55 protein-coding genes (2 of these 55 only partly in view) are annotated in these 56,346 nt (G+C 65.1%); 29 read left to right on the forward strand and 26 right to left on the reverse strand.

The window, feature by feature from the left end; genetic code table 11:
- The 8 genes from tolB to CFE28_03120 all read right to left on the reverse strand — a co-directional run.
- On the reverse strand, positions 1-1,013 hold the 5' portion of the coding sequence (gene tolB / locus CFE28_03085) for a Tol-Pal system beta propeller repeat protein TolB (GenBank protein ID OYU69069.1). It extends 292 nt beyond the left edge of the window; 1,013 of the gene's 1,305 nt are visible here — the first part of the coding sequence; its start codon is at positions 1,011-1,013; its stop codon lies beyond the left edge, outside the window.
- A gap of 16 nt (positions 1,014-1,029) precedes the next feature.
- Positions 1,030-1,905, reverse strand: a complete 876-nt coding sequence (locus CFE28_03090; GenBank protein ID OYU69070.1) for a cell envelope biogenesis protein TolA — start codon at positions 1,903-1,905, stop codon at positions 1,030-1,032.
- 4 nt (positions 1,906-1,909) lie between these two features.
- Entirely contained in the window at positions 1,910-2,416 is a 507-nt protein-coding gene (locus CFE28_03095) for a protein TolR (GenBank protein ID OYU69071.1), read from the reverse strand.
- Positions 2,416-3,117 carry a protein TolQ gene (gene tolQ / locus CFE28_03100; protein OYU69072.1) on the reverse strand — a complete coding sequence of 234 codons (702 nt, stop codon included), beginning with the start codon at positions 3,115-3,117 and terminating at the stop codon, positions 2,416-2,418. Before tolQ ends, CFE28_03095 begins: the two co-directional genes overlap by 1 nt.
- A gap of 198 nt (positions 3,118-3,315) precedes the next feature.
- Positions 3,316-3,765 (reverse strand): tol-pal system-associated acyl-CoA thioesterase, encoded by a 450-nt coding sequence (gene ybgC, locus CFE28_03105; GenBank protein OYU69073.1) that lies wholly within the window; start codon positions 3,763-3,765, stop codon positions 3,316-3,318.
- A gap of 1 nt (position 3,766) precedes the next feature.
- Positions 3,767-4,804, reverse strand: coding sequence for a Holliday junction branch migration DNA helicase RuvB (locus CFE28_03110; protein OYU69074.1), 1,038 nt, complete (start codon positions 4,802-4,804; stop codon positions 3,767-3,769).
- A complete protein-coding gene (locus CFE28_03115) occupies positions 4,801-5,412 on the reverse strand; it encodes a Holliday junction branch migration protein RuvA (GenBank protein OYU69075.1) in 612 nt (203 codons plus the stop codon). Before CFE28_03115 ends, CFE28_03110 begins: the two co-directional genes overlap by 4 nt.
- Complete coding sequence (locus CFE28_03120; protein OYU69076.1) at positions 5,409-5,915, reverse strand: crossover junction endodeoxyribonuclease RuvC; 507 nt, start codon at positions 5,913-5,915, stop codon at positions 5,409-5,411. Before CFE28_03120 ends, CFE28_03115 begins: the two co-directional genes overlap by 4 nt.
- A gap of 175 nt (positions 5,916-6,090) precedes the next feature.
- Here CFE28_03120 and CFE28_03125 point away from each other — a divergent pair, with 175 nt between their 5' ends.
- Both CFE28_03125 and CFE28_03130 read left to right on the forward strand, forming a co-directional pair.
- Positions 6,091-6,507 carry a hypothetical protein gene (locus CFE28_03125; protein OYU69077.1) on the forward strand — a complete coding sequence of 139 codons (417 nt, stop codon included), beginning with the start codon at positions 6,091-6,093 and terminating at the stop codon, positions 6,505-6,507.
- Positions 6,508-7,096: 589 nt separating this feature from the next.
- Entirely contained in the window at positions 7,097-7,405 is a 309-nt protein-coding gene (locus CFE28_03130) for a hypothetical protein (protein OYU69078.1), read from the forward strand.
- Between the two features lie 56 nt (positions 7,406-7,461).
- Here the strand turns inward: CFE28_03130 and CFE28_03135 are convergent, their stop codons facing one another.
- Positions 7,462-8,439, reverse strand: a complete 978-nt coding sequence (locus CFE28_03135) for a nitronate monooxygenase (protein ID OYU69079.1) — start codon at positions 8,437-8,439, stop codon at positions 7,462-7,464.
- Between the two features lie 188 nt (positions 8,440-8,627).
- Between CFE28_03135 and CFE28_03140 the strand changes: the two genes are divergently transcribed.
- On the forward strand, positions 8,628-8,885 hold the full coding sequence (locus tag CFE28_03140) for a hypothetical protein (protein ID OYU69080.1): 258 nt from the start codon (positions 8,628-8,630) through the stop codon (positions 8,883-8,885).
- Positions 8,886-8,887: 2 nt separating this feature from the next.
- On the opposite strand, the gene CFE28_03145 is transcribed toward CFE28_03140, so the two are convergent.
- A complete protein-coding gene (locus tag CFE28_03145; protein ID OYU69081.1) occupies positions 8,888-9,361 on the reverse strand; it encodes a hypothetical protein in 474 nt (157 codons plus the stop codon).
- A 60-nt stretch (positions 9,362-9,421) separates the two neighbouring features.
- On the opposite strand from CFE28_03145, the gene CFE28_03150 reads away from it, so the two are divergent.
- The gene (locus CFE28_03150) at positions 9,422-10,156 is read left to right on the forward strand and encodes an enoyl-CoA hydratase (protein ID OYU69082.1); all 735 of its coding nucleotides are present in this window, start codon (positions 9,422-9,424) and stop codon (positions 10,154-10,156) included.
- On the opposite strand, the gene CFE28_03155 is transcribed toward CFE28_03150, so the two are convergent.
- The 3 genes from CFE28_03155 to CFE28_03165 form a co-directional block, all read right to left on the reverse strand.
- A complete protein-coding gene (locus tag CFE28_03155) occupies positions 10,153-10,860 on the reverse strand; it encodes a type I pantothenate kinase (GenBank protein OYU69083.1) in 708 nt (235 codons plus the stop codon). The genes CFE28_03150 and CFE28_03155 overlap by 4 nt on opposite strands.
- Positions 10,860-11,600, reverse strand: coding sequence for a site-2 protease family protein (locus CFE28_03160; GenBank protein ID OYU69084.1), 741 nt, complete (start codon positions 11,598-11,600; stop codon positions 10,860-10,862). Before CFE28_03160 ends, CFE28_03155 begins: the two co-directional genes overlap by 1 nt.
- A 103-nt stretch (positions 11,601-11,703) precedes the next feature.
- Positions 11,704-13,143 (reverse strand): hypothetical protein, encoded by a 1,440-nt coding sequence (locus CFE28_03165; protein ID OYU69085.1) that lies wholly within the window; start codon positions 13,141-13,143, stop codon positions 11,704-11,706.
- 57 nt (positions 13,144-13,200) lie between these two features.
- Between CFE28_03165 and CFE28_03170 the strand changes: the two genes are divergently transcribed.
- The 4 genes from CFE28_03170 to CFE28_03185 all read left to right on the forward strand — a co-directional run bounded on the left by CFE28_03170 (position 13,201) and on the right by CFE28_03185 (position 18,243).
- Positions 13,201-14,106, forward strand: a complete 906-nt coding sequence (locus CFE28_03170) for a LysR family transcriptional regulator (GenBank protein OYU69086.1) — start codon at positions 13,201-13,203, stop codon at positions 14,104-14,106.
- 73 nt (positions 14,107-14,179) lie between these two features.
- Positions 14,180-15,343: an aminotransferase DegT gene (locus CFE28_03175; GenBank protein ID OYU69087.1), complete on the forward strand. Its 1,164-nt coding sequence runs from the start codon at positions 14,180-14,182 to the stop codon at positions 15,341-15,343.
- A gap of 93 nt (positions 15,344-15,436) precedes the next feature.
- Positions 15,437-16,552 carry a hypothetical protein gene (locus CFE28_03180; protein ID OYU69088.1) on the forward strand — a complete coding sequence of 372 codons (1,116 nt, stop codon included), beginning with the start codon at positions 15,437-15,439 and terminating at the stop codon, positions 16,550-16,552.
- Complete coding sequence (locus CFE28_03185) at positions 16,549-18,243, forward strand: hybrid sensor histidine kinase/response regulator (protein OYU69089.1); 1,695 nt, start codon at positions 16,549-16,551, stop codon at positions 18,241-18,243. The genes CFE28_03180 and CFE28_03185 overlap by 4 nt, the downstream gene beginning before the upstream one ends.
- Positions 18,244-18,252: 9 nt before the next feature.
- On the opposite strand, the gene CFE28_03190 is transcribed toward CFE28_03185, so the two are convergent.
- The 5 genes from CFE28_03190 to CFE28_03210 all read right to left on the reverse strand — a co-directional run bounded on the left by CFE28_03190 (position 18,253) and on the right by CFE28_03210 (position 22,522).
- On the reverse strand, positions 18,253-18,999 hold the full coding sequence (locus CFE28_03190; protein ID OYU69090.1) for a YebC/PmpR family DNA-binding transcriptional regulator: 747 nt from the start codon (positions 18,997-18,999) through the stop codon (positions 18,253-18,255).
- 321 nt (positions 19,000-19,320) lie between these two features.
- Positions 19,321-19,896: a phosphoglycerate kinase gene (locus tag CFE28_03195; protein OYU69091.1), complete on the reverse strand. Its 576-nt coding sequence runs from the start codon at positions 19,894-19,896 to the stop codon at positions 19,321-19,323.
- Positions 19,893-20,678 (reverse strand): oxidoreductase, encoded by a 786-nt coding sequence (locus CFE28_03200; protein OYU69092.1) that lies wholly within the window; start codon positions 20,676-20,678, stop codon positions 19,893-19,895. Before CFE28_03200 ends, CFE28_03195 begins: the two co-directional genes overlap by 4 nt.
- Positions 20,679-20,702: 24 nt before the next feature.
- Positions 20,703-21,539: an alpha/beta hydrolase gene (locus CFE28_03205; protein OYU69093.1), complete on the reverse strand. Its 837-nt coding sequence runs from the start codon at positions 21,537-21,539 to the stop codon at positions 20,703-20,705.
- 17 nt (positions 21,540-21,556) lie between these two features.
- The gene (locus tag CFE28_03210) at positions 21,557-22,522 is read right to left on the reverse strand and encodes an NADP-dependent oxidoreductase (protein ID OYU71528.1); all 966 of its coding nucleotides are present in this window, start codon (positions 22,520-22,522) and stop codon (positions 21,557-21,559) included.
- Positions 22,523-22,641: 119 nt separating this feature from the next.
- Here CFE28_03210 and CFE28_03215 point away from each other — a divergent pair, with 119 nt between their 5' ends.
- The 3 genes from CFE28_03215 (at position 22,642) to CFE28_03225 (ending at position 26,200) form a co-directional block, all read left to right on the forward strand.
- The gene (locus CFE28_03215) at positions 22,642-23,325 is read left to right on the forward strand and encodes a bleomycin resistance protein (protein ID OYU69094.1); all 684 of its coding nucleotides are present in this window, start codon (positions 22,642-22,644) and stop codon (positions 23,323-23,325) included.
- 85 nt (positions 23,326-23,410) lie between these two features.
- The gene (locus CFE28_03220; GenBank protein ID OYU69095.1) at positions 23,411-25,081 is read left to right on the forward strand and encodes a hypothetical protein; all 1,671 of its coding nucleotides are present in this window, start codon (positions 23,411-23,413) and stop codon (positions 25,079-25,081) included.
- A gap of 309 nt (positions 25,082-25,390) precedes the next feature.
- Complete coding sequence (locus CFE28_03225; protein ID OYU69096.1) at positions 25,391-26,200, forward strand: acyl-CoA thioesterase; 810 nt, start codon at positions 25,391-25,393, stop codon at positions 26,198-26,200.
- Here the strand turns inward: CFE28_03225 and CFE28_03230 are convergent.
- The 3 genes from CFE28_03230 to CFE28_03240 are packed head-to-tail and all read right to left on the reverse strand — an operon-like array spanning position 26,193 to position 30,367.
- The gene (locus tag CFE28_03230; GenBank protein OYU69097.1) at positions 26,193-26,624 is read right to left on the reverse strand and encodes a hypothetical protein; all 432 of its coding nucleotides are present in this window, start codon (positions 26,622-26,624) and stop codon (positions 26,193-26,195) included. The genes CFE28_03225 and CFE28_03230 overlap by 8 nt on opposite strands.
- A 9-nt stretch (positions 26,625-26,633) precedes the next feature.
- Positions 26,634-28,481: a multidrug ABC transporter gene (locus CFE28_03235; GenBank protein OYU69098.1), complete on the reverse strand. Its 1,848-nt coding sequence runs from the start codon at positions 28,479-28,481 to the stop codon at positions 26,634-26,636.
- Positions 28,478-30,367 carry a multidrug ABC transporter gene (locus tag CFE28_03240; protein ID OYU69099.1) on the reverse strand — a complete coding sequence of 630 codons (1,890 nt, stop codon included), beginning with the start codon at positions 30,365-30,367 and terminating at the stop codon, positions 28,478-28,480. The genes CFE28_03235 and CFE28_03240 overlap by 4 nt, the downstream gene beginning before the upstream one ends.
- Positions 30,368-30,518: 151 nt before the next feature.
- Between CFE28_03240 and CFE28_03245 the strand changes: the two genes are divergently transcribed.
- From CFE28_03245 to CFE28_03255, 3 genes are all read left to right on the forward strand, one after another.
- Positions 30,519-30,932, forward strand: coding sequence for a hypothetical protein (locus CFE28_03245; protein OYU71529.1), 414 nt, complete (start codon positions 30,519-30,521; stop codon positions 30,930-30,932).
- A 187-nt stretch (positions 30,933-31,119) separates the two neighbouring features.
- Positions 31,120-32,706, forward strand: coding sequence for an acyl-CoA synthase (locus CFE28_03250; GenBank protein OYU71530.1), 1,587 nt, complete (start codon positions 31,120-31,122; stop codon positions 32,704-32,706).
- A 674-nt stretch (positions 32,707-33,380) separates the two neighbouring features.
- Complete coding sequence (locus CFE28_03255) at positions 33,381-35,483, forward strand: phospholipase C, phosphocholine-specific (protein ID OYU69100.1); 2,103 nt, start codon at positions 33,381-33,383, stop codon at positions 35,481-35,483.
- A gap of 593 nt (positions 35,484-36,076) precedes the next feature.
- Here the strand turns inward: CFE28_03255 and CFE28_03260 are convergent.
- The gene (locus tag CFE28_03260; GenBank protein OYU69101.1) at positions 36,077-36,535 is read right to left on the reverse strand and encodes a transcriptional regulator; all 459 of its coding nucleotides are present in this window, start codon (positions 36,533-36,535) and stop codon (positions 36,077-36,079) included.
- Between the two features lie 96 nt (positions 36,536-36,631).
- Between CFE28_03260 and CFE28_03265 the strand changes: the two genes are divergently transcribed.
- The 8 genes from CFE28_03265 to CFE28_03300 all read left to right on the forward strand — a co-directional run bounded on the left by CFE28_03265 (position 36,632) and on the right by CFE28_03300 (position 45,011).
- On the forward strand, positions 36,632-37,372 hold the full coding sequence (locus CFE28_03265; GenBank protein ID OYU69102.1) for a short-chain dehydrogenase: 741 nt from the start codon (positions 36,632-36,634) through the stop codon (positions 37,370-37,372).
- 11 nt (positions 37,373-37,383) lie between these two features.
- Positions 37,384-37,989: a disulfide bond formation protein DsbA gene (locus tag CFE28_03270; protein OYU69103.1), complete on the forward strand. Its 606-nt coding sequence runs from the start codon at positions 37,384-37,386 to the stop codon at positions 37,987-37,989.
- Positions 37,990-38,025: 36 nt separating this feature from the next.
- Positions 38,026-39,678, forward strand: a complete 1,653-nt coding sequence (locus CFE28_03275) for a peptidase M20 (protein ID OYU69104.1) — start codon at positions 38,026-38,028, stop codon at positions 39,676-39,678.
- 195 nt (positions 39,679-39,873) lie between these two features.
- Entirely contained in the window at positions 39,874-40,536 is a 663-nt protein-coding gene (locus CFE28_03280) for a LemA family protein (protein ID OYU71531.1), read from the forward strand.
- Positions 40,533-41,321: a methanol dehydrogenase gene (locus CFE28_03285; protein OYU69105.1), complete on the forward strand. Its 789-nt coding sequence runs from the start codon at positions 40,533-40,535 to the stop codon at positions 41,319-41,321. Before CFE28_03280 ends, CFE28_03285 begins: the two co-directional genes overlap by 4 nt.
- 4 nt (positions 41,322-41,325) lie before the next feature.
- Entirely contained in the window at positions 41,326-42,015 is a 690-nt protein-coding gene (locus CFE28_03290) for a hypothetical protein (protein ID OYU71532.1), read from the forward strand.
- A 345-nt stretch (positions 42,016-42,360) separates the two neighbouring features.
- Complete coding sequence (locus tag CFE28_03295) at positions 42,361-42,828, forward strand: (2Fe-2S)-binding protein (GenBank protein ID OYU69106.1); 468 nt, start codon at positions 42,361-42,363, stop codon at positions 42,826-42,828.
- A gap of 2 nt (positions 42,829-42,830) precedes the next feature.
- Positions 42,831-45,011: an isoquinoline 1-oxidoreductase gene (locus tag CFE28_03300; GenBank protein OYU69107.1), complete on the forward strand. Its 2,181-nt coding sequence runs from the start codon at positions 42,831-42,833 to the stop codon at positions 45,009-45,011.
- A gap of 98 nt (positions 45,012-45,109) precedes the next feature.
- Here CFE28_03300 and CFE28_03305 read toward each other — a convergent pair whose 3' ends face one another.
- Positions 45,110-46,330: a porin gene (locus CFE28_03305; GenBank protein ID OYU69108.1), complete on the reverse strand. Its 1,221-nt coding sequence runs from the start codon at positions 46,328-46,330 to the stop codon at positions 45,110-45,112.
- Between the two features lie 231 nt (positions 46,331-46,561).
- Between CFE28_03305 and CFE28_03310 the strand changes: the two genes are divergently transcribed.
- Positions 46,562-46,942, forward strand: coding sequence for a hypothetical protein (locus tag CFE28_03310; protein OYU69109.1), 381 nt, complete (start codon positions 46,562-46,564; stop codon positions 46,940-46,942).
- A gap of 17 nt (positions 46,943-46,959) precedes the next feature.
- On the opposite strand, the gene CFE28_03315 is transcribed toward CFE28_03310, so the two are convergent.
- The 3 genes from CFE28_03315 to CFE28_03325 all read right to left on the reverse strand — a co-directional run bounded on the left by CFE28_03315 (position 46,960) and on the right by CFE28_03325 (position 50,468).
- On the reverse strand, positions 46,960-48,321 hold the full coding sequence (locus CFE28_03315; protein OYU69110.1) for a VWA containing CoxE family protein: 1,362 nt from the start codon (positions 48,319-48,321) through the stop codon (positions 46,960-46,962).
- A gap of 6 nt (positions 48,322-48,327) precedes the next feature.
- Positions 48,328-49,242 (reverse strand): ATPase, encoded by a 915-nt coding sequence (locus CFE28_03320; protein OYU69111.1) that lies wholly within the window; start codon positions 49,240-49,242, stop codon positions 48,328-48,330.
- Between the two features lie 143 nt (positions 49,243-49,385).
- Positions 49,386-50,468 carry a hypothetical protein gene (locus CFE28_03325; GenBank protein OYU69112.1) on the reverse strand — a complete coding sequence of 361 codons (1,083 nt, stop codon included), beginning with the start codon at positions 50,466-50,468 and terminating at the stop codon, positions 49,386-49,388.
- A 185-nt stretch (positions 50,469-50,653) separates the two neighbouring features.
- Between CFE28_03325 and CFE28_03330 the strand changes: the two genes are divergently transcribed.
- The 6 genes from CFE28_03330 to CFE28_03355 all read left to right on the forward strand — a co-directional run.
- The gene (locus tag CFE28_03330) at positions 50,654-51,934 is read left to right on the forward strand and encodes a cytochrome P450 (GenBank protein OYU69113.1); all 1,281 of its coding nucleotides are present in this window, start codon (positions 50,654-50,656) and stop codon (positions 51,932-51,934) included.
- Between the two features lie 5 nt (positions 51,935-51,939).
- Entirely contained in the window at positions 51,940-52,959 is a 1,020-nt protein-coding gene (locus CFE28_03335) for a phosphotransferase family protein (GenBank protein ID OYU69114.1), read from the forward strand.
- Entirely contained in the window at positions 52,956-53,336 is a 381-nt protein-coding gene (locus tag CFE28_03340) for a hypothetical protein (protein ID OYU69115.1), read from the forward strand. Before CFE28_03335 ends, CFE28_03340 begins: the two co-directional genes overlap by 4 nt.
- A 187-nt stretch (positions 53,337-53,523) precedes the next feature.
- On the forward strand, positions 53,524-55,434 hold the full coding sequence (locus CFE28_03345; GenBank protein OYU69116.1) for a hybrid sensor histidine kinase/response regulator: 1,911 nt from the start codon (positions 53,524-53,526) through the stop codon (positions 55,432-55,434).
- A 123-nt stretch (positions 55,435-55,557) separates the two neighbouring features.
- Positions 55,558-55,962 (forward strand): DNA-binding protein, encoded by a 405-nt coding sequence (locus tag CFE28_03350; protein ID OYU69117.1) that lies wholly within the window; start codon positions 55,558-55,560, stop codon positions 55,960-55,962.
- Positions 55,963-55,975: 13 nt separating this feature from the next.
- On the forward strand, positions 55,976-56,346 hold the beginning of the coding sequence (locus CFE28_03355) for a thiolase (GenBank protein OYU69118.1). Its footprint extends 769 nt past the window's final position; 371 of the gene's 1,140 nt are visible here — the first part of the coding sequence; the start codon lies at positions 55,976-55,978; its stop codon lies off the right edge, out of view.

A 56,346-nucleotide genomic window follows, 5' to 3' on the forward strand; every position in this document is an offset into this window, starting at 1 on the left:
GTATAGCGCCCTGAGCCGAAGGAGATCCGCGAGGCGCCTGAGCCGTCATTGTTCATCACATAGAGCTGGGGCGCGCCACCCCGGTCAGAGTTGAACACCACCCGCCCGCCGTCCGGAGAGAACGAAGGAGATGTATCGATGGACGGATCAGAGGTCAGACGTCGGGCCTGTCGGCTCTTCAGGTCCATCACATAGATGTCGGAATTGCCCGACCGCTCCACGGCGAAGGCCACCTTGCCCCCATCCGGGGAAAACCGCGGCGCAAACACCATGCCCGGAAACTCGCCCAGGCTCTCCCGGCGGGCGGTTTCCAGGTTGAACAGGTAGATGGACGACCCTTCAGGCCGCAGGGACATGAAGGTGATTTCCTGGCTGTTGGACGAGAAGCGCGGCGACATGACAATGGCCTTGCCGTCGGTCAGATAGCTGGGATTGGCGCCGTCCTGGTCCATGATGGCCAGGGTCTTGGTCCGGTTGAGACGACCGCCGCTCTCGGAAACAAATACCACCCGGGTGTCGAAATAGCCCTTCTCGCCGGTCAGGCGCTCATAGACTGCGTCGGAAATCTTGTGGGCGATCCGTCGCCAGTTTTCCGGGGTCGAGGTGAACTGCAGGCCCAGCAGCTGCTGCTCGGAAAACACGTCCCAGAGGCGGAAGTCCACCCTCAGGCGCCCGCCCTCAACCGTGACCTGGCCATTGACCAGGGCCTGGGCGTTGATGGTCTTCCAGAGGGGGAATTGCGGCTGGATGGCCACATCCAGATTCTGTTCGGTGAAGCTCCGGGGGTCGAGGGGCGCGAACAGCCCCGAACGCTCGAGATTGCTGGAGATGACCTGGGAGATTTCCGCCCCGCGGTCGCCCCCGAAGGCCGGAATGGCCACAGGCAGGGGTTTGACATCGCCCTTGTTGACGTCGACCTCGATCTCGGCGCGGGCAGGGGTGGCCAGGCCCAGGCCGCCAAGGGCCATGCAGGGCGCCAGACAGAGGGCCAGCATCAGGCTCATCAGTCGCATGACAGGATCTCCAGGGTCATGAACAGGCCTCCCGGGCGTTGAAATTCACCGCCACACGCTGTCCGAACAGATCGCGGGGAAGAGTCGAAAATGGGGCGGCCTGATGTATGGCGCGAATCGCCCGCTCCGCCGCGGCCTGAATCACCGGATTTGAAGAGTTCTCCAGGCCCCCGGCGTCCACGGTCCCCAGGATCTGACCGCCAAAGCCCAGGGTGAAGGTCGCCCGGATCCTGACGTCCTTGCCCCCTTCCACATCGCAATTGGGGTTCCACCGACGTTGCAGCTCATCAGCCAGCCCGGCCAGGGCGCTGGCTGACAGGCCCTTGGCGGCGCCTGCCGCTTCCCGGGCCTGGAGGGCGGTTTCCGGCCGGGCCGGACCCTTGGGCGCCGACGAGGTCTTCCCGGCCTTGGCCACGGAGGCCGCCAGGGCGTCGAGGTTCAGGGATTTGGCGGGGGGCTTGGCCGCCGCCACCGGGGCGGGCCGGGATGGAGGCGCGGGCTTGGCAGCAGCAGGTTTGGGCGTCACGGCGGCCGGGGTCGGGCTTGGCTTGGGCGTCGGGGCGGGCCTGGCGACCGGTTTCGGAACCGGGGCGGGGGTTGGAACCGGAGCTGGCGCGGGCCTGGGCGCAGGTTGCGGCGGCGGCGGCGCTGCGGCGGGTTCAGGCGGCGCCTCAGGGACTGGAGCTTCCGTCTGGGCCGTCTGGGGCTCGGGCGAGGCTTCCGCCGGGCGGACGTCGGGGATATCGGCGGTGGTCACAAGGGTGACGGGAACGGCGGAACCAGGCGGTAGGTCCCGCGCCCAGGGCTTGAGGAAGACCAGGGCTGCGCCAAGGAGCAGGTGCAGCAGAACTGAACCCGCCATGGCCGGTGAAAGACCTGTCCTGGCGGCCATGAGCCTAGGGCTCCTGCACCGGCGGCGCGCCGAGCAGGGGTTCGGTCCTGGCGCCGGAGGAGGGCCCGCCTGTGTCGGTGATCAGATTGATGGACTTGAAGCCCGAGGTGGAGAGCGCCGCCATGACCTGCGCCACAATGGCGTACGAAGCCTTGCCGTCAGCCCGGACATAGACCGGCTTGGCGCCATCGCTCATGGCCTTCAGTCGGGGCGACAGGGTGGCGAAGGCCACGGCCTGGTCCTGCAGGTAGATCGAGCCGTCCGCGCGGATCGAGACGGTCACCGGCTCGGACTGGTCCTGAATGGCGGCGGCTTCGGTCTTGGGCAGTTCCACCGGCACGCCGGCGGTCAGCAGGGGCGCCGAAATCATGAAGACGATCAGCAGGACCAGCATGACGTCCACCAGGGGCGTCACATTGATTTCCGAAAGGGTTCCCCGGCGGCTGCGACCGTGTCTGCGCCGGCGACCGCCGCCTGCAGCGGCGAAGGCGTCATGGGCCGAGAGCGCCATCAGATCCGCTCCGCCAGCCGCCGCTGGATGGCGGTGGACAGGTCGTCGGCGAAGCTCTCCAGCCGGGCCGTATAACGCGACACGCTGTTGGAGAAGGAGTTGAAGGCGATATAGGCCGGAATGGCGGCGGCAAGGCCGATAGCCGTGGCGAACAGGGCCTCGGCGATGCTGGGGGCGACCACCGCCAGGTTGGTGTTCTTCTGGATGGCGATGGCCTGGAAGCTGTGCATGATCCCCCAGACCGTGCCGAACAGGCCGACAAAGGGCGAGGCGGTGGCGACAATGGCCAGGGCGCTGAGGCCGGATTCAATCCGCACCGCTTCACGGGCCACAGTGGTGTCCAGCACCCGGTCGATCCGCTGGATCAGGAAGGCCACCTGACCGTCATTGAGCTGACCCCGGTTGCGGGTGTCGCGCCACTCCCGCAGGGCGCCCTGCAGCATGCGCGGCAGGGGGTGTGAAGGGTTGTCTCCCGCCTCGGCCGCCACCTCTTCAAGACTGCGGCCCGAGGCCACGTCCTGTTCGAAGTCGAAGGCCTGGCGGTTCAGGGCGGCAAACCGGAAGGACTTGTCCAGAATGATGGTCCACGACCAGAGGGAGGCCAGGGCCAGACCCGTCAGGACCCCCTTCACCACCCAGTCGGCGCGGAGGAAGAGGGCGAAGAAGGAGAAGCTTTCCGGGGTGAGGGCGGCGGGTTCCATGGGCTCTCCGGGGGACGTCAGGCTCTAGACTGGATCAGGTCGGTGGCGAAGTTGCGGCGAACCCATGATCCTTGCCATGATTTGCCCTGGAGCCTTATCCCTCGAGACGGAATCGTTTCGAGGGGCAAATAAGGCTCCAATTCAAAAAGCTAGAGCATGTTTCGATCCGATAACCGGGTCCACTTATCGGGACATGCTCTAGTCGATCAATGGTGCGAGGGCCGCAATCAGTTCCGGCGCCGGCTTGCGGGGTCGACCGCTCATGTCGATGCAGGCGGCCTCCACCTGGGCCGAGCACAGGAGGTCCTCGCCGCGGAAGATGTTCTGGTTGAAGTAGAGCCTAGGCCCCTTGGCCCGGTCGATGGAGGTGCGGACCAGAAGGGCGTCGTCGATCCGGGCGGGCCTGCGGAATTCCAGGGACATCTTCACCACGGTGAAGGCCGCTGACTGCTCCAGCAGGGCGGAATGGCCGACCCCGACCACCCGCAGGAAGTCGCTGCGGCCCCGCTCGAAATAGCGCAGGTAATTGCCGTGATAGACCACCCCGGTGAAGTCGGTGTCCTCGTAATAGATGCGCACCGGCAGGACGTGTTCGCGCCCTTCCATCCAGCCCGCCGTCGGCGCCGTGTCCCGGGGTGTCTCAGCCATGTCAGGTCTCGTCGAACAGGCCGCCCTGGCCGCCAGCTGGCATCTGGGGCGGCGGGGTCAGGCCGATATGGGTATAGGCCTTGGCGCAGGCCATGCGGCCCCGGGGCGTGCGCTGGATGAAGCCCTGTTGCAGGAGGAAGGGCTCGATCACGTCCTCCACCGCGTCCCGGGCCTCGGCGATGGCGTAGGCCAGGGTTTCGACCCCGGCCGGGCCGCCGCCATAGTTCTCGATCAGGGCGCGGAGATAGCGACGGTCCAGGGCGTCGAGGCCTGCGGGGTCCACGTCCAGCCGGGCCAGGGCCTGGGCGGCGGCGGCCTGGCCGATGACGGTGACCCCGTCGGCGGCGGCGAAGTCCCGCACCCGGCGCAGCAGGCGGCCGGCCACCCGGGGCGTGCCCCGGGCCCGGGTGGCGATCTCGGCGGCGCCGTCGGGGGCAAGGTTCAGGCCCAGCTTGCCTGCCGCATGGTTCAGCACCTGGCTGAGTTCGGCGTGGGTGTAGAATTCCAGGCGCAGGGGAATGCCGAACCGGTCGCGGAGAGGCGTGGCCAGCAGGCCCGCCCGGGTGGTCGCCGCCACCAGGGTGAAGGGCGCCAGATCAATGCGGATCGACCGGGCCGAGGGGCCCTCGCCGATGATCAGGTCCAGGACATGGTCCTCCATGGCCGGATAGAGGATCTCCTCCACATTGGCGGCCAGACGGTGGATCTCGTCGATGAAGAGGACGTCCCGGGGTTCCAGATTGGTGAGGATGGCCGCAAGGTCCCCGGCCTTGGCCAGGACCGGCCCCGAGGTGGCACGGAAATTGACCCCCAGCTCCCGGGCGATGATCTGGGCCAGGGTGGTCTTGCCCAGACCCGGAGGCCCGAACAGCAGGACGTGATCCAGGGCCTCGCCCCGGGCCTTGGCGGCGTCGATGAAGACCGAGAGATTGCCCTTGGCCTGGGCCTGACCGACGAATTCCGCCAGGGTCTGGGGCCGCAGGGCGCGGTCGGAAGGGTCCAGGGGCGCAGGCTCGCCGGAGATCAGCCGCTCGCTCAACGGCCCAGCTCCTGCAGGCCGGCCTTGATCAGGGCCTGGACGGAGGCCTCATCGCCAAGGCGCAGAGCGGCCTGCTCCACTACCCGGCGGGCATTGATCTCGGCGACCCCAAGGCTCAGCAGGGCGGCCACAGCTTCACCCACGGCCGAGGGCGGAGGCGGGGCGGAGGCGGCCTGGGCGTGGAAGGCGGCCACAGGGCCGTCGCTGATCGGCTTGCCCTTCAGTTCGGTGACAATCCGCTGGGCGAGCTTGGGACCCACCCCGCTGGCCCGGCCGACCGAGGCCTTGTCGTCACGGGCCACGGCGGCGGCCAGATCCGGCGGCGGCAGGACATCGAGAACGCTCAAGGCCGCCTTGGGCCCGACCCCCTGGATGGACTGCAGCAGGACAAAGGCCCGGCGCTCGTCCCGGCCGAGGAAGCCGTAAAGCTTCATGCCCGTGCTCTCGGCCCACTGGGTCTCTACGTGCAGGACGGTTTCTTCCCCCAGGGCCGGCAGGTGGCCCAGGGTGCGCCCGCCGCAGCGGACCACATAGCCCACCCCGCCCACATCGATCAGGGCCTCTTCCTCGCCAACCTCGGCCACCAGACCCCGCAACCGCCCGATCATGCGGCCGACCTTTCGGTGAGGTGCCGGGCCTTGCGGGCATGGGCGTGGGCGATGGCGACCGCCAGGGCGTCGGCGGCGTCCGCCGTGGTCGGCCCGGCTGTAGGCAGTATGCGGGCGATCATGAAGGCCACCTGGTCCTTGTCGGCGCCGCCGGTGCCCACCACGGCCTTCTTGACCACCTTGGCGGCGTATTCGGCCACGGGCAGGCCAGCCAGGGCAGGCACCACCAGGGCCATGGCCCGGGCGTGTCCGAGCTTCAGGGCCGAGGCGGCGTTATTGTTCATGAAGGTCTCTTCCACCGCCGCCTCATGGGGGGCGTGAAGTTCGACCACCTGGGTAATGCCCTCAAACAGCAGGCGCAGGCGCTCGGCGAAGGGCAGGCTGTCCTTCGGGTTGATCACCCCGTGGGCCACATGGGACAGGCGCGCGCCGTCCACCGTAATGACACCCCAGCCGGTGTGCCTCAGACCCGGGTCCAGGCCCAATATGCGGATCGCAGCCATAGGCCCCCGTTTGAGTCGCGCGTTCAGCTTATGTTCTTACCGCGCCGCAGTTGAGGGGGGAAGGGTTAAGGCGGGGTGAAGGCCAGGTCGGCCACGCCAGACGCCATCCCTTCCCACAAACCCGGGATGGTGATTACCTCAGGCCATCAGTCACCTGACGCGGAGTTGAACCGGGATGGCGGAAAACAAGACCAGGGCCACCATCGCCAGTGTCGAGGCCTATATCGGCGCCTTCACCGACGCCGAACGCCGGGCCGACTGCGAGGCCCTGTCGGCCATGATGTCTCGCGCCACCGGGTGCGAGGCCGTCATGTGGGGGCCGTCCATCGTCGGCTTCGACCTCCACCGCTATCCCCTGGCCAACGGCAAGCAAGGCGAGATCTGCCTGGTGGGGTTCGCCTCCCGCAAGGGCGACATCAGCCTTTACGGCATGGATTCAGTGCTGGATCAGGTGGGCGCCCTAGGCAAGCACAAGACCGGCAAGGGGTGTCTCTATATCCGGAGGCTTTCCGACCTGGATGTCGGGGTGCTGGCAGGGCTCATGGAGAAGGCTGTTGCGGACAGGCGAGCGGGAGACAGGCAGTCGTGTTGAGCAGCCAGGGCTGTTCCAGCGGGAATCCGGAGAATACTGGACCTGTCACCGAGTTCCGTCTCTGCAAGGGGTGTTAACGATGAATAGTAAATACATATACGCGAGAGATATGATAGATAGTGTAATAACAAAGACAAAATACGCGATGATCGCGATGTTGGCATATATTGCATGGTGTATAACAAGTATTGTACTGTCAAATCCAGAGAATTATTCTATAGAGTTGTTCAAATTTTGTCTAATTGTTCTTCCACTATCCATTTTGTTTATGGGATTTGTTATTGTCATTCGGAGGATAGTTTTAAAGATAATTGAAGAATGAGTATAAAGTTACATTGATAATGTACGAAATTCTAATCCCCAGTTATTGCGTTCTATCACCCTAGAAATCGCCCTGCATGGCCAGCCCGCCCACTTGGTCGTGCAAGGCCTGCCACACCATTTGATCCAAAGGGGCAATCACCGGGAGCCGGAATTGCGGTGACACCGGATGAACCCGGTCATCCTTGATCCCCACCGCCCCATGTCCCTCGCAACCCTTCGCCCCTGAGAGCGTTGACAGACCACCAGCCGCCCAGGAACCCACCGGATGCGCAAGTCTGTCGCTACAACCGCCATCGTCCTCTCAACCCTGATGGCGATCGCCGTACCGACGGTCGCCGACGCCGCCCGCCACCGCACCCACAAGGTCTGGGTCTGCCGCAATCCTCAACAAGCCGCCAATACCGGCACGGTTGTCGGCGCCCTTGGTGGCGCGCTCGTGGGGAGTGCGGTAGCTGGTCATGACAACAAGACCGGGGGCGCCATCATTGGCGCGGGCGTCGGGGGCCTGACCGGTCGTCAGGTCGCCAAGATCAACGCAAAGCACAAGTGCCACTACGAGTGGCGGCGCTACTAGAAGCAACAAGGCTGAGGGCGGCGCCGTTTCCGGAACCGCCCCGTTTTTCAGCCCGATCAGGCCATTGCGAATCCCGCCAGGCGCTGGCGGATCAGGGCGTCGGCTTCGGCCATGATGCCGTCGATCAGCTCCTTGCAGGTGGGGATGTCGTGGATCAGGCCGGCGACCATGCCGCAGGACCAGGCGCCGGCGTCCATCTCGCCCTTCTGCATGATGATCGGATAGACCCCGGCCACTTCGCCGATGATGTCCTCGAACTTCAGATTGGCGCCCAGGGCCTTTTCCTTTTCCAGCAGGCGCTCGACCGCGGCGTTGTTCAGCACGCGCTCGGTATTGCGCAGGGAGCGCATGACCAGGCGGGTGTCCAGCTCGCTGGCGTCGACAATGGCCTGCTTCACATTGGGGTGCACCGGGGCTTCCTGGGTGGCGATGAAGCGGGTGCCCATATTGATGCCGTCAGCGCCAAGGGCCAGGGCGGCCACCAGCTGGCGGCCATTGGCCACGCCGCCCGAGGCGACGAAGGGGATCTTCAGCTCTTCGGCGGCGCGGGGCAGGAGGACGAAGTTGGGCACGTCATCCTCGCCGGGGTGACCGCCGCATTCAAAGCCATCAACGCTGACCGCGTCGCAGCCAATGGCTTCGGCCTTGAGCGAGTGACGGACCGAGGTGCACTTGTGGATGACCTTGATCCCGGCCTCCTTCAGGGCGGGAAGGTACTTGGCGGGATTGTTGCCGGCGGTCTCCACGGCCTTCACGCCCGACTCAATGATCGCCTTGATGTAGCCCGGATAGTCCGGCGGGGTGACCGAAGGCAGGAAGGTCAGGTTCACGCCGAAGGGCTTGTCGGTCATCTCCCGGCAGCGGGCGATTTCCTTGGCCAGGTCGTCGGGCGTGCGCTGGGTCAGGCCGGTGATGATGCCCAGGCCCCCGGCGTTGGACACGGCGGCGGCCATTTCGGCCAGGCCGACAAAGTGCATGCCGCCCTGGAGGATCGGGTGCTCAATGCCGAACAGTTCTGTGATGCGGGTCTTCATGGGTGGGTTTCCTCGGGGACGGGTTTGGAAGCTCTGGTTTTGCCGGGCGCCTGTCATGGCGCCTCTCGGCCGACACTCTTATGCGTCGTTTTGGGGGTTTCAATACTGCCGTGGCGTCATGGGCGCTTTGGCGAAGGGAGAAGTATGGGGTAAGAGGCTGGGGAACGCGCCCTCCCAGGATGACTTCCATGATCGCCTCCCTGATTTTCGCCGCCGCAACCGCCACGGCGACACCGGCCGCGGCGCCCGCTTCGACCCCGGCGGCAACCCAGGCTTCCGCCCCTGCGGCAGACGATAACAAGCTGGTCTGCAAGTACACCGCGCCCCTGGGATCGCGGCTTCCGGTCAGGACCTGCAAGACCAAGGGCCAGATGGCCCGGGAAGCCCAGGAAGCCAAGGAACTGACCCGCACCATGCAGAACGCCGGTCCGGAAAAGTCCCAGTAAGCCTAGACCGTGACCCGGGCGAGATTCGGCCGGGGAATAGCCGCCGTAAAAGGCCCTGAGGCCTTGGACTTGTCCATGGCCAGATCCGCCCAGGCCTGGGCGAAGGCGGCGGGCCCGCCAGCGGTCAGGGCGCCCAGTCTGAATGTCACGCCGCGCCCCTTGAGGCCTGTGGTCAGCTGGGCCCAGAGATCCAGATCCTCGGACGGTGTTTCCGCCTCGGACAGGGCGGCGCCCGACAGGATCTTCGCCGTGATCTGCGCCACCGTCCGGTCGCCGACGTCAAAGGCGATGGGCCCAGGGGGCAGGCCCTTCAGGCTGGCGGTCAGTCCGGCCAGGACCATCCGTTGCAGGCTGGTATTGCGATCTCCCCCGGCCTGACCGGTGAGTTCTGCGCCCGACCGGACAAAGGCCCAGCCCCCGCACTTGAAAGCGGGATGCCAGACGGCGCGGGTCCAGATCTGAATAGGGGTGGTCATGGTCTTGCCCTAGCAGGGCGGCGCCTTAGCTTCTAGTCTGGCCAAAAGAGAGGAAACCCCATGAGCACATCGCCAATGGCCCAGGCCGTCCTGCATGATGGCTGGGGCGAGCTGATCCTGTCGCGGCCAGCCCGCAAGAACGCCCTGGTCGGCCCCATGGTCGCTGATCTGCAGGCGGGCCTGGCCACCCTGCTGGCGGGGGGCGCCAAGGCGGTGGTCCTGCGCGGCGCCGAGGGCGTCTTCTGCTCGGGCCTGGACGTGGACGCCTTCGCCGAGGACCCGGCGCCGGCCTGGCGGGCGACCTGGCCCCAAGACTGGGCTGATTGGCACAAGACCCTCTATCGCTGTCCGGCCGTGATCATCTGCGCCATGGAAAAATACGCCATCAATGCCGGCGCCTCCATGGCTCTGGCGGCCGACCTTCTGGTGGCGGGAGAAAATTCCACCCTGCTGGTGGGTGAAGCGGCCCTGGGCATGCTGGCGCCCATGAACATCGCCTGGCTCCGGCTGCGGACCACTGAGGCCGTAGCGGCCCAACTGACCCTTGGCGCCCGTCGCACCGGCGCGGCGGACCTGCTGCGGCTGGGCCTGGCCTATGAGGTGGTTGCGGATGACCAGACCACCGCCCGCGCCTGCGAGCTGGCGGCGACCCTCGGGGGCTATCGCGGTCAGGCCCTGGCGGGGATCAAGGCCGCCCTGCGCGCCGGACGGGCGGACGGCGGCGAGGCTGTGTTTGATGCGGTCCAGTCCACGGGTTTCGTGTCGGCGGCGCCCGGGCGGGTCGCCAAAACCTAGCGCTTCAGAACCTCGACAATGGCGTGGTCGGCGGCCTTGCGGACCACAAGGTCGGCCGTGTCCCTGGCCAGTATGATGTTTTCCCGCAGGTTCTTCAGATTGACCCCGGTCCAGACCATCCGGGCCAGGTCTGCGGTCTGCTCGCGGCTCATGGACCGGAAGCGGGCGTAGAAGGAGGTCGGGTCATGCTCGGCCTCCTCCCAGAGTTCGAGGAACCGCGCCACATACCAGGACTCCAGATCCGCCTCCTCGGCGTCCAGATAGATCAGCAGGTCCAGGGGATCGGGGGCGTGCGGCGCCACGGCCCGGTGCTGCAGGTTCAGCCCCTCGACGATCAGTATGTCCGGCGGGCTGAGGGTCCGCGCCAGGGCCGGGTCAATGTCATAGGCGGTGTGGGAATAGGTCGGGAAGACGGCGGGGCCCGTGCGGATGCCGGTCAGGGCGGCGCGGAAGGCGTCGTTGTCATAGGTGGGCGGAAAGCCCTTCTGATCCAGCAGGCCCAGGGCCGTCAGCTCGGCATTGGGTCGCAGGAAGCCGTCCGTGGCGATGATCTCCACCTCGGCCTTGCCGCCCAGGGCCGATTTCAGCTCTCCGGCCAGGGTCGACTTGCCCGCCGCGACCGCGCCGGTCAGGCCGACAATCAGAGGACCGGAGGACGGCCGGCGGGCGGCGAGGTCCGCAGCCAGGGTGGCGACGGGGCTCATCAGGCCTTCCAGAACTGGAAGGCCTGCAGGCCGCTCAGGATCGAGATCTGCGACAGGCCCAGCAGTTCGGTCAGCTGGAAGGCCGCTATGAAGAAGGCGTTGGAGACCGCCGGAATGAAGAAGATGGCCGCCAGCAGCAGCAGGGGCGCCAGGTTTTCATAGCGTCGCACGGCGGCGCGGACGCCGGCTGGCAGGAAGGGCCGGATGATCCCGTAGCCGTCAAAGCCCGGCGCCGGCAGCAGGTTCAGGACCAGGGCCGTCCCCTGCAGGAAGGCCAGAAAGGCGATGGCGTTGCTCAGGCCCGCCTGGGAAGCGGGCGGCGGAAAGAAGCGGAGGGCTGCGGCCAGACCCAGCATGACCACCAGCGTGCCGACAGGACCCGCCAGGGAGGAGGCCGAGCGCCAGAGCCGGCTGCGCATCAGGTCTTCCCGCAGATAGACCGCGCCGCCGGGAAAGCCGATGCCGCCCAGGGCCAGGGCCAGCAGGGGAAAAATCACCGTGGTCTGCAGGTCGGCGTACTTGCGGGGGTCCATGGACAGATAGCCCTTGCCCTTCACCGTCCAGTCACCGCCCATATAGGCCGCCAGGGCGTGGCCATACTCGTGGACGCCCACGGCCAGCATCCAGCCGGACATGACGAAGACAAAGGTCAGGACCCCGGTCCACTGGGGCGCTGCGGTCAGGCCGACGCCGCTGGCCAGCCAGATCGTGACCACCAGCAGGATGGGATTGCCGCCCATGGACCGGGCAGGGGGCGTCTGGGACGTCGAAACCAAGGCAGGCATCCAGCGAGGCGTCAGACCGCCACCGGCCCAATATGGCCGGGGCTGTGTGGAACTCAAGCTATCTGAGCGCCTCAATCACCAGCGGCATGCCTCCCTGGGGCCGCAGGGTCACATGAGCGGTTGGAAAAACCCGGTGGTCGGGCGCCGGCCTGAAGGTGAACCGGGTCAGCCAGTAGGACAGCAGGATCAGGGCTTCGGACTGGGCGAAAGGCATGCCGATGCAGACATGGGGCCCGGCGCCGAAGGGAATATACTGAAACCGGTGGTGCTCAGCCTTCGCTTCCGGGTCAAAGTTTTCCGGGTTGAACAGGTCAGGGTCGTTCCACAGCTTGCGGTGCCTGTGCATGACCCAGGGCCAGATGCTGATCATGTCGCCCTTCCGGACCTTTTCCCCGCAGACAATGTCATCCGCCAGAGCCTCCCGATCGATCCGGGGGACGGGCGGATAGAGCCGCAGGGTCTCTTCCCAGACCATCCGCAGGTAGGGCAGGTCTTCAAGAATCCCGGAGGGATCATCCGAAGCGGACCAGGCCTCCATCGCTTCCTCCCGCGCCCAGTCCTGGGCTTTGAGGTCCTGGCTCAACAGGTAGAGCGCCCAGGCCAGGCCGTTTGATGTGGTCTCATGGCCGGCGACCATGAAGGTCAGGGCATTGTCCACCGCCAGCTTCGCCGCCTTTTCGGGGGGGTAGCGATCGGCGAATGCGCTGAGCACCCGGCCCATGAAATCCTCGCCGGGATGAGGGTCGGCCTGGCGCCTCCGCACCAGGGCCTCCGCCTTGCTGACCAGATAGGCGGTGCCGGTGCGCCCGCGCCTTTGCAGGGGGCTCTGGTCCAGCCATGGCATGCCGAACAGAAAACCAAGCCGGTATTCGGCGGGGGCGGAAACCGCAGCTTCCAGATGGGGCCGGGCCTCGTTCGGATCCAGGCCGGCCTCGCCGGAAAACAGGGCGGCGTTGATGATGTCGAAGGTCGTGTGAGTGGTCTCGATCGCCATGTCCCGTCGACCAGGGCCCTCGGATTTCCAGCGCCCCGCCGAGGCCTTTGCCTGATCCACGAAGATCGGCAGGAAGGACTTCACCGTGGTTGGAGTGAAGATCGGCGCCATCAGCTTGCGCTGCTCCCGCCAGAGATCTCCTTCGGCTGTGAGCAGGCCTTCGCCAATGGCCGGCGCCAGTGCGTCGCGTATCATCCTGGGTTTGGTGTAGTTGGCATGGTTGTCCAGCAGGACATGCTTGACCCCCTCCGGGTCGCTGATCCCGTGATAGGTCAGGTGAAGCAGGCGGGTCTTCCGGTTTAGGACATCAAAGACCTCCCTCGGCCAGCCGACCAGGGGGTTCCGCGCCGTTTCCCCGAAGAACATGTCGTAAAAGGAAGGCCACCGGTCAGTCTCTTCCGGCGCCGCCGGGCGGAAGGGCTGCGGAACGGCTTCTGGTTTGATCGAGATCATTGCGCCGGTCTCCATGACGGGTCCGGCGGTAAGATGATGCCCGTGCTGCATTGCAACAAACGATAAAAACGTGCACTTCTTGTGATCTGAGCTCACAGGATCGCGGCGATGCGAAAGCGCAATCTTCCGTCACTGACCAGCCTCCGGGCGTTTGAGGCCTTTGCCCGACGGGGCGCCATGACCCTGGCGGCCGAAGAGCTCTTCGTCACCCATGGTGCGGTCAGTCGCCAGGTGCGCTGCCTGGAGGAGAGCCTTGGGCTGCCCCTCACTGAAGGTCCCCGGCACAAGCTCAAGCTGACGGAGGCGGGCGCCGCCCTGGCGCGAACCCTATCGAGCGCCTTCGACCAGATCGAAAGCACCATCACCGCCGTCAACCGCGCCAAGAAGGACGAAGTGCACCTGTCCTGCGTCGGCACCCTGGCCATTCGCTGGCTCATCCCGGCCCTGGCGGACTTTCATGAACGGCATCCGGACCTGCGCGTGCGGGTCACTGAGTCCTATGCCCCTGTGGACTTCTCCAGGGACCGTTTCGATGCGGCGATCCGCATTGCCGAAGCGCCGCCGGTCGCGGGGGTCGAGGCCATCGCCTTTCTGGACAATTTCCATGGACCGGTTCTCTCTCCGCGGCTCAAGGGATCAGGCGAGACCGGTCTGGAAGGCCTGCCAAGACTGACCACCGGAACCCGCCAGTCAGCCTGGTCCGAATGGGAAGGTCATGCCGGGATCACTTTGCCGCCCACCGGGGATGTGCAGGAGTTTGAGCACATCTTCTATGTCCTGGAAGCCGCAGCAGCAGGCCTGGGTGTCGGCCTCAGCCCCTGGATCTATGTGGCCAGGGACATTGCCGAAGGCCGGCTTGCGGCGCCCCTCGGTTTTGTTCCGACCCCATCCCGGTTCTGGTTCCTCACGCCGCACACTGCGCAGGGCAGGGCGGTTGAAGCCTTTCGGGCCTGGCTGATCGAGACCGCAGGCCAGGTGCCTGCCCCGCCACAGGCCCTGCCCGAAACCTTGTGAAAACAACCGTGTTTGGCGTCAGCCGCCTGACCGTGCAATTGAACCGCCGCCCTTCGACAGAGTTTGATTCCCCATGGCCATTCCGTTCATCGACCTTCAGGCCCAGCGTCTGCGCCTCGGCCAGCCCCTGGAGGACGCCATTCTCAAGGTGGTGCGGTCCGGCGCCTACATCATGGGCCCGGAGATCGCCGCCTTTGAGAAGGCCCTGGGCGAGTTCGGCCAGGCGCCGTTTGTCCTGTCCTGCGGCTCGGGCACCGAGGCCCTGCAGCTGCCGCTGATGGCCTGGGGCATTGGCCCCGGCGATGCGGTTTTCTGCCCGTCCTTCACCTTTGCCGCGACGGCCGAAGTCATGCCCCTGGTCGGCGCCTCGCCGGTCTTCGTCGACATCCTGCCCGACACCTTCAACCTGGATCCCGCCAGGCTGGACGCCGCGATTGAAGCCGTAAAGTCAGAGGGCAAGCTGACCCCCCGCGCGATTATCGCCGTGGACCTGTTCGGCCAGCCCGCCGACTATCCGGCCATCGCTGCGGTTGCGGCAAAACACGGCCTGAAACTGATCGCCGACTCCGCCCAGGGGTTTGGCTGCACCCTCAATGGCCATCACCCCCTGCTCTGGGCCGATGTGGCCACCACAAGCTTCTTCCCGGCCAAGCCCCTGGGTTGTTACGGCGACGGCGGCGCCGTCCTGAGCAAGGACGCCGCCTTCCATGACCTGCTGGTCAGCCTGCGGGTCCATGGTCAGGCGGTGAAGGGCGACATCGAAGGCAGGACCTTCGACCATGATCCCAAATACCTGAACATGCGGGTGGGCATGAACAGCCGGATGGACACCATCCAGGCTGCCATCCTGCTGCAGAAGCTCTCCATATTCGCCGACGAGATCGAGGCCCGGAACCGGGTGGCCGATCGCTATGCCGCGGGCCTGTCCGATGTGGTCACCACGCCGAAGGTCATTGATGGCGGGATCAGCGTCTGGGCCCAGTACACCATCGAAACTCCCGATCGCGATGGCCTGATCGCCCACCTCAAGGAGGCCGGTGTTCCGACGGCCGTCTACTACCCGATCCCGATCCACAGGCAGGGAGTCTATAGCGGCTATCCCACGCCTGGCGGCCTTCCGGTGACGGAAGCCAAGTCGGCAACGGTGATGAGCCTGCCCATGCATCCCTATCTGACCGCTGACGATCAGGATCAGGTCATCAGCGCCATCCGCAGTCATGTGGGGCGAAACCGCTGAATACGACCTGAGCGGGTTTGACCAAAGTAAAATGAAACCCTTTCTCAACGCTGATCAGGCCTGATAGCCCAAGGCTGAAAATCGGGGACGGTCATGCGCAGTGAGGTCTTGGACTATCGGGACGGCGGCTGGACACCCGGCGGGGCAAATACCCCTGACGTGGTCTTCGCCTTTCTGGACCCCGACCTGGCGCGACAGAGCACGGCCTTCGCCGATCTGAAGGTCCGCTTTCCCGATACACCCGTCATCGGCTGCACAACCGGGGGCGAGATCGCCGGGGGCGAGGCCATGGTTGGCGGTGGGGTCGCGGCCTGCCTGGGTTTTGATGGCGTGAAGGTCCAGGTGGTGTCCCTGGACATCGCCATGGCCGGGGAAAGTCACGACGCAGGCAAGACCCTGGCGGCCCAGCTTCACGGCGATGATCTCGCCGGTGTCTTTATTGTCTCTGACGGCGCCCGGGTGAATGGCTCGGCCCTGGTGGACGGCTTCCGCGAGATCCTTGGGGAAAACGCCTCGATCAATGGCGGGCTGGCCGGCGATGCTGACCGGTTCGGCGAGACCCTGGTGGGCTGCGACGGCGTCCTGGCGCCAGGCCGGATAGTTGCGGTCGGCTTTTTCGGAAAGGCCCTGCGTCTGCGCACCGGATCCTACGGGGGCTGGCAGGTCTTTGGCCCCATGCGCCGCATTACCCGCTCGGAAGGCAATACCCTCTACGAGATGGACAACAAGTCCGCCCTTGAACTCTACAAGCGTTATCTTGGAGACGAGGCCGAGGCCCTTCCGGGATCCGCCCTCTTCTATCCCCTTCAGGTCTCCAATCCCGCCAACCCCGAAGAGACCGTGGTGCGGACCATTCTGGGCATTGACGAAGCGACGGGGGGCATGAACTTTGCCGGTGACATGCCAGAAGGCTGGACGGCGCAACTGATGGTCGGCGAGATCAATGGACTGATTGAAGGCGCCGGGCAGGCAGGGGTCGAAGCCTCCGGCGCCGGGCCGGACAGCTTCGCCATGCTGGTGTCCTGCATCGGGCGGCGTCTGCTGCTTGGGCAAAAGGCGACCGAAGAGGTGCAGGCTGTGGTCAAGGCCCTGGGCGGTGTCGCCCATGCGGGCTTTTATTCCTATGGCGAAATCTCTCCAAACGGGTATCAGGGCACCTGCAACCTGCACAACCAGACCATGACGGTGACGGTGTTTGAGGCCGTATGATGCATTCCCTGCTCGCAAGGCAGATAGAACAGTGCACCTCACCGGACGGTCAGCTTGATACGGACAAGCTGATCGCCCTGGTGTCATCGGCCTATTCCGATGACTCCCGCGCCCGGGACCGACTGGAACGATCCATCCGCCTCATGTCGGAGGAGATGGCCGAACTCAACAGCCAGATCGCCCTCGAAGCCCGCCAGACCGTAAACAACTTCATCCTCAAAACCCGCGAGCCCCTCCTTGCCGTGGACAGCCGCGGCGCAGTGACCCTGGCCAATGCGGCTGCAGCCTGGAACCTTGGAGCCGCCGAGCCCGTGGATCTGATCGGGCGGCAGGCCGAAGACTTCATTCCCGGCTCGCTGGCGACCGCCTATGTTCCGAGCGAAGTGATCGCCAAACGCCTGGACGGAACGACCTTTCCCGCCTCCGTGACCGTCAGTGTTGGCAAGGTGGATGGCGAGAACTTCCGGCTGGTCAGCATCCGCGATGAGTCTGAACGTCAGGCCCGGGAACTGGCCCTGAAACAGGCCAAGGAAGCGGCTGAGAACGCCAATGAAGCCAAGTCGAGCTTCCTGGCCATGATGAGCCATGAACTGCGCACCCCCCTCAACGCCCTGCTGGGCTCTGCAGAACTGCTGGCCAGGACGCCGCTTGATGAAAAGCAGGCGGGCTATCTTCGCATGTTCAACCAGGCCGGCCGGTTGATCATGGCCCAGGTGAACGACGTCCTCGACTATTCAAAGATCGAGGCCGGACAGCTGGAAATCGAGGCCCATCCCACCAGTCTGCAGGACCTTGCGGCCGAAGTCGGCGCCATGTGGAGCGATCCGGCGCGCCTGAAGGGCATTGACCTGACGGTGGATACAGGTGGCCTCGACAGCGACATGGTGCTGGGGGACCCGACGAGGCTGAGGCAGATCATCTTCAACCTGGTCTCAAACGCCGTGAAATTCACGACCCGCGGCGGCGTGTCCATTAATCTGAGCAGCAAAACTGAGCAGGGCGTCTGCCAGCTCCGGATCGACGTCGCCGACACGGGGATCGGCATTCCTCCGGAGCGCCTGGAGTCCATCTTCAGCCCGTTTGTCCAGGCAGACAGCAGTATCACCCGGCAATATGGCGGCACGGGTCTCGGGCTCGCCATCGCCCGATCGCTGGCAACCCAGATGGATGGGGACCTTACCCTGGTCTCCAGGATTGGCCGCGGGTCCACCTTCACCTTCAGCGCCAGGCTGGCCGCAACCGTGCTTGATCCTGCGGAGCGTCAGGCCGCCGCCCACGAAGAGGACGAAGCCCCGGAGCTGCGGGTGCTGGCGGTGGATGACAATGAGCTCAACCGCCGGATTCTCGGCGCCATGCTGGAGATGTGGCCAGTGGAGGTCAGCTGGGCGACCAACGGGGTTGAAGCCCTGGACCTGCTGGGCAAGTCGCCCTTCGATGTGGTGCTCATGGACGCCCAGATGCCCGTCATGGACGGACTGACGGCGACCCGAAGGCTGAGGGCCATCGAGGGCCCGAACCGGACCGTGCCGGTGGTGGCCCTGACCGCCAATGTTGGCGCCGCGGACCGCAACGCCTGCCTTGAGGCCGGCATGACAGATTTCGTCGCCAAGCCGATCAGCGCCGAGTCCCTGATGGGGGCCCTCGTCCGCGCCGCCAATCACCCGACGGCTGTTCATGCAGCCGCCGAATAGACCCCTGGCCTAGCCGCCGTACTTGTCCATGTCGGCGTCGGAAATCTCGTAATTGCCATAGACGTTCTGGACGTCGTCATCGTCTTCCAGGGCGTCGATCATCTTCAGCAGGGTGGCGACGGTGTCGCCTTCCACAGGGACCCCTGATTTCGGACGCCAGATGATGTGCGTCGACTTGGCGACGCCCAGGCTGGCTTCCAGGGCCTGGGAGACTTCCGAAAGGGCGTCAAAGGCGGTGTAGACCGTGTGGCCTTCCTCATCGGACTCAACGTCTTCGGCGCCGGCCTCGATGGCGGCTTCCATCACCGAATCTTCCGTGCCCGCCGAGACCGGATAGGTGATCTGGCCCAGCCGGTCGAACATGAAGGACACCGAACCGGTTTCACCCAGATTGCCGCCATTCTTCGAGAAGATGGAGCGGACATTGGCTGCGGCGCGGTTGCGGTTGTCGGTCAGGACCTCGACGATGACGCCGGTGCCGCCGGGGCCAAAGCCCTCATAACGGATTTCGTCATAGGTCTCGCCATCGCCGCCGGTGGCCTTCTTGATGGCCCGGTCGATATTGTCCTTGGGCATGGACTCGGCCTTGGCGTTGGCCACGGCCAGCCGCAGGCGGGCGTTCATGTTGGGGTCGGGCATGCCCGACTTGGCGGCCACGGTGATTTCGCGCGACAGCTTGGAGAACAGCTTGGACCGGACCGCATCGGCGCGGCCCTTGCGGTGCATGATGTTCTTGAATTTCGAATGGCCGGCCATGGGATCTCGATCAGGCGGTTTGAATTGGACCGCGCTTTTAGCCTTGCAGGGCGCGGAACGCCAGACGCTGACGACGGTTAGGTGTTTCAGATCAAGGACGCAGGCCCTGATCCATGACGGGATCAGGCCTCGCACCGGGAGATCGCCCATGCCCAAGACCGACATCGATGTCCTGTAGGACCCGCCCGACGAGCCTGTCGTGCACTGGCAGGAACGCCCGCCGCCCCCGGTTGCGTTGGGCGGCGCCGTGACTGCAGCCTTCGCCCTGGGGGTCGGCCTGACCCTTGGGGTGCTGGCGGTCTTGCGGGCGACAGATCGCCGCTAGACCTCGATGCGGGTGATCTGCCCGCCTTGGAGGCGAAAGAAAGCGTCCTGGGGTACGGCCTGTGTCAGGGTCTCTTCCCGACTGAGCCCGGCATAGACCCCGCGCAGGACGCGGGTGGTGACGCCGTGGGAGACGGCGATGATCCTGCGCTCGCCTTCCGGCGGCAGGCCGTCCAGCCAGGCGCGGGTCCGGGCTGCGGTAGAGTCAAAGCTTTCCCCATCCGGAGAACTGAAGCTCCATCCTGATGCATTGAAGCTTGGGCCCGCCTCCTGTTCGACCTCGGACCGAAGGCGGCCGTCCCATCGGCCAACCGTGATTTCGATCAGCCTGGGGTCGGTTTCGATTTCAGGGAGGTTCAAGGCTTCAGCGACGATTCTGGCCGTGGCCTGTGCGCGGCCAAGGGGACTGGCGATGATGCGCCAATCCCCGGGCTTCGGGATCAGGGCCCCCAGGCGACGCCCCATGGCGCCTGCCTGGGTAACACCCAGTTCCGTCAGGGGTGAATCCAGATGTCCCTGAAAACGGAGCTCGCGATTGAACTCCGTCTGGCCGTGTCTCAGCAGATAGATCACTTCTTGCGGCGGACCACGGGATGGGAGCTGGAAAGGCCGCCGTCCACCACAATGGCCTGACCGTTCACATAGGAGCTGTCGTCAGAAGCCAGCCACAGGCCGGCATGGGCGATTTCCGAAGGCACGCCATAGCGAGCCATGGGGTTCAGCTGGCCGATCTTGTCCTCATTGCCCCGGGCCCGGGCGCCGTCAAAGATCGGCTTGGTCATGCCGGTCTCGATCAGGCCGGGGCAGATGCAGTTGACCCGCACGCCGGTGCCATAGAACTCGTTGGCCGAGGTCTGGGCCAGGTTGATCACCCCGGCCTTTGAGGCCGAATAGGGCGAGCCGCCGGCGCCCGAGCGGATGCCCGCCACCGACGCCGTGCAGATGATCGAGCCCTTGCCTGCGGGAACCATGATCTTCGTGGCGTGCTTGATGGCCAGGAAGGGGCCGATCAGGTTGACCCGCAGGACCTCGGCCCAGAAGGCGGCGTCCTGTTCCTCGAAAGGCGTCCAGCCGCCGGAAATGCCGGCATTGGCCCAGACCGCGTCCAGACCGCCATATTCCGAGACGGCTGCAGCCAGCAGGCTTTCCACAAAGGCTTCGTCGCCGGCGTCGCCGACCCTGGATTTCGCCACCCCGCCGGCGTCCCGGACCATCTGGGCGGTCTCATCCACCGTCTCGAACTTGTCGGCGATCATCAGGCTGGCGCCCTCGCTGGCGAACAGCAGGGAGCTGGCCCGGCCAATGCCCGAGCCCGCGCCGGTGATCACAACGGTCTTGCCGGAGAGACGTCCCATGTCGAAATCCTTTTATGGTCTTGATCAGTTGGCCTTGGTCGCCGCCGCCAGAATGGCGTCGAGGAAGATGTCGTAGAGAGCGGGGGGCATGTCGTGGCCCATGCCGGGAATGACGCGCAGTTCAGAGCCTGGAATCGCCCTGGCCGTGGCCTCGCCGCCCGCCAGCTGCACCAGCGGGTCATCGGCCCCGTGCAGGATCACCGCCGGGATTGTCAGCTTGCCCAGCCGTTCCGTCCGATCGCCGTCGCCGCGGATGGCGCCCATCTGCCGGGCCGAGCCGGTGGGGTTGTAGGCCCTGGCGTGTTCCGCCGCGGCCCTCGCGCGCAGGCCGCCCTCTGGCCAGGGATAGCCAGGGCTGCCGATGGTCGTGGCGCTGGCGACGGCATGGTCCAGATAGGCCTCGTAGTGCGTCGCCGGATCCGGCGGGACCGCCGTCAGGGTCGCCCCGGCTTCGGGTCTGGGATCCAGGGTGCCGGCTGCGCCCGTCGCCGACATGATGGAGGTCAGGGACAGGATCCGGTCAGGGTGCTCGATGGCCGTCAGCTGGGCGATCATCCCGCCCATGGAGACCCCCGCCACATGAGCCTGCCGCACGCCCAGGGCGTCCAGCACCGCCATGCCGTCGGCGACCATGTCGGACAGGCTGTACTTGTCCCCCGGCTGGAACCAGGTGGACTTGCCCGTGTCGCGATTGTCGAACCGCACGGCCCGATAGCCCCGGGCGGTCAGCAGGGCGCAGAAGGCCTCCGGCCAGCGGGTCATCTGGGACCCGAGGCCATTGATCAGCAGCACGGTCGGCGCGCCGTCATCGCCGAAGCTCTCGTAATTGATCTCGACGGCGCCGTTCCGGGTGGTCGGCATGTGCGTTTCCTTCTGGCCTAGGGCACCATGACCACGCGGCCGACGGCGGCGCGGCTTTCGATATAGGCGTGGGCGGCGGCGGCGTCAGACAGGGAGAAGACCTTGTCGATGACCACTTCCAGCTCGCCCTTTGCAGCGTCTTCGATCAGCTGCTGGATATTGTCGTGGACGCGATCCGTGCCGATTTCAGCGCCCAGGAAGACCCCGGACAGGGTGCGGTTGCCGCCCATCATCGAGCCGACATCCACCACCATGGGCTCGCGACCTGCAGCGCCGACCATGGAGACCCGGCCGCGATAGGCCAGGCTGTTGATCGAGCCCTGCAGGGTGGGGCCGCCGACGGAGTCGACAATCACATTTGCGCCCTTGTTGTCGGTCAGGCGCATGACCTCTTTGACCACGTCCTTTTCGGCATAGTTGATGCCATGGTCGAGACCCAGGGGCTTGAGGCGCTCGAGCCGGGCGTCCGAGGAGGCAGTGGCCAGGATCAGGCCGGCGCCCGCGCGTTTCGCCAGCTGGATGGCGGCGACGCCGACGCCGCTGGCGCCGGCCTGGATCAGGACGGTCTCGCCCTTCTGCATGCGGCCGAATTCGAACAGGCAGTCATGGGCCGTGCCGAAGGTCACCGGAATGGCGGCGGCCTTCTTCAGGTCATAGCCGTCAGGAACGATCCAGCAATTGCGGGCCGGCACGGCTCGGAGCGAGGCGTGGCTGCCGATGGAGTTGAGGGTGGCGACCTTCTGGCCCACATGCAGGTGGTGAACCTCGGCGCCAACTTCGATGATTTCGCCGGCGGCCTGATAACCGACAATGTGCGGCCGGGTGACCAGCTGACCCCGCCAGCGGCTGAGGGTGTCGCCGCCTTCAATGGCGATGGCCTCGACCTTGATGATGACGCCTTTGGGGTGAAGCTGGGGGTCCGGGACCTCCTCGTACTTCAGAACTTCGGGGCCACCGTTCTCGTAATAGACAGCTGCCTTCATCGCGCCCTCCCAGGACCACATATTGGCTCAAACAATTGTTTGGACCACGACTTCTCACGGCCTAGGTTCGGGGGCAAGTCCGAGTCTCAGGTCCCGATTGTTCCAAGGGGGGCGCTCACATGAATCTCGCCAAACAACAGGTCGATATCGGCCTCGCCACCAATGACATCGAACCCATGCTGGCCTTCTGGCAGGGTGAGGCAGGCATACCCTTTGACCACCTGCTCAAGGTGCGGCGGGGGCACAATCAGCATCGCCACGACGCCCTTGGGTCTGTCCTCAAGATCAACCACCAGGAAACGCCCATCGTCGATGCGCCGCCTGGCGGCTATCGCGAACTGCTCGTCGCCCGGGATGGCCTGACGACGCCCCGGCCACTGCTGGATCCTGAAGGCAACCGGGTGACCTTGGTTCCGCCCGGCCATGAGGGCGTCACCCAGATCGGCATACGCATGGCCGTGCGCAGCATCGCCGCCCACCGGAAATTCTATGCCGAAGCCCTTGGCCTGGCCGAAGAGCCCCGGGAGTCAGGGGCAGCCTTCCGGGCCGGCGAGACCCTGCTCCTGCTGGACGAAAGCCCGGACGCTCCCTCCGACGCCGGCATGACCGGTCGGGGCTGGCGCTACATCACCTTCCAGATCTTCAAGGTGGATGACGAGCACGCCAGGGTCCTGGCCGCGGGCGGCCGCGAGGCCATGCCGCCCACCACCCTTGGAACCACGGCGCGGATCTCCATGGTCCGCGACCCTGACGGCAACTGGATCGAGCTGTCCCAGCGGGCCTCCCTCGTTGGGGCAATTTGAAACAGGCGACAGGGGTTGATGTTTGCCCCCCGTCCCGCGAAGACGGTGCGGTAATCTGCAATTGCTGAAGGACTGATCCGTCCCCATGGACGAGGCCGATATCGCACTGGTCGTGGAGGCCATGTACCAGATCGCCGCTGACCCCGGTGGATGGCCGCAGCTGTTCGAAATCCTTGAGGACAAGGCGGGACAGGATCTTCCTCCGGAGGAGGCGGTCAGGGGCCTGGCCCACAGCATGGAAATCGCCCGCCTGGTCCAGCGGCCGGGCGAGGGCGGTCCGCCGCCACCCAGGCCGGCCTCGCAGATCGGCTGGATCCTGCTGAACCGGACAGGCGAGGTCGTCGCCCTCAACGCCCCGGCCCAGGCCATCTGCCATAACGGGCTGGCCCAGGTTCAGACCGGGACCAGACTGTCCTTCACGGACCCCGACAATGCCCCGGTCCTCGCAGACGCCCTGGCCCAGGCCCGCTCTGCAAATCAGGGTCAGGTCATATTGAAGTTCGAAAGGGCGGGAGAGGCGGGTCCCTGTTTCGCCTATGTGGCCCAGGGCGCCCTGGTTCCGCCGGGCATGTTCGGGGAAGTGGTGTCGCCCATCCCCCTCTCGGAGGCTCTGGTCCTGATGTTTCCGGCTCCGGAGGAGACGGGTCGGATGTGGTCGACCCTTCGGGAGAGCTTCGGACTGACTCCTGCCGAGATCCGCCTCGCCGCCCTGCTTCGGGAGGGCAAGACCCTCAAGGACGCCTCTGACGAGCTTTCGGTGAGCATCAATACCGTGCGCAACCAATTGCGCGCCGTCTTCGACAAGCTGGGCCTCAAGCGTCAGAGTGACCTCATCCGGGCCCTGACCGAGTTATCCCAGGTATCCGGGGCGCTGGGCGAGCTGTCGCCTGGCCAGGCGGGAGCCACCCCGGAGATCCGCTTCGTCACCCTGCCGGACCGGCGCAGGCTGGCCTATCGCGAATATGGCGTTCCCCAGGGGCGTAACCTGCTGCTTTTCCATGAGGGGCTTGGCTCCAGCCTCCTGCCCGAGGGCGCCCAGGTCCTCGCCGCCCAGCTGGGCCTGAGGGTGATCAGCGCCGAGCGCCCGGGCTTTGGTCAGTCCGACCCCCATCCGGACTACAGCTTTGACGCCGTCGCCGAAGATATGGCCGAACTCTGTGATCAGCTGGGTCTGACCGACATCCGCATCGCCGCCATTCTGTCGGGCGCCGCCTCGGCCCTGACCACGGGGATCCATCTGGGCAGCCGGGTGAGAAGCATACTGCTCTGCTCAGGTCGACCGCCCCGACCGACCTCCAGGGCCAGCTCCCTTATGACCCGGTTTCGCGCCCGGCTCGAGGCCCATCCCTGGGTCCTGGACACCTTCTACACCATACTGCGCATCCGGCTTTCCGCGGGTCTGATCGAAGGCATGATCCGGACAGCGACCACCAATTCGCCCGGCGACCGCGCCCTGCTCAAAGACAGCCCGTGGATGGTCAATTACATGGCCGCCTATGTGTCGGAATGCCTGGCGAGGACCGCAAAGGGCTCCACCGATGAGATCCGCGCCTTCCACCGGGGCGGAAACCTGACGCCCGTGGCCCTGGCTGCGCCCCTGACGGTCTGGCACGGGGCTGACGACCAGTTCGCACCGCTTTCCGACCTGCAGGAATTCCTGGGCGAGAAGCCCTATGACCTCAAGGTCTTTCCCGGCGTCGGTCACCTGCTGGCGGTGAAGGTCTGGGATCAGATCCTGCGGCACGCGGCCGCCTGAACGGCCGGCCCATGGCAGGGAAATCGCCGCAATAGTCCATTTGCGTCATGCCGCCATCGCCTGGCTGGGCCATGGAGGATGGGCGACCCTGGGCCGTCGCATAAGTGAAAAGAGAAAAGGGATGCTGACCTGTCAGCGCCCTGACGGAGCGTGCGAACCTTCCCATAGGGTCGCTGCTCTGCTCCCGGGGGACGGAACATCGGGGGACGATGTTCCGTCCCTTTCCGGGGGGCTTGCACCGAGTTCGTGTCTGCTTTCTAAGACCGGCTTTCCGCGCCCCTTCGCGCCCGATTTTCCATTGAGGTTTTCATGAGCGCGCCCGAGGCCGCCTCCAGCGATTTTGATTCAAGCCTGATCCTGTCCCCCGCAGGGGACCGCCAATGGTCCAGCCAGATCGACAAGCGCTACTGGAACGCCATCGGCCCCTGGGGCGGCTGGACCGTAGCCCTGCTGCTCAAGGCGGTCCTGGCTGAAGCCGATCACGCCGGAACCCCGGTGGCCATGACGGTGAATCTCATGGGGGGTTTGAGCGAAGACCCCCTGACCCTCATCACCCGGCCTGCCCGTCAGGGCCGGTCCATGGAGTTCTGGACCTCGGAGCTGGTGCAGGGCGGGGCCCCGGCGGCCATGGCCATGGTCACCCTGGGCCAGAGGCGCGACACCCTGGCCACCCACGAAATCTCCGCCCCCGAGGCGCCGCCCCCGGAGAGCCTGCCTGAACCGCCCCGCCGCGCGGGGCTCTCGTTCGGCGCCATGTTCGAGAGCCGTTACGTCACGACACAAATGCCCCTCCAGCCGGACGTTTCCACTGAAACCCTGGCCTGGATACGCGACGCCCAGGCCCGGCCCCTGGACTATCCCCTGCTGGCGGCTCTCGCCGACGTCTTCGTGCCGCGCATCTTCTACCGGATCACCGAGCGCCGGCCGGTTTCCACCGTGTCTATGACCATCTATTTCCATGCCACCCAGGAAGAGCTGGCGGCGATCGGCGGGGACTTCATCCTGGCCCAGGCCTCGGCCCGGCGGTTCGAAAGCGGGTTCTTCGATCAGGCCGCCACCCTGTGGAGCCGTGACGGCCGGTTGCTGGCCACCACCGAGCAGCTCTGCTGGTTTAAGTAGTCGCTGTGGGCCTGGTCCGGACCGCCATGACCACGGCGGCCACCGCCATGCCGGCCAGGATCAGCCCGCCGAAGCCGAAGGCCACCCGGCACCCCAGGCCCTGAACCTTTTCCCGGCCGCTCATGACGGCGGCGGAAAAGGGTGCGCTGGTCCCGGCATTGCAGCTGCGTCCGCCAGGTCCGAGGGCGATCCAGGCAGGCCCGGTCGTCAGGGTGATCAGGCAAAGGGCCATGGCCCAGGCCCGCAGGCGCGGCCTCCCGCTGGCGCCGAGCAGTATGGCGCCCCCGGCCGAGACGATGGCAAGGCATAGGGCGTCCATGATGACCGGCGGCACGTTTAGGCCCTGGGGCCGCAGATGGGTCATCACCGCCAGGCCGCCCCCCAGCAGGATCAGCATCACGCCATTTCTGGGTTTGTCAGCCATGCCCTGTCCTCAGGTTCGCGTGGCGAATTCGGCGTCGCCGGTAACGGCCACCACCTGATCGTCAAAGGAGGCGTGGGCCGAGGTGTAGAGGTGGGAATAGAGTCCGCCGGTCTTCATCAGGACATCATGGCTGCCCTGCTCCAGGATCCGGCCCTGCTGCAGGACGACGATCCGGTCAGCGTCGCGGATGGTGGCCAGGCGGTGGGCGATGACCATGCAGGTCCGGCCGGCGAACAGTACCTTGAGGGCCTTCTGGATGGCCATTTCCGTGAAGCTGTCGATGTTGGCGGTGGCCTCGTCGAGGATCAGGATCTGGGGGTCCGCCACCAGGGCCCGGGCGAAGGAGATCAGCTGGCGCTGGCCCATGGAAATGTTGCGGCCCCGCTGGCCGAGCGGCGTGTCATAGCCCTCGGGCAATCGCATGATGAAGTCATGGGCGCTGACCGCCTTGGCCGCCTCGATGATCCGCTCGCGGGTGGCGTCGGTGTTGTAGCGGATGTTCTGCTCGATGGTGCCGGTGAACAGGAAGGGCTCCTGCAGGACCATGCCGATGGTCCTGCCCAGGCTGTCCAGGCTGATGTCCCGTACGTCATGGCCGCCCACCAGGATCTGCCCCTTGTCGACCTCATAGAACCGGTGGGTCAGGGCGATGATCGAGGTCTTGCCCGATCCCGTGGGGCCTACCAGGGCGACCACTTCCTTCGGGCGGACGATCAGGTCGATGTCGTGCAGGATCGGCCGGGCCGGGTCATAGCCGAAGGTCACATTGCGGAACTCCACCGTGGCCGGGGCGTCCTTGAGGTCTATGGCGTCGGGCTTGTCGGCAATGGTCACCGGTACGTCGATCACCTCGAAGATCCGGTGACCGGCGGCCATGGCCCTCTGCATGATGGTGTACTGCATGCTCAGCAGGCGGACCGGCTCGAAGAACCTCTGCACATAGAGGATGAAGGTCACCATGACCCCCACATCCATCCGGCCGCCCAGCACGGCCTGACCGCCCACAACCACCACCACGGCGATGGCCAGGCCGGTGAGGATGTCCACGGTCGGAACCATGATCTGGGTCATCCAGGAGGCGGCGTTCTGGGCCCGGAAGTTCTCTTCGGCCTTGACCTTGTAGAGGTCGAAATTCATCGCCTCCCGCCGGGTCTCCTGGACCGTACGGATGCCGTTGATGTTTTCGGCCAGGGCTGAATTGGTGGCGGACGAGGCGTCGCGGGCGTGGCGGAAACTCTTCTTGGAATAGGGCAGCCAGACCGCGCGGACGGCGATCAGGGCCGGCAGGACGGTCAGGGTCAGGAGGCCGAGCTTCAGGTCGGTGGACAGCAGGACGATCGTAATGCCGATCAGGGTGACGGCGTCGCCCACGGCGCCATTCATGGTGTCGAGGAATTCCTGCAGGGCGTTCACGTCCCCCTGCAGTCGCGCCATGATCCGACCCACATGGGTCTTGTCCATGAAGCTCAGCGAGACATCCTGGAAGTGCGAGAACATGGCCCGCCGGATGTCGAAGATCACCTGCTGGGCCATCCTGGAGGACAGCCACTCGCCGACGAAGAAGAACAGGGCGTAGGCCGCCGCCGCCGCGCCGAAGATCACCAGGGTCTGGTCCAGGGCGGCGACCTGATGGCCTACCGCGTGCTTGACTGCTTCACCGGTCAGCTTCGGGATCAGGACCTGGCAGCCCGCCGAAATCAGTACGGCGGCCTGGGCGGCGAACAGGGTCTTCCGGTGCGGCTTCAGATAGCCCAGGAACCTCTGGGCGATGGCCACATCGAAGGTTCCGAAGATGTCATCACCTTCGGAACTGCCCAGTGAGGCGCGGGGCGATTTGCGTTTCGGGGCGTCGGTCATGCCGGAACTCCCGCCGGGGCGTCGTCGTCCAGGGTGGCGCTCGCGTCTGACCGGGACTGGAGCTCATAGAGGTCGGCATAGATCCCGCCATTGGCCAGCAGGGTCGCATGGTCGCCACGCTCGACGATCCTGCCTTCGTCCAGAACGATGATCTCGTCGGCGTGCATCAGGGAGGACAGGCGATGGGCGATGATCAGGGTCGCCTTCGTGGCCGTCGCCTGGGCCAGGGCGTCCCGGACCCGTCGTTCGGTGACCGCGTCGATGGCGGCGGTGGAGTCGTCGAAAATCATGACGCCGGGCCCAGGAACCACGCCGCGGGCAATGCTCATCCTCTGGCGCTGGCCGCCGGACAGGGCCACCCCCCGTTCGCCGATCCGGGTCTCATAGGTCTCGGGCAGGCCGGCGATATGGTCATGGATGTTGGCGACCCGGGCCGCCTCGACGATCCTGTCCTCCTCGGCCCAGGGATCGGCATAGGCCACATTGTGGCCGATGGATGAGTCGAACAGGAAGGCCTCCTGCTGGACCAGGCCGACATATTCCCGCAGGGAGGCCAGGGTCACGTCGCGGACGTCGATCCCGTCAATCGTGATGCGGCCAGCTGTCACGTCGTAGAAGCGGGGAACCAGGTTGGCCAGGGTCGACTTGCCCGAGCCCGGAGGTCCGACAATGCCCAGGGTCCTGCCAGGGCGGACTTCGAAACTGATGTCGGACAGGACGGCCTTGCCCCCCGGCGCATAGCCGAAATCCACATGTTCGAAGGCCAGGACACCCTTTGTCGGCGTCAGGTGTTTTGCATCCGGGGCGTCGGCGATTTCCGGAACCAGGTCGAGGATTTCGAACAGGCGGCCGCCGGAGGACGTGGCGCGGGCCGCCGCGTTGAAGATCATGGCGATCTGCCGGACCGGTCCCTGCAGCAGGGACATGTAGCCGAGATAGGAAGTCAGGGTCCCGACGGTCATGGTTCCGGCGGCGACCTTGTGGCCGCCATACCAGATGATCCCGACCATGGAGGCGTTGAAGCTCACCTGCATGACCGCCACGGCCCGCAGACGCAGGGTGATGCGGTTGAAGGAATAGCTGAGGGCGTCGATGGAGGCCTGATCGAACTTCATCAGTTCGAAGGTCTTGCCGGCGAAGGCGCGGACCACGCGGATGCCCTGGAGGTTCTCTTCCATGGTCAGGGTCAGGATCGCCATCAGCTCCTGGAACTTCAACCAGGTGACCCGCAGCAGGAAGCCCATGCGGCCAAGGGCGCCGGCTGCGATGGGCACGAAGGCCAGGCCGATCAGGCCCATGGTCAGGTCGGTGTGCAGCATCTGCCAGCCGGCGAAGACCAGCAGCAGGGCCAGGGAAAGGACCATCATCAGCCCGCCCTGGATGAAGACCCGGGCGCCCTCCAGGTCGAGCATGCCCCGGGTGATCAGGTCGCCGGAATGGATGCGGTCGTGAAAGCCGAAGGGCAGTCTCTGCAAATGCTGGAAGAACTGCAGGCGCAGGTCATGGCCAACCTTCTGGCTGAGATACTCTCCGAAATAGCCCGACAGCATGGTCAGGAGGCCACGGACTGTTGTTGCGGCGATGATCAGGCCGGCGCTGATCCACAGGGCCTTGCGGGCCGCCTCCGGAGCGGCGCCCGTGCTGGTCAGCAGGTGATGAGCCTGATCAACGGCCAGGCCGAACAGGCGCGGCAGGGCCAGGCTCGCCAGGGACGAGCCCAGGGTGCAGAGAATGGCGAAGCTTAACAATCCCGGATAGCGCAGGGCCCTGCCCATGATCCGCTGCAGGACCCGCGGCATGGCCTTGGCGTCAACCTTTGACTCCGTGGAAAATTCCATGGACCCAGTCGACGCCGCACCCCCTCCGGAGGGGTGGGAACTACTCATGAATAAATCCGTCAAATCTGTATGGCGCCGAGTTTGGCGCCGTCATCTCCCGGGCGCCAGTCGGGAATTGACGCCTGCGGCGATTCTCACCGCATCCTTCCGTCCGTTTGCAACGTAGGTAAGACTTCGCTCAAACTTGTTGGAGCCCGCCGTGATCAAATACCTTCTGACCTATCTGGGCACGGGCCTTGGCTTTCTGGCCATTGATCTGGTCTGGCTGACCAACGCCAACCGCCTGCTCTACCGTCCGACCCTCGACCCTGTCCTGGCCGATGAGGTCAATCTGGTCGCGGCCATGGCCTTCTATCTGATCTACATTCTGGGCCTCGTGGTCATGGCCGTCGTTCCGGCGGGCAAGGCCGGGTCCTGGCGGCAGGCAGCGGGCAAGGGCGCCATGCTGGGCGCCTTCGCCTATGCGACCTATGACCTGACCAACCAGGCGACGCTGAAGGTCTGGGCCACCCACATCACCATCGCCGACATCGCCTGGGGAACCTTCGTCACGGCGGCGGGCTGCACCCTGGGATATTTCGTCTGGCGGTGGTCGGCCAAACGCCCCGCCTGACGAATTCCGTCCGGCGGGTTCCATGTGCCCGTTGTCGATCCGCTTCGCCCCTGTCATGGTGAGACCCGGAGAGGCGAGGGCCCCTGCCGCCGAGCATATTGCGCTCTGCGCTGACCCCCGGAAAACTCCTCTCCAGGTTTGAAATCAAACGCTGCACGACATGAGGCGGCGTCGGGAGGAATTTGAGATGGGCGATTTGAACAACGGTCAGAGTCTGATTGACGAACTGGAGGCCGCGGGCCTGGTCGGCATGACCGGCGCGGTCTGGGCCAGGGTCCAGGGCGACAGGACCGCCGTTTATGATCCGGACGGAACCGCCCACAGTTTCGCCAAGGTCAACGCCAACGCCAACAAGCTGGTCCGCCTGTTCCGCAGCCGCGGGATCAAGGCCGGCGACTCCATCGCCGTGGTCTGTTCGAACCGGGTCGAGTTCATCGAGGCCCTTCAGGCTTCGCGCCGGGCCGGCCTACGCTTCACCCCCGTCAACTGGCACCTGACCACCGACGAAATCGCCTACATCATCCAGGACTGCGAGGCCAAGATCGTGGTCGGCGAGGCCCGGGTCGCCACGGTTGGCCCGGCCACCGCCACCTGCCCCGATGTCCAGATCAAGCTGGCGGTCGGCGGCCCGATCGACGGCTTCGAGAGCTATAACGACGCCATCGCCGGCCAGGACGGTTCCGACATCGACGACCCGGTCCTCGGCAACCAGATGATGTACACCTCGGGCACCACGGGCCGCCCCAAGGGCGTCTACCGCCCCAATGTCGCCATCACCCCCCAGGCCTTGTACGCCATGCGCGGCTATGACCATCAGACCTCGGTCCAGATGTGCGCCGGCCCGGCCTATCACGCCGCCCCCCTGGCCTTCGACATCAGCGCCGCCCTGGGCGCCGGCGTGCCCCTGATCTTCATCGACAAATGGGACTCCGAGCTGGTCCTGCGCACCATCGCCGAGAAGCGGGTCACCCACTTCCACCTGGTCCCCATCATGTTCCAGCGCCTGCTGGCCCTGCCCGATGAGGTCAAGGCCCGCCATCCGGTGGATCACGTGACTTACATCGTCCACGGCGCGGCGCCCTGTCCGCCCGAGGTCAAGCACGCCATGATCGAGTGGTTCGGCCCCAAGCTCAGCGAATACTATGCGGGCTCGGAAGGCGGCGCCGGCTTCACCATCGACTCCCACGAGTGGCTGAAGAAGCCCGGCAGTGTCGGCAAGCGGCCGCAGCTGCTGCAGGTCCGCATCCTCGACGAAAACGGCAATGACCTGCCCAACGGCCAGGCCGGCGGCATCTATCACCAGCTGCCTCCGGGCGGCGGCTTCACCTATTACAAGGACGAGGCCAAGACCAATGCCAGCCGGGTGGACGGCTTCTTCACCATGGGTGATGTCGGCTATTTCGATGAGGACGACTATCTCTTCCTCACCGGCCGCAATGCCGAGACCATCATTTCCGGCGGGGTGAACATCTATCCGCAGGAAGTCGACAACGAGCTGATCAAGCACGACGCCGTGGCCGACAGCGCCACGGTGGGCATTCCCCACGACGAGTGGGGCGAGCAGGTCAAGGCCGTCATCCTGCTGAAGCCGGGCTATGAGCCCTCGGACCAGCTGGCCCAGGAAATCCTCGACTTCGGACGCCGCAGCCTGCCCTCCTTCAAGGTGCCCCGCAGCCTGGACTTCGTCACCGAACTGCCCCGTTCAGAGGCCGGCAAGATCCAGCGCAACAAGGTCCGCGCGCCTTACTGGGAAGGCCGCACCCGTCAGATCTAGTGTGGTCTAAGCTCACTGACGTATGGCCCGATGGACGGGTTGGATTCGGAGCGGAGGACTGGACTCGAGGGCGACTGAGGAGCTCTTGTGGACCTCTTGTCGTTTAGGTTCCTCAGTCCTCGCTTTCGCCAGTTCGGGCGTTAGCCGGCGACTCTGAGTCAATCGAATGGCGAGGAGAGCCATGGACGCTGTTGTTGCGAAACTCTCTCTCAAGGGGTGTCGTGTTGAGGGAGAATACTTTCCCGTTACTGTAGAAATTGGTGCGCCTTATCAAATTGGTCGGGATGATTGGGCATGTTCGATTTCTGTACATCCGCTTTATGATCATCTATCTGATCAGCATGGGGTAGATTCTTTTCAAGCACTATTTTTAGCAGTTCGCCTATCTATTTCACTTTTGAAGGATTTTACTGAAAAAGGTGGATTGTTGATTATGGGAGAAGAGAATTTGATCTTAGCCGGAAATGGAAGTTTTCCGTTCGAAGCCTATACGATTGGTTTCGAGTGAATCACGTTTGCGGCGCCGGGTTCCATGGGCCCCAGGACCGCACTCAGCCTTTCGACTCTGACCCTGTTTTTAGCGGCCGCACCCGCCAGATCTGATGTGATCTGTTTTCCCTTGTCACACCCCTGCGATCTTGCGCCATTAGAGGTTGAGGCGCAGGGGTGATGACATGATCGACAGACGAAGCTTGCTGACCGCCGGGGCTGCTGGAGCCGCCCTGTTCCCGGCCATTGCCCGGGCCCGCGCCATAGACGCCGACGTTCAATCCGGAACGATCAGGGACGTCGCACATGTGGTGATCTTCATGCAGGAGAACCGCAGCTTCGATCACTATTTCGGGGCCATGGCCGGGGTCAGAGGCTTTGGCGACCGCTTCCCCATTCCCGTGCCCGATCTGGGCGACAGGAAGTCTGCTTCCGTCTGGGTCCAGGCCAACAGCCCCAAGGCCAAGGGCCCGGCCCTGATCGCCCCCTTCGCCCTGAACACCCGCCAGACCTTTGCGCACATGCGGGTCGAGGGCACGCCCCACCTATGGCCCAATGCCCAGGACGCCTGGAATGAAGGCCGGATGGACCGCTGGCCGGCCTTCAAGACCGAACACTCCATGGGACATTTTGATCAGGGGGACCTTCCGTTCCAGTACGCCCTGGCCGACGCCTTCACGGTCTGTGACGCCTATCACTGCTCAATCCAGTCGGGCACCAATCCCAACCGGGTCTTCCTCTGGGCCGGCGGGATCAACCCCGAGGGCGAAAAGGGCGGGCCGGTCATGGCCAATACCCATGACAGCCTCCCCAAGGATGGCGGCGCCGCCGACAGCTATCGCTGGACCACCTATGTGGAGCGGCTGCAGGCGGCTGGCGTCACCTGGCGCAACTACCAGGACATGGCCGACAACTTCACCGACAATCCCCTGGCCGGGTTCCAGAGCTTCCGCGACGCCCATGGCAAGACGCCCGGATCAGACCCTGATCTCGCCGCCCGGGGCATGACCACCCAGAAGCTGGAGCGGCTGAAGGCCGATGTCCTGGCGGGCGAACTGCCCCAGGTCTCCTTCATCATCGCGCCCGCTGCAGCCTCTGAGCATCCCGGCCCTTCCAGCCCGGCCCAGGGCGCCGACTATACCGCCCAGGTGATCGACGCCCTGACCGCTGACCCCAAGGTCTGGGCCAGGACGGTCCTTCTGGTCATGTTCGACGAGAATGACGGCTTTTTCGACCACATGCCGCCCCCGGCCCCGCCTTCCCTTGGCGCAGACGGCGCCCTGCTGGGCGGTTCAACGGTCGACCTGGCGGGCGAGCATCACAAGGTCCGCAGCCGCCCTGAATCCGGCGCCGAGCGGGCAGACCTGATGGGCCGGCCCTATGGCCTTGGCCCCCGGGTGCCCATGTATGTCATCTCGCCCTGGTCACGGGGCGGCTATGTGAATTCCCAGGTCTTTGACCACACCTCGGTGATCCGCTTCCTGGAGGCCAGGTTCGGCGTAGCTGAGCCCAACATCACCCCCTGGCGCCGCGAGGTCTGCGGCGACCTGACCACAGCCTTCAACTTCGCCGCCCCCAATCGGGCCGGTCAGAAACCGAAACTGCCCGCCACCGTCGAGGCCGCGGCGAAGGCCAAGGCCCTGACCAAGACCACGCGCCCTCCGACCCCGACCACCATCACGGCCCCGGTCCAGGCCGAGGGAACCAGACCCTCCCGGGCCCTGCCCTATGAACTGGCCACTGATCTTGCGCCCGTTGAAGGCGGGGTGCGCCTGACCTTCCGCAATACCGGCAAGGCCGCCGCCGTCTTCCAGGTCTATGACCGCCGCAACCTTTCCGCCGTTCCCCGCCGCTTTACGGTGTCGGCCGGCAGGTCCCTGACCGGCGACTGGATGGGCGAGGCTCATGACCTCTGGGTCACAGGTCCCAACGGCTTCCACCGTCGCTTCGAAGGCGGCGCCAAGGGCGGACTGACGGTCGTCACGGCCTGCGACAAGGCTTCGGGCAAGCTGACCCTGACCGTGACCAATCCGACCACGGAAGCCCTCTCCCTGGTGAGTTCATCGCCCAACTATGGCGCGGCCCTGAAGCCCTGGCGGACAAGCCTGGCCCCCGGCGAGCGCAAGTCGCAAACCTGGACCCTCTCCAGACTGGGCGGCTGGTACGACCTGGCCCTCATCAGCCCCGAACGCCCCGACTGGCGCCGCCGCCTCGCCGGCCGCCTGGAAACCGGCCGCGACAGCATCAGCGACCCGGCCCTTGGGGGCGCGGCGGTGCTGGCGGTTTAACGAGAAGCTCGTCGGATCCCTGCGCGTTCTGATTGCCAACCGCATGACGGGCCTGGGTAGGCCTAGACTCACTTCATATCGCTGGTCTTGGCAAAGGCTGGCATTTGAATCTAGTGTGAGTTGTGTTGGTTTGGAGCGAGAGCTTTTGATTGAGCCAGAAGAAATCTTCAAAGATGATTGCGAACGTCCCATTCCGACTGCGTGGCGACCCACGATAATCCAGATCGTCGAAGAATTTAGGCAGCATCGATACAATTTGACGGACGTTCCGGATGTGGACCCCGTCGACATCAGCACAGCAAGCATCATAGAGAGAATTATCAAAAAGTATGAATGCTCTCTGGTTTCACTTCCAGAAGAGACCTGGCAATCATCTGTATGTATTTGGGATGGCGGGTACTGGGTTGCTATCGTTGATTTATTTACAATCGAAGAGGGGCGCAGCGATCTAGTATTGCACCTAAAAATTACTGAGCAAGACGGCCGATATAAATTCAGCGTGCATCTCGTGTATGTCCCGTAGGAAAACTCGGGTCGACATCGATTTCCTTGGCCGCAAGGGTATCACCGTTCCTACGCACAGCGGCGCGGCTCTACTGATGATCTAGCCCCTCATTCTCCCGGATCTCCACGTCCCGGGCGGTGACCACCTCGCTGCAGACCGAGCAGACGGTCATGGGGCGGAAGTCGCAGCCGCAGGCCTTGTGGCGGCGCCAGTAGGGCGGACCTTCGGGGCCTGACTGCCAGCGGTCGCCCCAGGCGACAATGGCCAGGACGATGTCGTGCAGGTCCATGCCCTTGTCGGTCAGGCGGTATTCGTAGCGGGCCGGCAGGGCCTGATAGGGCTGGCGGACCAGGACGCCTTCCTCCACCAGCAGGTTCAGCCGGGCGGTGACAATGCTGCGGGCTATGCCCAGCCGGGCCTGGAAGTCGGCGAATCGTTTCACCCCCAGAAAGCAGTCCCGCAGGATCAGCAGGGTCCAGCGGTCACCAATCACCGCCGCCGTGCGGGCGACGGAACAGGGCTGGGCGGCCAGATCATCCCATTTCATGGCGCATCTCCGTGAGGGGATCAAAACTCGCATTGACGGCGTCGGGATTCAAGGAGAGGTTAGTCTCGAAAAAAGACTGATAAGGATTACAGAGACATGACATCAGTTTCCAGGGGCGCATGCCTTGTGGTCGGGGTGGGCGAAGGGGTTGGCGGCGCCATAGCCAAGGCCTTCGCCGCCGAAGGCTATGCCGTCTGCATGACCAGGCGCGCCCGCAATCTCGACCAGCTGGACGGCCTGGCCGAAGAGATCCGCGCCGCCGGCGGAACCGCCCACGCCTTCGGGGTCGACGCCCGGGAGGAGGGCGAGGTCATCGCCCTGTTCGACAGGATCGAGGCCGAGGTCGGGCCCCTGGAGGTGGTGGTCTTCAACATCGGGGCCAATGTCCGGTTCGGCATTGTCGAGACCACCTCGCGGGTCTTCACCAAGGTCTGGGAAATGGCCTGCTTCGCCGGCTTCCTGGCGGGGCGCGAGGCGGCCCGGGTCATGGGGCCGCGGGGCAGGGGCACCATCCTCTTCACCGGCGCCACGGCGTCGATCCGCGGCCGGGACGGCTTTGCAGCCTTCGCCGCCGCCAAGGCCGGTCTGAGGGCCCTGGCCCAGAGCATGTCCCGGGAGCTGGGTCCCAGGGGGATCCATGTGGCCCATGTGGTGGTGGACGGCGCCATTGACGGCAATTTCACCCGGGCCAACCGCACCGATGTGGAGGGCCTGCTGGAGGCCGACGCCATTCTGAAGCCCGAACAGATCGCCGCCAATTATGTCTGGCTGCACAACCAACAACGCTCGGCCTGGACCCATGAACTGGACCTGCGGCCCTGGTCAGAGACCTGGTGAGGAGACACCCCATGACGCGCACCATCGACTTCATCTTCGATTTCGGCAGCCCCAATGGCTATCTGTCCTGGAAGGTCCTGCCGCAGATCGCAGAGCGGACCGGGGCGAAGATCAACCTGATCCCCTGCCTGCTGGGGGGCATCTTCAAGATCACCGGCAACCAGGCGCCGAACATGGCTTTCGGCAATATCAAGGGCAAGCTGGCCTATGAGAGCCTGGAGACCCGGCGGTTCGTGGCCAAACACGGCCTGAGCAAGTTCGCTTTCAACCCCCACTTTCCGGTCAACACCCTGCTGATCATGCGCGGCCTGGTCGCCGCCCGTCGGATGGGGGTGGGGGACGCCTATCTGGAAGCCGTGCTCAAGGCCTTGTGGGAAGACGGCCAGAAGATGGATGATCCGGAGGTCGCCGCTGCCGTCCTGACCGCCGCAGGCCTGGACGCCAGGGCCATTCTCGAAGCCACCCAGGACCCCGAGGTCAAGGCTGAGCTGGCGGCCAATACCGATGCGGCTGCGGCCAGGGGAACCTTCGGCATTCCGACCTTCTTCGTCGGCGACGAAATCTTCTTCGGCAAGGAACGCCTGGGACAGGTGGAGGAAGAGGTCATGAAGGGCTAGGCTGGAGGGGATCCGTTCTTCCTGAAGAGTATCCCCATGCTTCGTCCCGCCGCCTTCGCCCTGCTCCTGGCCTCGACGGCCCTGGTTTCCAGCGCCGGGGCGGCCACCGACCCGGCCCGGCTGTCGGACATGGTCAGGGTCCTGGCTTCGGATGAGTTCGAAGGCCGGGCGCCGGGATCGGCGGGGGAGGTCAAGACCCTCGACTATCTGACCGCCCGGTTCAAAGCCCTGGGACTGGAGCCCGGCGGGCCCAGGGGCAGCTATCTGCAGGCCGTGCCCCTGCTGAAGACCCAGGTGGATCCCAAGGGGACCTTCAGCCTGACCTCGGGAGAGGCGGCGGCAACCCTGGTCCTGGGCGCGGACATTGCCGGCATTTCCCTCCTGCCTGTGGACCGGGTGAGCATTGAAAATGCCCCCCTGGTCTTTGTGGGTTATGGCGTGACCGCCCCCGAGCGGGACTGGGATGACTTCAAGGGCGTGGACCTGAAGGGCAAGGTCGCCGTCATCCTGATCAACGACCCGGACTTCGAAGCCGCCCCTGGCGAGGCTGTGGCGGGTAAGTTCGGTGGTCAGGCCGAGGCCTATTACGGCCGCTGGACCTACAAGTATGACGAGGCGGTCCGCCGGGGCGCCGTGGCGGCCCTGATCATCCACGAGACCCCGGGCGCCGGCTATGGCTGGTCCACGGTCATGGCGGCGGGCGGCGAGGGCTTCGACATTGTCCGGGCCGATCCCGACAGGGCCCGCCTGAAATTCCAGGCCTGGATTTCCGGCGAGGCCGCCCGGCGCCTGCTCAGCCAGGACGGCCTGGATTTCGACGCCCTGAAGGCCAGGGCCCGGCGGGCGGACTTCCAGCCTGTGACCCTTTCAAGCAGGTTCAACGCCGACTTCAAGGTCGCCCACACCCAGGTGGTCAGCCACAATGTCATCGGCAAGCTGACCGGGGCGAAGCGACCGGCGGAGTCGGTCATGTTCGCCGCCCACTGGGACGCCTATGGCATCGGCGCGCCGGACGCCGCGGGCAAAACCATCCGACCCGGCGCCGCCGACGACGCCATCGGGGTGGCCGGGGTCATCGAACTGGCCCGGGCCTTCAAGGCCGCGCCGCGCACCGATCGCAGCCTCTACTTCGCCGCCTGGACCGCCGAGGAGCGGGGCCTGCTGGGTTCGGAATTCTATGGGGTCAATCCGACCACCGACCTGACGAAGATGGCCGCCAACCTGACCCTCGACGTCCTGCAGACCGCCGGACCCTCACGGGATGTGGTGCTGGTGGGCTATGGCCAGAGCCAGCTTGACGATGAGCTGATCGCGGCGGCCAGGGCCAAGGGCCGCACCGTCACGCCGGACGCCCATCCCGAGAAGGGTCTGGCCTTCCGCGCCGACCATTTCTCCCTGGCGAAAAAGGGGGTGCCCGCCCTGCTGATGATGGGCCTGGGCGGCGGACCGGACCTGGTCACGGGCGGTCGGGCCGCCGGGGACAAGTGGGTCAATGACTATACCGCCAACTGCTATCACAAGGCCTGCGACGCCTGGAGCCCGGACTGGGACCTGCGCGGCGCGGCGGCCGATGTGGACCTGATCTATGTGATCGGCCGCAGGATCGCCACCTCCCGCGCCTGGCCGGAATGGAAGCCGGGCAATGAATTCAAGGCGACCCGCGATGCTTCGGCTGCGGCGCGGCGGTAGGGCGTCATGGCCTCACCCGCCGAGACCCTCAAGGCCCGCATCCGCGCCGATCTGACCATCGCCATGAAGGCCCACGACATGTCCGGTGGCGCGGTACATCCAGCTCCGCATGAATACGCGGTAAGGAAATACGCCGCCCCATTGCACCGCGCGCTGGACGGGGCCACATATTGGCCAGCCGCGCCGTCGCGGCTTATGCTTTGGGGAGCCATAGCCTTGTCGAAATTCCGTCAGCGCCTCGCGCGCGTCGCCATGATCGCCCTGATTCCGGCCCTGCTGGCCGGCTGCGGCATCAACAATATTCCCACCAAGGAAGAGCGCGCCAAGGCCCAGTGGGCCGAGGTGCAGAACCAGTATCAGCGCCGCAGCGACCTGATCCCGAACCTGGTGGAAACCGTGAAGGGCTATGCCGCCCAGGAAAAGGGCGTGCTGGTGGAAGTGACCCAGGCCCGCGCCTCGGCCACCCAGGTCAAGGTCGACGCCTCGACCATCACCGACCCGGCCAAGTTCGCCCAATATTCCCAGGCCCAGGACAAGCTGTCCGGGGTTCTCGGTCGTCTGATGATGATCCAGGAGAACTATCCGGACCTGAAGTCCAACCAGAACTTCCTGGCCCTGCAGTCGCAGCTTGAGGGGACCGAGAACCGGATCACCATCGCCCGCCGCGATTATAACGAGTCCGTCCGAGACTATAACCTCGAGTTCAAGCTGTTCCCGAACTCGATCTGGGCCCTGGCGCACCAGGGTTCCAAGCCCATGCAGATGTTCTCGGCCTCGGCCTCGGCACAGTCGGCGCCCAGCGTCAGCTTCGCCCCGACCACGCCGCCCGTGGCGCCCGGCTCCGCACCGCCCAAATGAAACCCTTGAAGGGACCGCGCGGCCTGATCGCCGTCGCGGTCCTCGCCGCCTTCGCCTTCGTCCTCAGCGGGGCGGCCCTGGCCGCGCCGAAATTCCCGCCCCTCACCGGGCGGGTGGTGGACGACGCCCACCTGCTGTCGGTGGAGGCCCAGAAGGACCTCACCGGCAGGCTGGAGGCCCTTGAGGCCAGGACCGGTCGCCAGATGGTGGTCGCCACCATTCCTGACCTGCAGGGCTATCCCATCGAGGACTACGGCTATCAGCTGGGCCGGACCTGGGGGATTGGCGACAAGACCCGCAATGACGGCGTCATCCTGCTGATCGCCCCCAATGACCGGAAGGTCCGGATCGAGGTCGGTTACGGTCTCGAACCGGTCCTCACCGACGCCCTGACCTCCAACATCATCCAGTCCAGGATCCTGCCGGACTTCCGCGCCGGCAATATCGAACAGGGCATTGTCTCGGGCGCCGGCGCCATCATCGATCAGCTGGCCCTGCCAGAGGACGAGGCCAAGGCGGTGGTCGCCAAGGCGGCCGAAGTCCCCGCGGAGAGTGACAGCAAGGGTCACATCCCGTCCTTTCTGGTCCTGCTCATCGCCTTCTGGGTGATCAGCAGCATACTGCGCGGCCTGGGCGGTCGCGGCAGCGGCCTCTGGTGGCTGCCCCTGATCCTGCTGAGCGGCGGGCGTGGCGGTGGCGGCGGTGGCGATTGGGGCGGCGGCGGCGGCGGATTCTCCGGCGGTGGCGGGTCCTTCGGCGGCGGCGGATCTTCGGGGAGTTGGTGACGTGCTGAACGAACAGGATCTCAGGCAAATCTCCGCGGCCGTGGCGACGGCGGAAAACTCCACCCGTGGGGAAATCTTCTGCGTCGTGGCCAATGAATGCTCGGACTACCGGGAGGTGCCAATCGCCTGGGCCGCCCTCGCCGCCCTGGCCGCGCCCGCGATCCTGCTGGCGGGCGGCATACACGTGACCGTGCCGGACCTGTTCAATCAGGGCTGGACCTCGGACCAGGTGGGCGAGGTGACCCAGACGGCGGCGCGGATGGCGGTGGCTGGCGCGATCATGCTGCAGGCCGTGCTGTTCGTAGTGGTGGCCATTGTGGCCTCCATTCCCCCGGTTCGACGCTTCCTGACACCCAGAAGTCTCAAGCGTGAGCGTGTCCGGCGCAGGGCCCAGGAACAGTTCTTCGCCAAGGGTCTGCACGCCACCCGCGAGCGGACCGGCATTCTGATCTTTGTTTCGACCCGCGAACACCAGGCCGAGCTGATCGCCGATGAAGGGATCGCCGCCAAGGTGGACCCCAAGGTCTGGGATGAGGCCATGTCCAGGCTGATCTCGGGCATCAAGGCCGGCAGGCCCGCCGAGGGCTTTGAACAGGCCATCGGCATGTGCGGCGAGATCCTGACCGAGCACTTCCCGGCCATACCCGGCGACAACCCCAATGAACTGCCGGATTCGGTGGTGATAATCCCCTGACCCTTGCTGGCCCCGGCCCTACCGGCGAAGGCCGGGTCATAGGGCGCAGTGCTTCCGGAGAGGCTACGCCTCGGGTTCTGATCAAGGTCAGAGCCTTACGAACTGGACCCCGGCCTCCGCCGGGGTGACCGGAGGATGTGGATGCCTCTGAGCCTTTCAAGTGGACGCGGCCGTTCCCCCACCCCCGGTCATACCGGCGGAGGCCGGTATCCAGGTCATAGGGCGCGGCGAATCCGGCAAATCCAAAACACTGCGACTCCGACCTTCGGCAAGCGAACGGCCGCTGGTCTTGGCGCGCTGGCGCAGGTAGGATTCGCCGCGCAAACTTGGGCAGGGAGAGGCGAGATGACCTACAGTCTGAATGTGAACGGCAAGGCCCAGGAGGCCGATGTCGAACCGGGTACGCCCCTGCTCTGGGCCCTGCGGGACAGCCTGGGAATCCTCGGCCCCAAGTTCGGTTGCGGCATTGGCTCCTGCGGCGCCTGCACTGTCCACATTGACGGGGTTCCGGTCCGTTCCTGCACCACACCAGTGGAGCGGGTCGGCGCCGGCAAGGTGACCACCATTGAAGGCATCGAGGCCTCCGCCATCGGCCAGAAGGTCCAGGCGGCCTGGGAAGAACTGGACGTGGCCCAGTGCGGCTATTGCCAGCCCGGCCAGATCATGTCGGCCACGGCCCTGCTGACCAAGACGCCCAAGCCAACGGACGCCGAGATCGACGCGGCCATGAATGGCAATATCTGCCGCTGCGCCACCTACACACGCATCCGCGCAGCCATCAAAAAGGCCTCGGGCCAGAAGGCGGGAGTCTGATCATGGCTGACGGAACAGAACTTTCACGGCGCCAGTTCGTCCAGGTCAGCACGGCCGCTGGCGGTCTGGTGCTGAGCTTCGCTGTCGCCGGCAAGGTGCAGGCCGATGGCGCCGCGCCCGGCGTCATCAACGCCTATGTGACCATTGCTCCGGACAATGTGGTGACCATAGTCGCCAAGAACCCGGAGATCGGCCAGGGGATCAAGACCTCCCTGCCCATGATCATCGCCGAAGAGCTGGACGTGGACTGGAGTCAGGTCCGCACCCATCAGGCCGACAACAATCCCACAGTCTATGGTCGCCAGTTCGCCGGCGGCAGCATGGCCACGCCCCTGCACTGGGACCAGCTGCGCAAGGTGGGCGCCACGGCCCGGGCCATGCTGGTGTCCGCCGCCGCCGCCAACTGGAAGGTTCCCGCGGCGGAGTGCACGACGGCGTCCGGTGTGGTGCATCACAAGGCGACAAAGCGGTCGGCGACCTATGGGGCCCTGGCGGTCCAGGCCGCGGCCCAGGCCCAGCCTGATCCCAAGTCCATCGTCCTGAAGGACCCCAAGGCTTACAAGATCATCGGCAAGTCCAAGCCCCAGGTGGACACCGCGGCCATTGTCCGCGGCAAGCCCCTGTTCGGCATAGATGTGGTCGTGCCGGGCATGCTCTACGCCACCTTTGAAAAGGCGCCCGTCTTCGGGGCCTCGGTGGCCGGCGCCGACCTGGACGCGGCCCGCGCGGTCAAGGGTGTCCGCAAGGCCTTCGTGGTCGAGGGCGGACAGGACCTGAGCGGACTGATGCCAGGCGTCGCTGTGATCGCCGACAGCTGGTGGCAGGCCCGGCAGGGTCGCAACAAGCTGAACATCAAGTGGCAGGATCACCCCACGGCCCAGCAGTCCACGGCGGGCTTCAACGCCCAGGCGGACGCCCTGGCCAAGGGGGCGCCCCTGCGCACCGAGCGGAACGAGGGTGATGTCGCCGCAGGTCTTGCGGGCGCAGCCTCGACGGTGGAGGCGGCCTACGCCTATCCCTTCATCGCCCACGTTCCCCTGGAGCCGCAGAACTGCACCGCCCAGTTCAAGGACGGCAAGATGGAGATCTGGGCGCCGACCCAGAACCCGGAATCCGGTCGCCAGCTGGTGGCCAAGACCCTTGGACTCAAGCCCGACGACATCACCATCCACATGACCCGTTGCGGCGGCGGCTTTGGCCGCAGGCTGGCCAACGACTACATGGTCGAGGCCGCCTGGATCGCCCGGGAAGCCGGGGCGCCGGTCAAGCTGCTGTGGACCCGGGAGGATGACCTGCGGCATGACTTCTACCGTCCCGCCGGTTGGCACTACCTGAAGGGCGGCGTTGATAAGTCAGGGAAAATTGTAGCCTGGCACGATCACTTCGTAACCCTGGGCGCAGCCGGCAAGCCCGGCAGCAGCGCTGGTATGGCCGCCACGGAATTCCCGGCCCGCTTCGTGCCGAACTTCCGGTATGACCTCTCGGTCATCGATTCGGGCATACCGACCGGTCCCCTGCGGGCGCCGGGCTCAAACGCCCTGGCCTTTGTGGTCCAGTCCTTCATTGACGAGCTGGCCCATAGCGCCGGGGTGGACCCGGTGACCTTCCGACTGAACCTCCTGGGAGACCAGGGTCTTGTGGGTTCGGCCGGCCGCGACGGGTATGACCCCGGGCGGATGAAGGGTGTGGTGGCCCTGGTCGCCGCCAAGTCAGGTTGGGGCAAGACCAAGCTCGGCCCCCGTCAGGGCATGGGGGTGGCCTTCCACTTCAGCCATCTGGGCTATTTCGCCGAAGTGGTGCAGGCCAGGGTTTCCGAGGATGGCGAGGTCACGGTGGAAAAGGTCTGGGTGGCCGGGGATGTCGGCCGCCAGATCATCAATCCGACGGGCGCGGTCAATCAGGTCCAGGGTTCGGTGATTGACGGCCTCTCGGCGGCTCTTGGTCAGAAGATCACCATTGAGGGCGGGGCCGCGGTGGAGAAGAACTTCAACGCCTATCCCCTGCTGCGGATGAAGTCGGCGCCGGCGGTCGAGGTGCACTGGAACATCACAGACAATCCGCCGACCGGCCTGGGTGAACCTGCCCTGCCGCCGGTCCTTCCGGCCCTGTGCAACGCCATCTTTGCCGCGACGGGAAAACGCCTGCGCAGTCTGCCGATCACCAAAGACGCGCTGAAGGTCTGATCCAGACAAAAGAAAACCCTCTCCCCGGGCAAGGGAGAGGGCTGGAGAGGCTTTCGGGGAGGTCGGGCTTCAGAGGCCCTTGGAGCTTTCTCTGAAGTCTAGAAGGCGAGGTTCAGCCTCAGACCGACGACGACGGCGTCCTTGATGGTCCGGTCGCCGGAGGGCCGCTGGATATACTGGATGTCAGGCTGGACCCGGACCCTGGAATTGATCTGGTCGGAATAGCTGAGTTCGAAGACGGTCTCCCCGGAAGACAGGGGCAGACCGGCATCGGCGCTGTTCTGGCGATAGCTCTTGGCCAGATGGGCCTGGGTGATGCCGATGGACAGGTTGGAGTCGGGCCGGCCCTTGACCACGGCGTCGATGGAGACGCCGGCCTGCACTGAGGACTTCAGCGCCTGGGTGTCGCCATCGCTGAGGCCGACCCGCAGGAAGGCGGTGGCGGCGCGGTCGCCTTCGGCCGGTTCATTGAGGGGTTGCTCGACCACGGCGTAGACGCCCTGGGCGCGACGCTTGACGGGATCGCCGGCGGCGTTGACCGCCCGCTGGTCCTCAATCTTCTTTGTATAGCCCCACAGACCTGCGGCCACCTTGCCGCGACCGGTCCAGCCGGCCTCAGCGATGATCAGTTCGCCGTCATCAAAGGAGGTCTCGACACCTTGGGGGTCGCCCCATGTCCCGACCCGGGCATTGACCACAGCGGCCAGGCCATAGGTGTTTTCGGAGGGCTTGATGGACAGGCGGGCGGTCAGGGCCGTCGACGGGAAGGCCGCCGCACCCTGAGGGCCGCTTCCGGCCAGTTCAGGCGCCATGCCGAAGGAAGGGTTCATCAGATAGCCCGAGGCGTCGGCTACGGCGAACTCGCCGCTGACGTCGGACCAGCCCAGGCGCAGGTTGGCCCGGTTTCCGGCGAAGCTCTGCTCGAAATAGGCCTGATAGAGGCGAAGGCGTTGGGCGCCGACCTCATTGCCGTCAACACCCTGCAGATTGCCCGCGTCCTCGCTGGGCGTCTGACCGCTGGTATTGGAAACTTCCAGGTGGAGGGCGCCGCCCTTCCAGCCAAGACCCTGATCCAGATTGATGTCGGCGGCGATGTCGAGGTTGTCGAGGTGACGGACCTTCTTCGCCAGGCCGCCGGAAACGGCGCCGACAAAATCCAGCGTATAGTCAACCGTGAAGGCCACAGTCGGGCTGGGCGCTTCTTCTTCCGCCGCTGCAGCGGGAACAGTAAAAAGCATCGCTGATGCGATTGCGAAAGTAGAAATATTCGCTAACCGCGTATTAAAGGCCGTGTTTTGGCTCTTATTGAACTTGAACATCTTTGGAACACCCCACCATTTTCTATGGTATCTCGTTGGTGTCCCATAATGGGGTATGGATATTAAAATACGGTTTGGGAGAAGTGAATCTCAATCTAACTAAGATGAATCGAAGTCTAACCTAGATGAATCGGACAGTAACCATGCCCAGGGTGCGAAATCCCCTGAAATACGGGAAACTGGCCCAAGGCTTGCTGTTTTCAGGCCCAGAGTTCAAATTGGGACACGACCATGAAAACCATCGCCATCCTCTCCGCCCTCTCCCTGCTGGCCGGCGCCGCCGAGGTCCAGGCTGCGACAGTTTCGCGCAGCCAGGCCCTGACTGTTTATGCGCCGAGCATTGTCCAGACGTCTGAAGGCGCCCGTATCCGCGGCGTCATCTGCCGTCGGGGTCCGGTGTCGCATATCAATGTTTCGAACCTTTCGGTCGCCCTGATGGGCGCAGGCGGGGCCGTGACCTCGGAGCAGGGCAGCGCCTATTCGACGGTCCTGCGGAACCGTGGCGCCCACTGCGGCTTCTACAGCGTCCAGACCTCCTGGCAGGTCGCCCCCGGCGCCGACCTCAAGGTCTGCGTGGACGCCGACGGCCGCAAGGTCTGCTCTGCAAGCTGAAGCCTGACCTGAGCGGGTCAGTGGGGGATATAGGTCCTCAGGACGTCCTCGATGATCCGCTCAAGCTGGGCCAGGGTATTGCAGGGTTTGGCCACATGGCAGAACCGCTGATAGCGGTGCATGACGCTGTCCCCCTGACCCCAATAGCTTTCCGGTTCCGGGTTCAGCCAGATCAGGGCCCGTGACCGCTTCTGGATCGTGGCCAGCAGGTCCAGGCGCGGATCGGCATAGTTCGACCGGGCGTCGCCCAGGAAGATCACCGTGGTGTGCCGGTCCAGCTGGTCCAGGTGCTGGTCGCAGAAGTCCTCGAGCGACCGGCCATAGTCGGTCTGCTGGAAACCGATCTGCTTGAGCACTTCCAGAATGGCCGTCTCGACCTTGTTCTCGTCCAGCAGGCTGTTGACGCTGATCATCCGTCCTGAAAAGGCGAAGGCCTCCATCCGGTCGACCACCTCGTTCAGGGAATAGAGGAAGGTCAGCAGGAACTGGGCGGCGGCGGCGACCGATTTCGAGACATCGCAGATGGCCACAATGGACGGCTTGTCGATCTTCTTGGTCTTGAAGACGATGTCGAAGGGCATGCCGCCATAACCCATGGACTTGCGCAGGGTGCGGCGGACATCCAGGTGCCCGGTCCAGGCCACATTGCGCCGGCGGGAATAGCGGTCAGCCAGACGCTTGGCCATGCGCTTGACCAGGGCCTGCATCATGGCCTGGTCCACGGGGTCAATGCCTCCGTCCGAGTTCAGGGCCTTGCGGGCCAGCAGCTCTTCACGAAGGTTCTTGCCGCTTTCAGAGGCGTAGAGCTCGTGCTGGCGCTCCACATAGGCCGAGGCTTCCTTGGCCAGGGCCTGTCGGGCGGCATCCAGGCGTTCGCCGGCGGCCTGTCCCCTGGGATCTTCCAGACGGCGGGCGGCGGCGATGATCCGCTCGATCTCTCCCAGACCCATTTCCTCAAGCAGCTTGCGGGTCAGCCGGCTTCTCTGGGTGGACAGGCGGATCTGCGAGACCTGGGCCCGCTCGGCGGCTTCTTCCATGGCCTGGGCCAGGGCCGAAGCGTCGCCGGCCATGAGCATGCGCGCGAGTTCGCTGTCCCCGCCCTCCGGCGGCAGGTCTTCCATGGGGTCCCGGTCGCCGTCTTCTGGGGGCGGGGCCGCCACGAAGGTGTCCCGGGTGAAGAAGGTGTCGAAGGTCCGGTCGAACCGGTCCACCTCATCGGCGGTCTTGGCCAGGGTTGCGCACAGGGCGTCCTTGAACAGCTCGCGGTCAGCAAAGCCGACCTTGGCCACCGTGCGGTGGGCGTCAATGGCCTCGGCCGGGGATACCCGGACGTCCGAGGCCCTCAGCGCCCGGAAGAAGTCTTCGAGAGCGCCCTGCATGACCGATCAGGCCAGGGGCTTGCGGATGAGCTCGGCGATCTGCGGCTCGATCACCTGGATGTCCTGTTCGAACTTGAGCAGGACGTTCAGGCTGTCGCGCACCACCTCGGGCTCGAGGGCGTCGGCATTGAGCAGGATCAGGGCCCGGGCCCAGTCGACCGTCTCTGAAATCGACGGCGACTTGCGCAGGTCCAGGGTCCGCAGGGACTGAACAAAGCTGACCAGCTGGCTGACCAGTTCGCCCTCGATGCCAGGCACCCGGCTGGCGACAATGCGGCGCTCGAGGCCGGCGTCGGGCAGGGGGATGTGCAGGTGCAGGCAGCGGCGCTTCAGGGCGTCGCCCAGGTCGCGGACATTGTTGGAGGTCAGGAAGACGATGGGCGGGGTCTTGGCCTTCAGCACGCCGATTTCCGGAATGGAGACCTGATAGGCCGACAGGACTTCCAGCAGGAAGGCCTCGAAGGCTTCGTCGGACTTGTCAATTTCGTCGATCAGCAGGACGCAGCCGTCATCCTCGCGCAGGGCCTTCATCAGGGGCCGGGGCTCGAGGAAGGGCTCGGAGAAGAACAGGTCGCCCATGCCGTGGAGGCGGTCCATGGCGGCGTCCATGTCGGCCGCGTCAGCCAGGCTTTCGCCCATGCGGTCCTTCAGGATCTGGGTATAGAGCAGCTGCTTGCCGTACTTCCATTCGTACAGCGCCTTGGACTCATCCAGGCCCTCATAGCACTGCATGCGGATCAGGGGCAGGCCGAGCAGGGCGGCGGTGGACAGGGCCAGTTCGGTCTTGCCGACCCCGGCCGAGCCTTCCACCAGTATGGGTTTCTGCAGGTTCACTGCCATGAACAGCGAGGTGGCGATCCGGCGGGAGGCGATGTAGCCGACGCTCTCCAGGCCCTGGATCAGTGCGTCAACAGAGGCCATGGAAGCGGCGTTTGCGACGGAAAGCGCCGCAGGAGACGAAGTCGTCAAAGGATCTACTTTCAAAACCGGCGCAATGGCGCGCCCAAGGAAGGTCAATGTCGGTACTTTGCCCAACCCGCGCGGGGTAAGGCAAGGGCGATCGGCTAGAGTCCGTAGGGACGGTAGGGTCCGGCGATGAGCTGCTCGAATACGCCCATGCCCACCTGGGGGTCTTCTCCTGGCAGGCTGAGGGTCACCCGGGACAGGGCCTGGATGTGCCAGTTCTCGGGGCTGGCCATGTTGACGGAGGCCAGATCGATGTCTTCGCGCTCGACCACCAGCACGCCCTTGTAGGCTCCATGTCGCCAGTTCGGATGGCCATAGCCTATGCCGCGCATGAGGAAGGTCAGGAAGGGCTCGAACTTCACCTTCGCCGACCCCTGCTTGAGGGGCACGACCAGGGTTCCGCCCTGGGCATGGCGGGTGCCCGGGATCATTGTGACGTCTTCAATGGTGGCGGCGTCGGTATGGTGGCCTTCATTGGGGCCGGCGCCATCGGCGAGGATGACGGCCCGGGTGTTCCACGGCACGCCGTCCGGATCGGCGTTCACATGGAAGAAGACCGACCTGTCGGCGAAGTTGAGGGGCGTCCACTGCCAGAAGAAGCCGCCCACCTGCTCTGGCACGGTGGGCTGTGAGTCGGGATTGCCCACGGGCCGGACGCCCCATGACCGGTCCCGGGTGCCGACCGTTCCGGCGTCCAGGGTCTTGCGCACCCCGTCCACTTCGATCCAGCCGCTGACCCGGACATTCTGGGTCAGGCGGGTATAGTCCATGAAGGCCCTGGGGCCGATGCGGCGCATGAAGCGCGGCTCTTCAATGGGGAAGGTGCGCCCCTCGAAGACCAGCTCAGCGGCCACGCCCTCGGCAAGGGCCACGGTCACTTTCAGTTTCTGCAGGGGCTCGAGGATCGAGATCGAGATCGGACCGACCTCCAGATCCATGCGCTCCATGTTCAGCAGGCGCGAGGCGTGCAGGCAGTGCTCCACGCCATTCCGGATCACCGAGAAGTGGGCGTCGGCGACGTTGAGATGGGGATAGACGCCAAAGGCGATGGCGAAGAACTCGGTCCCGTCCGGCTGATAGCCGTTGAAGAAGTACCGGTCATAGAAGTTCCGGTCCGTGCCCGAGTACGCGATGGGCTCGGGTGTCTGGTGGATCGGAAAGTCGTCGGCCTTGGTGAGCATGGGCGGTCCTCCGGGGTGGGTGATCTCGGGATCATCCCTTGTCAGTCTTGTGGCGCTGATGTCAGACTTAATCACCAAGTGAACGCAGATAACAACAGACGGGAGAGGCCGAATTTCGCTGACCCAAGGTCATCCCTGGCGCCGATCAGTGCCGCGATGCCCCGGTTGAGCGCTGGCGACGCATCATGACCACAGCTGATATCCTCATCCCCCAGGACAAGGCCAACACCCTTGTGGAGGCCATGGCCTACGCAGATGGCCGGATCTACGACACCTATTCATGGCTCCGCGCCAACAACCCCTTCGGGTTGGCGGAGATAGAAGGGGTGGATCCTTTCTGGGTCGCAACCAAGCATGCCGACATTCTGGAAATCAGCCGGCAGAACGCCCTGTTCCTCAATGGCGCCCGGTCAACCACCATGGTCAGCAAGATCGTGGACGAGAGGGTTCGTGAGCGCATGGGCGGCAGCCCGCACCTGCTGCGCACCCTTGTCCAGATGGACGCCCCGGATCATCCGAAGTACCGCGCCCTGACCCAGGCATGGTTCATGCCCCAGAACCTGCGCAGCCATGAGGAGCGCATCCGCAGGATCGCCCGGGCCTCTGTCGACCGGATGGCGGCGACCGGCGGCAGGTGCGACTTTGTCAAGGAGGTCGCCCTGCACTATCCCCTGCACGTGGTCATGGAGATCATGGGGGTGCCGGAAGAAGACGAGCCCCGCATGCTGATGCTGACCCAGGAGCTCTTCGGGGCATCCGACCCCGAGCTGGGTCGCAAGCCGCAGACGGATGCGAACGGCGAACAGAACTTCGACCTCAGCGTCATCACCGACTTCTTCAACTACTTCACCGCCCTGTCGGCCAGCCGGCGGGCGGAGCCCCGGGATGACCTCGCCAGCGTCATTGCAAACGCCAGGATCGACGGCAATCCGATCTCCGAGTTCGAGGCCCTTGGCTATTACATCATCGTCGCCACAGCCGGCCACGACACCACCTCATCCTCGACCGCAGGCGCCCTCTGGGGCCTGGCCGAGCGGCCGGACCAACTGGCCAAGGTCAAGGCCAATCCGGCCCTGATCCCGGGCCTGGTGGAGGAATCCATCCGGTGGACCACGCCGGTGAAGACCTTCATGCGCACGGCCGCCGAGGATGTGGAGTTCGCCGGCCGCAAGCTCTCCAAGGGCGACTGGATGATGCTCTGCTATGCCTCCGGCAATCGCGATGAAGAGGTCTTTGACCGACCCGATGAATTCCTGGTGGATCGCGCGCCGAACAAGCAACTGTCTTTCGGCTATGGCGCCCACCTGTGTCTTGGCCAACATCTCGCCAAGATGGAGATGCGGATCCTCTGGGAGGAAATGTTGCCCCGCCTGAAGTCGGTGGAACTGGATGGCGAAGCGACCTGGAGCCAGAGCGTCTTCGTCAATGGACCCAAGTCCGTACCCATTCGATTCGAGATGGACTGAGCCTGATGAGCCTGGAGGGTCGGCTGGCGGCCTACATTTCGGGGCGTCTGCCCCAGGCGCAGAATGTGGTCGTGGACCGGTTGGCCCGGATATCTGGAGGCGCGTCCCGGGAGACCTACCGGTTCAGGCTGTCCTGGACCGAGGCCGGCGCCGGGCGGTCGCGGGCCCTGATCCTGCGCCGCGATCCCCCCGCCAGCCTGATCGACACCGAGCGCCGGATAGAATTCGAGGCCTATCGCGCCTTCTTTGGCTCCGACGTGCCCGTGCCGGAAATGCTGTGGCTGGAGGAAGAATCGGGGCCCCTGGATCATCCCTTCTTCATCGCCGCGGAGATCGAGGGCTTCCAGGCTGCCCCGGCCCTGCTCTGGACCGAGCCCTATCTGGCCTGCCATCCGAAACTGGCCGACCGGAAGTGGACCATACTGGGCCAGATCGCCCGGGCCGATCCGGAAGCTCTTGGCCTGACCCGGGTGATGGAGCCCGTGGCGCCGGCGGACTGCTGGTCCCGGGAGCTTGGTTACTGGGAACAGGTCCTGGATGAAGATGAGGCCGAGCCCCTGCCGATCATCCGCGCCGCCATCCGCTGGCTGCGCGCCAATCCCCCGCCGCCGCCACAACGCATAACCGTGGTGCATGGCGACTACCGGACCGGCAACTTCCTGTTCGATACGGCCGGGGAAATCCACGGGGTGCTGGATTGGGAGATGGCCCACCTGGGAGATCCCCTTGAGGATCTTGGATGGGGCTTCAATCCGGTCTGGTCCTTTGGCCGTGGCCAGGCTGGCGGCCTGGTTCCCGATCATCAGGCCGTGGCCATCTGGGAAAGGTCCAGCGGACTTCGGGCTGACCCTGACGCGCTCTACTGGTGGACCCTGTTCAACTGCGTCAAGGGGCAGGCCATCTGGGTCTCCTCGGCCAGGGCCTGGATCGACGGGGGCAATCGCGAGCCGATCATGGTCTATCCGCCATGGGCCCTGCAGAACGCCCAGGATCGCGCCACCCTCAAGGTCATGGGCCGTCTATGAAGCCGAATGTCTCTGATGTGCTGATGGAGCTGTCAGCCCTTGTCGCCCGCAATGCCGCGCCAGATATTCCGCCTACGGATCGTGCCGGGGCCCTGGGCCTTACCGCCGCCTTGCTGGCGATCGCCGGACGGCGCTGGGATGACGCCGCCCACAATCTTGTCCATGAAAACCGTGAGTTGCGAAAGCTGCTCGGTCTTTCCGGCCAGGATGACGACCTCAGAATTCCCGCACTGACGGGAGAAAATGCGAGGCTTAGGGCCATGCTGATCAACCGACACGCCGAGATTGAAGGCAAGGATCAGCAACTGGAAGATGCGATCTGGGCCGAGCTGGCGGCCTCGACTGTCCGGCGTCTGACACCCGGATCGCCTGTCTGATTTTTAGACATGTCCCGTGCCGAATTAATCCCTATTTAGGGCTATCGGGCCTAGGACTCCGGGGATGTATTTCCCCCACAGGCCTTAGGTTTTGACGTCTCCCGGCAGCCATCCAACGGCAGGTCCCGACAGCGCGGCGTCACAGACGTCGGGCGGGCAAGACCAATTCCGGCTGATCGCAGACCACATGCTGGACATGGTCTGCTGCAGTGATCCTGCGGGCGTGCTGACCTATGTCTCGCCGGCCAGTCAGGGTCTGCTTGGCTATGGGCCAGAAGAGCTGGTTGGCGCTCCTGCGAACTTCTTCCACCCCGACGATTTTGCCCGGATCACTGACGCCCTTGCCGGCCATGTATCCCAAGGTCCGGGAGCGGCTCCCCTGCGTCTTGAATTCCGGGTCCTGCGCAAGGATGGCGCCAGCGTCTGGGTCGAAAGCGGCCTTCGGGCGGTCTATGATCCCCAATCGGGCGACCTGGTCGGCTTCCAGGACAGTCTGCGGGACATCAGCGAGCGCCGCGCCACCGAGGCAAGGCTGGCCCGCAGTGAAATGCGTTTCCGGCTCATGGCGGAAAACGCCAATGACATCATCGCCTGCTACGATCCTGATACCCGGTTCACCTTCCTATCGCCTTCGGTCAGGACCCTGCTTGGCTATGACCCGGAGGAGCTGACCGGTCAGACCGCCATTTCCGTCATGCATCCGGGCGACGTCCGCCGGGTGGTCAAGGCCTTCCGCGACCATATTGCAGGGGGGCCCAAGGCGACCGCTTTCCGCATCGAATACCGCGCCCTCCACAAGGACGGGTCTGTGGTCTGGCTGGAGACCCGGCCCCGGGCCATTTATGATCCGGTGACCTCCGACCTGATCGAGTTCCAGGATGTGGCCCGGGATGTCACAGAGCGTAAGGCCATGGAAGCCGAACTGGCTGCGGCCCGTGAGGAGGCTGAATCCGCATCGGCGGTGAAGTCAGCCTTCCTGGCCAATATGAGCCACGAAATCCGCACGCCCCTCACCGCCATTCTCGGCTTTGCCGGTCTGCTGACCGAGCGTCAGGATCTCAACGCTACAGCGCGCCAGCACCTGGACCGGATCACCTCCGGCAGCCGGGCCCTGCTGGCCATCGTCAATGACATTCTCGACTTCTCCAAGCTGGAGGCCGAGCAGGTCGAATTCCGTCCCCGGTCAGTGGCCTTGCGGCCACTGGTGGAGGACAGCCTGGCCATGTTCATTCCTGAAGCCGCCGGCAAGGGCGTGACCCTGGGCTTTGAAATGGACGGGCCGGTTCCGGACCATGTGATGGTCGATTCCGACAGGTTGCGGCAGATCCTGCTCAATCTGATCGGCAACGCCGTGAAGTTCACCGAGATCGGCTCGGTGACCGTACGCCTGGCCTATATGGGGCCCCTTGGACAATTGCGGGTCGAGGTCTCCGACACCGGCGTCGGCATGGATGAAGGTCAGCGGGCGCACCTGTTCAAGCGGTTCAGCCAGGTTGATGGGTCTTCAACCCGCAAGTATGGCGGCACAGGGCTGGGACTGGCGATCTGCAAGGGTCTGGCTGAGGCCATGGGCGGATCCGTCGGCGTCCGCAGCGCGGTCGGCCTGGGCTCGACCTTCCATGTCACCATCGCCGCCCCTGTGGCCAGGGCTGCAGACAAGGTCACCGAGGGGCCATCCCTGGGCGATATCGAAGGTCTTCGTCTGCTGATCGTGGATGACAACAGCTCCAACCGCGATCTGGCTCGGGCCGTCCTCGAGCCGATGGGTGTTGAAGTGACCGATGTCGAGAGCGGATACGCCGCCCTGGTCGAGGCCGAGGCCATGCCCTACGACGTCATCCTTCTGGACATCCGCATGCCAGGTCTCAGCGGCCCGGAAACCCTTGAGCGCCTGCGCAGTCGCCCCGGACCGAACCAGCACATCCCCATCCTGGCCTTCAGCGCCGACGCGGATCTGGCCGACGGCAGCCTGGGCGGCGGCTTTGACGACCTGATCCTCAAGCCGATCAGCCCCCGCGATCTGATCATCGCCATGGTGAAGTGGGCGCCGGGCGGCGAGCAGGCTGATCAATCCTGGCTGCGCCACGCCCAGGCCTAGGGGCCTTCCCCCCGAACAAATTCATCGGTCGAGTATCGACAAGGGCGTCAGCCTCGGCTTTGCTGCGCGCCGCGCCCTGAGGGACGCCAAGACGACGCATTTTAATTAGGGACAATTTTTCAAATGGCTCGAATGCTGCCTGAACCCACGCCGGAAACCCGGCATTTCTGGGAAGGATGCCGAGACGGCGAACTGCGTCTGCAGCGCTGCACGGAATGCAAGCACTCCTATTTTCCGCCCCGCGCCTTCTGCCCGAAGTGCGCAAGTCGCGAGGTCGAAATCTACAAGGCCAGCGGCAAGGGCATCCTCTATTCCTACGTGATCAATCACCGCCCCCGCCCGGACATGGGAACCGAACCCTACGCCATCGCTGTTGTGCAGCTGGATGAAGGCCCGCGGATGATGACCAATATTGTCGGTTGCCCGCAGACGCCTGAGGCTCTGGTTCTGGACATGCCCATGCAGGTCCACTTCGCCAAGCAGACCGACGACATTTCTTTGCCTTTGTTCGAACCGGCCAAGGGCTGAGGGAACCACACCTATGAAACCCAAGAGCGTTGCGGTCGTCGGGGCCGCTGAAACCACCCGTCTCGGCAAGATCCCGGACGTTTCCGTCATCGGCCTGCATGCAGACGCCGCCCTGAACGCCATGAAGGATGCCGGCCTCAAGCCGTCCGACATTGATGGCGTCGCCACCGCGGGCGTCAGCCCGGTCGAACTGGCCCACTATCTGGGCATCACCCCCACCTATGCCGACGGCACCAGCGTCGGCGGCTGTTCCTTCATGCTTCACGTGCGGCATGCAGCTGCGGCGATCAATGAAGGTCTCTGCAAGACGGTTCTGATCACCCACGGCGAGTCAGGCCGTTCCCGGGTCGGCGCAGGCGGCTTTGGCCGTGCGCCGTCCAGCCT

The sequence above is a fragment of the Alphaproteobacteria bacterium PA2 genome, from assembly GCA_002256425.1.
GTDB lineage: Bacteria > Pseudomonadota > Alphaproteobacteria > Caulobacterales > Caulobacteraceae > Phenylobacterium.

Coding starts and splice junctions, on each gene's coding strand:
- CFE28_03165 (OYU69085.1), bottom strand. CDS start 13,143: ATGCAGCACGGGCATCATCTTACCGCCGGACCCGTCATGGAGACCGGC.
- CFE28_03140 (OYU69080.1), top strand. CDS start 8,628: ATGATCGCCTCCCTGATTTTCGCCGCCGCAACCGCCACGGCGACACCG.
- CFE28_03295 (OYU69106.1), top strand. CDS start 42,361: ATGACCTACAGTCTGAATGTGAACGGCAAGGCCCAGGAGGCCGATGTC.
- CFE28_03340 (OYU69115.1), top strand. CDS start 52,956: ATGAAGCCGAATGTCTCTGATGTGCTGATGGAGCTGTCAGCCCTTGTC.
- CFE28_03185 (OYU69089.1), top strand. CDS start 16,549: ATGATGCATTCCCTGCTCGCAAGGCAGATAGAACAGTGCACCTCACCG.
- CFE28_03130 (OYU69078.1), top strand. CDS start 7,097: ATGCGCAAGTCTGTCGCTACAACCGCCATCGTCCTCTCAACCCTGATG.
- CFE28_03215 (OYU69094.1), top strand. CDS start 22,642: ATGAATCTCGCCAAACAACAGGTCGATATCGGCCTCGCCACCAATGAC.
- CFE28_03235 (OYU69098.1), bottom strand. CDS start 28,481: ATGACCGACGCCCCGAAACGCAAATCGCCCCGCGCCTCACTGGGCAGT.
- CFE28_03155 (OYU69083.1), bottom strand. CDS start 10,860: ATGAGCCCCGTCGCCACCCTGGCTGCGGACCTCGCCGCCCGCCGGCCG.
- CFE28_03175 (OYU69087.1), top strand. CDS start 14,180: ATGGCCATTCCGTTCATCGACCTTCAGGCCCAGCGTCTGCGCCTCGGC.
- CFE28_03170 (OYU69086.1), top strand. CDS start 13,201: ATGCGAAAGCGCAATCTTCCGTCACTGACCAGCCTCCGGGCGTTTGAG.
- CFE28_03320 (OYU69111.1), bottom strand. CDS start 49,242: ATGGCCTCTGTTGACGCACTGATCCAGGGCCTGGAGAGCGTCGGCTAC.
- CFE28_03230 (OYU69097.1), bottom strand. CDS start 26,624: ATGGCTGACAAACCCAGAAATGGCGTGATGCTGATCCTGCTGGGGGGC.
- tolQ (OYU69072.1), bottom strand. CDS start 3,117: ATGGAACCCGCCGCCCTCACCCCGGAAAGCTTCTCCTTCTTCGCCCTC.
- CFE28_03275 (OYU69104.1), top strand. CDS start 38,026: ATGCTTCGTCCCGCCGCCTTCGCCCTGCTCCTGGCCTCGACGGCCCTG.
- CFE28_03095 (OYU69071.1), bottom strand. CDS start 2,416: ATGGCGCTCTCGGCCCATGACGCCTTCGCCGCTGCAGGCGGCGGTCGC.
- CFE28_03255 (OYU69100.1), top strand. CDS start 33,381: ATGATCGACAGACGAAGCTTGCTGACCGCCGGGGCTGCTGGAGCCGCC.
- CFE28_03350 (OYU69117.1), top strand. CDS start 55,558: ATGGCTCGAATGCTGCCTGAACCCACGCCGGAAACCCGGCATTTCTGG.
- CFE28_03180 (OYU69088.1), top strand. CDS start 15,437: ATGCGCAGTGAGGTCTTGGACTATCGGGACGGCGGCTGGACACCCGGC.
- CFE28_03285 (OYU69105.1), top strand. CDS start 40,533: ATGAAACCCTTGAAGGGACCGCGCGGCCTGATCGCCGTCGCGGTCCTC.
- CFE28_03310 (OYU69109.1), top strand. CDS start 46,562: ATGAAAACCATCGCCATCCTCTCCGCCCTCTCCCTGCTGGCCGGCGCC.
- CFE28_03250 (OYU71530.1), top strand. CDS start 31,120: ATGGGCGATTTGAACAACGGTCAGAGTCTGATTGACGAACTGGAGGCC.
- CFE28_03200 (OYU69092.1), bottom strand. CDS start 20,678: ATGGGACGTCTCTCCGGCAAGACCGTTGTGATCACCGGCGCGGGCTCG.
- CFE28_03240 (OYU69099.1), bottom strand. CDS start 30,367: ATGAGTAGTTCCCACCCCTCCGGAGGGGGTGCGGCGTCGACTGGGTCC.
- CFE28_03205 (OYU69093.1), bottom strand. CDS start 21,539: ATGCCGACCACCCGGAACGGCGCCGTCGAGATCAATTACGAGAGCTTC.
- CFE28_03115 (OYU69075.1), bottom strand. CDS start 5,412: ATGATCGGGCGGTTGCGGGGTCTGGTGGCCGAGGTTGGCGAGGAAGAG.
- CFE28_03160 (OYU69084.1), bottom strand. CDS start 11,600: ATGGGCGGCAATCCCATCCTGCTGGTGGTCACGATCTGGCTGGCCAGC.
- CFE28_03220 (OYU69095.1), top strand. CDS start 23,411: ATGGACGAGGCCGATATCGCACTGGTCGTGGAGGCCATGTACCAGATC.
- CFE28_03330 (OYU69113.1), top strand. CDS start 50,654: ATGACCACAGCTGATATCCTCATCCCCCAGGACAAGGCCAACACCCTT.
- CFE28_03135 (OYU69079.1), bottom strand. CDS start 8,439: ATGAAGACCCGCATCACAGAACTGTTCGGCATTGAGCACCCGATCCTC.
- CFE28_03225 (OYU69096.1), top strand. CDS start 25,391: ATGAGCGCGCCCGAGGCCGCCTCCAGCGATTTTGATTCAAGCCTGATC.
- CFE28_03265 (OYU69102.1), top strand. CDS start 36,632: ATGACATCAGTTTCCAGGGGCGCATGCCTTGTGGTCGGGGTGGGCGAA.
- ybgC (OYU69073.1), bottom strand. CDS start 3,765: ATGGCTGAGACACCCCGGGACACGGCGCCGACGGCGGGCTGGATGGAA.
- CFE28_03210 (OYU71528.1), bottom strand. CDS start 22,522: ATGAAGGCAGCTGTCTATTACGAGAACGGTGGCCCCGAAGTTCTGAAG.
- CFE28_03260 (OYU69101.1), bottom strand. CDS start 36,535: ATGAAATGGGATGATCTGGCCGCCCAGCCCTGTTCCGTCGCCCGCACG.
- CFE28_03190 (OYU69090.1), bottom strand. CDS start 18,999: ATGGCCGGCCATTCGAAATTCAAGAACATCATGCACCGCAAGGGCCGC.
- CFE28_03305 (OYU69108.1), bottom strand. CDS start 46,330: ATGTTCAAGTTCAATAAGAGCCAAAACACGGCCTTTAATACGCGGTTA.
- CFE28_03325 (OYU69112.1), bottom strand. CDS start 50,468: ATGCTCACCAAGGCCGACGACTTTCCGATCCACCAGACACCCGAGCCC.
- CFE28_03125 (OYU69077.1), top strand. CDS start 6,091: ATGGCGGAAAACAAGACCAGGGCCACCATCGCCAGTGTCGAGGCCTAT.
- CFE28_03300 (OYU69107.1), top strand. CDS start 42,831: ATGGCTGACGGAACAGAACTTTCACGGCGCCAGTTCGTCCAGGTCAGC.
- CFE28_03280 (OYU71531.1), top strand. CDS start 39,874: ATGCTTTGGGGAGCCATAGCCTTGTCGAAATTCCGTCAGCGCCTCGCG.
- CFE28_03335 (OYU69114.1), top strand. CDS start 51,940: ATGAGCCTGGAGGGTCGGCTGGCGGCCTACATTTCGGGGCGTCTGCCC.
- CFE28_03120 (OYU69076.1), bottom strand. CDS start 5,915: ATGGCTGCGATCCGCATATTGGGCCTGGACCCGGGTCTGAGGCACACC.
- CFE28_03150 (OYU69082.1), top strand. CDS start 9,422: ATGAGCACATCGCCAATGGCCCAGGCCGTCCTGCATGATGGCTGGGGC.
- CFE28_03145 (OYU69081.1), bottom strand. CDS start 9,361: ATGACCACCCCTATTCAGATCTGGACCCGCGCCGTCTGGCATCCCGCT.
- CFE28_03270 (OYU69103.1), top strand. CDS start 37,384: ATGACGCGCACCATCGACTTCATCTTCGATTTCGGCAGCCCCAATGGC.
- CFE28_03345 (OYU69116.1), top strand. CDS start 53,524: ATGCTGGACATGGTCTGCTGCAGTGATCCTGCGGGCGTGCTGACCTAT.
- CFE28_03315 (OYU69110.1), bottom strand. CDS start 48,321: ATGCAGGGCGCTCTCGAAGACTTCTTCCGGGCGCTGAGGGCCTCGGAC.
- CFE28_03090 (OYU69070.1), bottom strand. CDS start 1,905: ATGGCCGCCAGGACAGGTCTTTCACCGGCCATGGCGGGTTCAGTTCTG.